The organism is Pseudomonas sp. B21-040, assembly GCF_024748695.1.
In the GTDB taxonomy this organism is placed as follows: domain Bacteria; phylum Pseudomonadota; class Gammaproteobacteria; order Pseudomonadales; family Pseudomonadaceae; genus Aquipseudomonas.
In genome coordinates this window covers 3,684,177-3,741,847 of record NZ_CP087176.1, presented here as the reverse complement: position 1 = coordinate 3,741,847, position 57,671 = coordinate 3,684,177, and the positions used below count along the sequence as shown (strand labels likewise).

General features: G+C 60.4%; 47 protein-coding genes (2 of these 47 cut by a window edge). 19 read left to right on the top strand and 28 right to left on the bottom strand.

Annotation, left to right across the window (positions count from 1 at the left end; genetic code table 11):
* Positions 1-411, top strand: partial view of an RND family transporter gene (locus tag LOY55_RS17105; RefSeq protein ID WP_046032134.1) — the end only. The gene continues 1,965 nt to the left of window position 1, outside the view; the window shows 411 of its 2,376 coding nt (coding positions 1,966-2,376); its start codon lies beyond the left edge, outside the window; the stop codon is at positions 409-411.
* A gap of 194 nt (positions 412-605) precedes the next feature.
* Here the strand turns inward: LOY55_RS17105 and LOY55_RS17100 are convergent, their stop codons facing one another.
* A complete protein-coding gene (locus LOY55_RS17100; protein ID WP_258665904.1) occupies positions 606-1,325 on the bottom strand; it encodes a FadR/GntR family transcriptional regulator in 720 nt (239 codons plus the stop codon).
* Positions 1,326-1,545: 220 nt separating this feature from the next.
* Entirely contained in the window at positions 1,546-3,282 is a 1,737-nt protein-coding gene (locus LOY55_RS17095; protein ID WP_109786534.1) for an IlvD/Edd family dehydratase, read from the bottom strand.
* Between the two features lie 193 nt (positions 3,283-3,475).
* Between LOY55_RS17095 and LOY55_RS17090 the strand changes: the two genes are divergently transcribed.
* The 9 genes from LOY55_RS17090 to LOY55_RS17050 all read left to right on the top strand — a co-directional run bounded on the left by LOY55_RS17090 (position 3,476) and on the right by LOY55_RS17050 (position 10,436).
* Complete coding sequence (locus LOY55_RS17090; protein WP_258665902.1) at positions 3,476-4,798, top strand: MFS transporter; 1,323 nt, start codon at positions 3,476-3,478, stop codon at positions 4,796-4,798.
* A 144-nt stretch (positions 4,799-4,942) separates the two neighbouring features.
* On the top strand, positions 4,943-5,935 hold the full coding sequence (gene araD1 / locus LOY55_RS17085; RefSeq protein WP_109786532.1) for an AraD1 family protein: 993 nt from the start codon (positions 4,943-4,945) through the stop codon (positions 5,933-5,935).
* A 10-nt stretch (positions 5,936-5,945) separates the two neighbouring features.
* Positions 5,946-7,526: an aldehyde dehydrogenase (NADP(+)) gene (locus LOY55_RS17080; protein ID WP_258665899.1), complete on the top strand. Its 1,581-nt coding sequence runs from the start codon at positions 5,946-5,948 to the stop codon at positions 7,524-7,526.
* 199 nt (positions 7,527-7,725) lie between these two features.
* Complete coding sequence (locus LOY55_RS17075; RefSeq protein ID WP_258665897.1) at positions 7,726-8,019, top strand: DUF5629 family protein; 294 nt, start codon at positions 7,726-7,728, stop codon at positions 8,017-8,019.
* Positions 8,012-9,181: a lactonase family protein gene (locus LOY55_RS17070; protein WP_258665895.1), complete on the top strand. Its 1,170-nt coding sequence runs from the start codon at positions 8,012-8,014 to the stop codon at positions 9,179-9,181. The genes LOY55_RS17075 and LOY55_RS17070 overlap by 8 nt, the downstream gene beginning before the upstream one ends.
* Positions 9,182-9,337: 156 nt before the next feature.
* Positions 9,338-9,517 (top strand): hypothetical protein, encoded by a 180-nt coding sequence (locus tag LOY55_RS17065; RefSeq protein WP_046032142.1) that lies wholly within the window; start codon positions 9,338-9,340, stop codon positions 9,515-9,517.
* Positions 9,518-9,728: 211 nt separating this feature from the next.
* Positions 9,729-9,854 carry a hypothetical protein gene (locus LOY55_RS17060; protein ID WP_256577230.1) on the top strand — a complete coding sequence of 42 codons (126 nt, stop codon included), beginning with the start codon at positions 9,729-9,731 and terminating at the stop codon, positions 9,852-9,854.
* Positions 9,855-9,969: 115 nt separating this feature from the next.
* Positions 9,970-10,182, top strand: coding sequence for a hypothetical protein (locus tag LOY55_RS17055; protein WP_046032143.1), 213 nt, complete (start codon positions 9,970-9,972; stop codon positions 10,180-10,182).
* Positions 10,179-10,436, top strand: a complete 258-nt coding sequence (locus LOY55_RS17050) for a hypothetical protein (protein WP_046032144.1) — start codon at positions 10,179-10,181, stop codon at positions 10,434-10,436. The genes LOY55_RS17055 and LOY55_RS17050 overlap by 4 nt, the downstream gene beginning before the upstream one ends.
* Positions 10,437-10,594: 158 nt before the next feature.
* Here LOY55_RS17050 and LOY55_RS17045 read toward each other — a convergent pair whose 3' ends face one another.
* The 10 genes from LOY55_RS17045 to LOY55_RS17000 form a co-directional block, all read right to left on the bottom strand.
* Positions 10,595-11,191, bottom strand: a complete 597-nt coding sequence (locus LOY55_RS17045) for a glutathione S-transferase (protein ID WP_046032145.1) — start codon at positions 11,189-11,191, stop codon at positions 10,595-10,597.
* Entirely contained in the window at positions 11,188-14,829 is a 3,642-nt protein-coding gene (locus LOY55_RS17040; RefSeq protein ID WP_258665893.1) for an AAA family ATPase, read from the bottom strand. Before LOY55_RS17040 ends, LOY55_RS17045 begins: the two co-directional genes overlap by 4 nt.
* Entirely contained in the window at positions 14,826-16,070 is a 1,245-nt protein-coding gene (locus tag LOY55_RS17035; RefSeq protein ID WP_258665891.1) for an exonuclease SbcCD subunit D C-terminal domain-containing protein, read from the bottom strand. Before LOY55_RS17035 ends, LOY55_RS17040 begins: the two co-directional genes overlap by 4 nt.
* Before the next feature lie 256 nt (positions 16,071-16,326).
* The gene (locus LOY55_RS17030) at positions 16,327-17,967 is read right to left on the bottom strand and encodes a BatD family protein (protein WP_258665890.1); all 1,641 of its coding nucleotides are present in this window, start codon (positions 17,965-17,967) and stop codon (positions 16,327-16,329) included.
* Positions 17,964-19,700, bottom strand: a complete 1,737-nt coding sequence (locus LOY55_RS17025; RefSeq protein WP_258665888.1) for a tetratricopeptide repeat protein — start codon at positions 19,698-19,700, stop codon at positions 17,964-17,966. The genes LOY55_RS17030 and LOY55_RS17025 overlap by 4 nt, the downstream gene beginning before the upstream one ends.
* On the bottom strand, positions 19,697-20,776 hold the full coding sequence (locus LOY55_RS17020; protein WP_109786525.1) for a VWA domain-containing protein: 1,080 nt from the start codon (positions 20,774-20,776) through the stop codon (positions 19,697-19,699). Before LOY55_RS17020 ends, LOY55_RS17025 begins: the two co-directional genes overlap by 4 nt.
* Positions 20,769-21,263, bottom strand: coding sequence for a DUF4381 domain-containing protein (locus LOY55_RS17015; RefSeq protein WP_109786524.1), 495 nt, complete (start codon positions 21,261-21,263; stop codon positions 20,769-20,771). The genes LOY55_RS17020 and LOY55_RS17015 overlap by 8 nt, the downstream gene beginning before the upstream one ends.
* Positions 21,260-22,204, bottom strand: coding sequence for a DUF58 domain-containing protein (locus LOY55_RS17010; RefSeq protein WP_046032152.1), 945 nt, complete (start codon positions 22,202-22,204; stop codon positions 21,260-21,262). The genes LOY55_RS17015 and LOY55_RS17010 overlap by 4 nt, the downstream gene beginning before the upstream one ends.
* A gap of 5 nt (positions 22,205-22,209) precedes the next feature.
* Positions 22,210-23,169, bottom strand: coding sequence for a MoxR family ATPase (locus LOY55_RS17005; protein ID WP_046032153.1), 960 nt, complete (start codon positions 23,167-23,169; stop codon positions 22,210-22,212).
* 291 nt (positions 23,170-23,460) lie between these two features.
* Entirely contained in the window at positions 23,461-23,814 is a 354-nt protein-coding gene (locus LOY55_RS17000) for a hypothetical protein (protein WP_258665886.1), read from the bottom strand.
* Between the two features lie 503 nt (positions 23,815-24,317).
* Between LOY55_RS17000 and LOY55_RS16995 the strand changes: the two genes are divergently transcribed.
* Positions 24,318-29,219: an NAD-glutamate dehydrogenase gene (locus LOY55_RS16995; protein WP_109786522.1), complete on the top strand. Its 4,902-nt coding sequence runs from the start codon at positions 24,318-24,320 to the stop codon at positions 29,217-29,219.
* A gap of 159 nt (positions 29,220-29,378) precedes the next feature.
* Here the strand turns inward: LOY55_RS16995 and LOY55_RS16990 are convergent, their stop codons facing one another.
* The 4 genes from LOY55_RS16990 to LOY55_RS16975 all read right to left on the bottom strand — a co-directional run bounded on the left by LOY55_RS16990 (position 29,379) and on the right by LOY55_RS16975 (position 32,866).
* Entirely contained in the window at positions 29,379-30,089 is a 711-nt protein-coding gene (locus tag LOY55_RS16990; protein WP_223525483.1) for an ATPase, read from the bottom strand.
* Positions 30,090-30,318: 229 nt separating this feature from the next.
* Positions 30,319-30,732, bottom strand: coding sequence for a cupin domain-containing protein (locus LOY55_RS16985; protein WP_109786520.1), 414 nt, complete (start codon positions 30,730-30,732; stop codon positions 30,319-30,321).
* A 283-nt stretch (positions 30,733-31,015) separates the two neighbouring features.
* The gene (locus LOY55_RS16980; RefSeq protein WP_046032158.1) at positions 31,016-31,309 is read right to left on the bottom strand and encodes an antibiotic biosynthesis monooxygenase family protein; all 294 of its coding nucleotides are present in this window, start codon (positions 31,307-31,309) and stop codon (positions 31,016-31,018) included.
* A 123-nt stretch (positions 31,310-31,432) separates the two neighbouring features.
* On the bottom strand, positions 31,433-32,866 hold the full coding sequence (locus LOY55_RS16975; protein ID WP_258665884.1) for a PLP-dependent aminotransferase family protein: 1,434 nt from the start codon (positions 32,864-32,866) through the stop codon (positions 31,433-31,435).
* Positions 32,867-33,072: 206 nt separating this feature from the next.
* On the opposite strand from LOY55_RS16975, the gene LOY55_RS16970 reads away from it, so the two are divergent.
* From LOY55_RS16970 to LOY55_RS16960, 3 genes are all read left to right on the top strand, one after another.
* Complete coding sequence (locus tag LOY55_RS16970) at positions 33,073-33,513, top strand: carboxymuconolactone decarboxylase family protein (protein ID WP_046032160.1); 441 nt, start codon at positions 33,073-33,075, stop codon at positions 33,511-33,513.
* An 87-nt stretch (positions 33,514-33,600) separates the two neighbouring features.
* Positions 33,601-34,521: a LysR family transcriptional regulator gene (locus LOY55_RS16965; protein WP_109786519.1), complete on the top strand. Its 921-nt coding sequence runs from the start codon at positions 33,601-33,603 to the stop codon at positions 34,519-34,521.
* 92 nt (positions 34,522-34,613) lie between these two features.
* Complete coding sequence (locus tag LOY55_RS16960; protein ID WP_258665881.1) at positions 34,614-35,135, top strand: GNAT family N-acetyltransferase; 522 nt, start codon at positions 34,614-34,616, stop codon at positions 35,133-35,135.
* A 1-nt stretch (position 35,136) separates the two neighbouring features.
* Here LOY55_RS16960 and LOY55_RS16955 read toward each other — a convergent pair whose 3' ends face one another.
* The gene (locus LOY55_RS16955; protein ID WP_258665880.1) at positions 35,137-35,829 is read right to left on the bottom strand and encodes an aspartate/glutamate racemase family protein; all 693 of its coding nucleotides are present in this window, start codon (positions 35,827-35,829) and stop codon (positions 35,137-35,139) included.
* Positions 35,830-36,069: 240 nt separating this feature from the next.
* On the opposite strand from LOY55_RS16955, the gene LOY55_RS16950 reads away from it, so the two are divergent.
* Positions 36,070-36,579: a hypothetical protein gene (locus LOY55_RS16950; RefSeq protein ID WP_109786517.1), complete on the top strand. Its 510-nt coding sequence runs from the start codon at positions 36,070-36,072 to the stop codon at positions 36,577-36,579.
* Positions 36,580-36,699: 120 nt separating this feature from the next.
* Here LOY55_RS16950 and LOY55_RS16945 read toward each other — a convergent pair whose 3' ends face one another.
* Together LOY55_RS16945 and ccoN are read right to left on the bottom strand one after the other, a co-directional pair.
* Positions 36,700-36,921, bottom strand: a complete 222-nt coding sequence (locus tag LOY55_RS16945; protein ID WP_109786516.1) for a CcoQ/FixQ family Cbb3-type cytochrome c oxidase assembly chaperone — start codon at positions 36,919-36,921, stop codon at positions 36,700-36,702.
* Between the two features lie 15 nt (positions 36,922-36,936).
* Entirely contained in the window at positions 36,937-38,364 is a 1,428-nt protein-coding gene (ccoN, locus tag LOY55_RS16940) for a cytochrome-c oxidase, cbb3-type subunit I (protein ID WP_109786515.1), read from the bottom strand.
* A gap of 423 nt (positions 38,365-38,787) precedes the next feature.
* Between ccoN and LOY55_RS16935 the strand changes: the two genes are divergently transcribed.
* From LOY55_RS16935 to LOY55_RS16920, 4 genes are all read left to right on the top strand, one after another.
* Positions 38,788-40,461, top strand: coding sequence for a nitrite/sulfite reductase (locus tag LOY55_RS16935; protein ID WP_223525487.1), 1,674 nt, complete (start codon positions 38,788-38,790; stop codon positions 40,459-40,461).
* Complete coding sequence (locus tag LOY55_RS16930) at positions 40,458-40,937, top strand: DUF934 domain-containing protein (protein ID WP_223525488.1); 480 nt, start codon at positions 40,458-40,460, stop codon at positions 40,935-40,937. The genes LOY55_RS16935 and LOY55_RS16930 overlap by 4 nt, the downstream gene beginning before the upstream one ends.
* A gap of 230 nt (positions 40,938-41,167) precedes the next feature.
* A complete protein-coding gene (locus LOY55_RS16925; RefSeq protein WP_258665878.1) occupies positions 41,168-41,977 on the top strand; it encodes a DUF6694 family lipoprotein in 810 nt (269 codons plus the stop codon).
* 72 nt (positions 41,978-42,049) lie between these two features.
* Positions 42,050-43,018, top strand: coding sequence for a hypothetical protein (locus tag LOY55_RS16920; protein ID WP_223525490.1), 969 nt, complete (start codon positions 42,050-42,052; stop codon positions 43,016-43,018).
* Between the two features lie 176 nt (positions 43,019-43,194).
* On the opposite strand, the gene LOY55_RS16915 is transcribed toward LOY55_RS16920, so the two are convergent.
* From LOY55_RS16915 to LOY55_RS16875, 9 genes are all read right to left on the bottom strand, one after another.
* Entirely contained in the window at positions 43,195-45,549 is a 2,355-nt protein-coding gene (locus LOY55_RS16915; RefSeq protein ID WP_258665875.1) for a tetratricopeptide repeat protein, read from the bottom strand.
* Between the two features lie 160 nt (positions 45,550-45,709).
* Complete coding sequence (locus LOY55_RS16910; protein WP_158283923.1) at positions 45,710-46,705, bottom strand: DUF3829 domain-containing protein; 996 nt, start codon at positions 46,703-46,705, stop codon at positions 45,710-45,712.
* Positions 46,702-48,324, bottom strand: coding sequence for a J domain-containing protein (locus LOY55_RS16905; RefSeq protein WP_258665872.1), 1,623 nt, complete (start codon positions 48,322-48,324; stop codon positions 46,702-46,704). The genes LOY55_RS16910 and LOY55_RS16905 overlap by 4 nt, the downstream gene beginning before the upstream one ends.
* Before the next feature lie 96 nt (positions 48,325-48,420).
* The gene (locus LOY55_RS16900; protein WP_258665870.1) at positions 48,421-50,943 is read right to left on the bottom strand and encodes a fused MFS/spermidine synthase; all 2,523 of its coding nucleotides are present in this window, start codon (positions 50,941-50,943) and stop codon (positions 48,421-48,423) included.
* Between the two features lie 240 nt (positions 50,944-51,183).
* The gene (locus tag LOY55_RS16895; RefSeq protein WP_046032173.1) at positions 51,184-52,773 is read right to left on the bottom strand and encodes an arylsulfatase; all 1,590 of its coding nucleotides are present in this window, start codon (positions 52,771-52,773) and stop codon (positions 51,184-51,186) included.
* A 72-nt stretch (positions 52,774-52,845) separates the two neighbouring features.
* The gene (locus tag LOY55_RS16890; protein ID WP_258665867.1) at positions 52,846-53,874 is read right to left on the bottom strand and encodes an HAD family phosphatase; all 1,029 of its coding nucleotides are present in this window, start codon (positions 53,872-53,874) and stop codon (positions 52,846-52,848) included.
* The gene (locus LOY55_RS16885) at positions 53,871-55,190 is read right to left on the bottom strand and encodes a hypothetical protein (protein ID WP_258665865.1); all 1,320 of its coding nucleotides are present in this window, start codon (positions 55,188-55,190) and stop codon (positions 53,871-53,873) included. The genes LOY55_RS16890 and LOY55_RS16885 overlap by 4 nt, the downstream gene beginning before the upstream one ends.
* The gene (locus LOY55_RS16880; protein WP_258665864.1) at positions 55,187-56,767 is read right to left on the bottom strand and encodes a VWA domain-containing protein; all 1,581 of its coding nucleotides are present in this window, start codon (positions 56,765-56,767) and stop codon (positions 55,187-55,189) included. The genes LOY55_RS16885 and LOY55_RS16880 overlap by 4 nt, the downstream gene beginning before the upstream one ends.
* Positions 56,768-57,671 carry the 3' portion of a VWA domain-containing protein gene (locus tag LOY55_RS16875; RefSeq protein ID WP_109786502.1) on the bottom strand. The gene runs 89 nt beyond the window's last position, so the window shows 904 of its 993 coding nt (coding positions 90-993); the start codon falls outside the window, past its right edge; its stop codon occupies positions 56,768-56,770.

Sequence of the window (57,671 nt, the reverse complement as noted above, 5' to 3'; positions counted from 1 at the left end):
TTGACGTCGGTACTCGGCAACGCCCTGATGGCCTTCATGGGCATCGGCGTGAAAGTCGCGACCCTGCCGGTGGTGGCGCTGGGTGTGGGGATTGGCGTGGACTACGGCATCTACATCTACAGCCGCCTGGAAAGTTTCCTGCGTGCCGGCCTGCCGTTGCAGGAAGCCTATTACCAGACGCTCAAGTCCACCGGTAAAGCCGTGCTGTTCACCGGTTTGTGCCTGGCCATCGGTGTGTGCACCTGGATCTTCTCGGCCATCAAGTTCCAGGCTGACATGGGCCTGATGCTGACCTTCATGCTGCTCTGGAACATGTTCGGTGCGCTGTGGCTGCTGCCTGCGCTGGCCCGTTTCCTGATCAAACCGGAGAAACTGGCCGGGCAGAAGGGCAACTCGCTGTTCGCTCACTGATCCTTGCCTGAAATAAAAAAGCCGCAACCTTGGTTGCGGCTTTTTTCATCCCGAATTCAACACTAAACCCTGTAGGAGCAGAGCTTGCTCGCGATGGCGGTAGAACATTCAACATCTATGTTGACTGACACTCCGACATCGCGAGCAAGCTCTGCTCCTACAGGGGATTTCTCCAACAGTTGGAATGTGTTGGGTCAGTTGGGATCGCTACCCAAGACCACATTCAACGCACTGCGTGCATCATCGAGCTGCACCAGCGTCGCGTGCCGTGCGCCGAGCGCATCGCGATTCTCGATGGCGGTGAGGATTGCCTTGTGCCGGGGCAGCGCCAGTTCATGCAGGTTCGGCCGCTGGTTGGAATGCTTCAACGCTTCGGCAATCGCCACTGACAGCATGTTGCACAGGTTGGCCAACAGATCGTTGTGGGTGGCGTCGGCGATTCGGCTGTGGAAATCCAGATCGGGTTGCAGCAGTGCTTCCGGAGTCGGGGCGGCTTCCATGCGTTGGTAGGCTTCACCGATGGCGGCGATGTCCGCATCGGTCGCGAACTGCGCGGCGAGGGCAGCTGCAGCGGGTTCGATGATGGCGCGAACACTGGTCAGCAGGTCGAAAAATTGATTCTGCGGGCTGCTCTGCATCAGCCAATGCAGCACGTCGGGGTCGAGCATGTGCCAGTCTTTGCGCGGCTTGACCACAGTGCCGACGCGTGGACGCGAATACACCAGGCCTTTGGCGACCAATACCCGGGTGGCCTCTCGCAGTACCGGGCGGCTGACCGCGTACTCCTCACACAGCAGGGCTTCGGCGGGCAGTTTGTCGTCCGGTTTGAAGCGCCCGGAAACGATCTGCATGCCCAGCTCCTGGACAATGCGCGAGTGCATGCTTTTACGGTCGGAGGGTTTGCGGTAATCCATGGGGAACGGCGCGATCCTGTGCGATGGAGGTGTCGCGCATGATAACAGGCACGACGGGCATTCATCAGATCAGAAGTCAGCGAATGCCTTGTTCATGATCGTTCCAACGCTCCGCGTGGGAATGCCGCTCGTGACGCTCTGCGTCACTTGTTTCGGGGGGGACGCGGAGCGTCCCTTGAGGCGTTCCCACGCAGAGCGCGGGAACGATCGGTCGGGTGGGTCAGTGAGAATGGCGCGGCACTTCAGCCCCGCGGCAGCCCACCAGGAAGTCAAAGTCGCAACCCTGATCCGCCTGCAGCACATGGTCGATGTACAACTGACGATATCCGCCAAGGATCATCTGTTGCGGTGGTTGCAGGTCGGCCATGCGCGCCGCCAGTTCGGGGTCCGGAATGTCCAGGTGCAAACGGCCGCTGGCGCAGTCCAGTTCGATCCAGTCGCCTTCTTTTACCGCGGCCAATGGTCCGCCAGCCGCCGCTTCTGGCGCGACGTGCAGCACCACGGTGCCATACGCGGTGCCACTCATGCGCGCATCGGAAATACGCACCATGTCCGTCACGCCCTGGGCCAGTAACTTGGCCGGCAAGCCCATGTTGCCGACTTCGGCCATGCCCGGATAACCCTTGGGTCCGCAGTTTTTCATGACCAGAATCGAGTTGGCGTCGACGTCGAGTTCCGGATCGTTGATCCGTGCCTTGTACATGTCGAAGTTTTCAAACACCACTGCGCGCCCACGATGTTGCATCAATTGCGGCGTGGCGGCGGACGGCTTGAGCACTGCGCCCAGGGGGGCCAGGTTGCCGCGCAAGACACAGATGCCGCCGTCGGCGCGGATCGGGTTGTCGAGGGTGCGGATCACTTCATCCTGACCATAAATAGGCGCGTCCTTGGTGTTCTCGCCGAGGGTCTTGCCGTTGACGGTCAAGGCGTTCGGGTTGGGAATCAGGTTCGCTTCGCCCAGGCGACGCAGCACGGCGGGCAAGCCACCGGCGTAGTAGAACTCTTCCATCAGGAAGCGCCCGGACGGTTGCAGGTCGACAATGGTCGGCATGCCACGACCGATGCGGGTCCAGTCATCCAGGTCCAGTTGCACGCCAATACGGCCGGCAATGGCTTTCAAATGGATCACCGCGTTGGTGGAACCACCGATTGCCGCGTTGACACGGATGGCGTTTTCGAAGGCTTCCTTGGTGAGGATTTTCGACAGCTTCAAGTCTTCGCGGACCATCTCCACCGCGCGCATGCCGGACATGTGCGCCAGTACATAGCGGCGTGAGTCGACCGCCGGAATGGCTGCGTTGTGGGGCAGGGACGTGCCCAGTGCTTCGGCCATGCACGCCATGGTGGAGGCCGTGCCCATGGTGTTGCAGGTGCCGGCCGAGCGGGACATGCCGCCCTCGGCCGCGAGGAAATCGTCGAGGGTGATGGTGCCGGCCTTGACCTGCTCGCTGAGCTGCCAGACCACAGTGCCCGAGCCGATGTCCTGACCCTTGTGCTTGCCATTGAGCATCGGTCCGCCAGTGACGACGATGGCTGGCACGTCGCAACTGGCTGCGCCCATCAGCAGGGCCGGGGTGGTTTTGTCGCAACCGGTCAGCAGCACCACGCCATCAATCGGGTTGCCGCGAATGGCTTCTTCGACGTCCATGCTCGTGAGGTTACGGGTGAACATGGCGGTAGGGCGCAGGTTGGATTCGCCGTTGGAGAACACCGGGAATTCCACTGGAAAGCCCCCGGCTTCGATCACCCCGCGTTTGACGTGCTCCGCAATCTGACGGAAGTGCGCGTTGCACGGGGTCAGTTCCGACCAGGTGTTGCAGATGCCGATAATCGGCTTACCTTGGAATTGGTGGTCGGCGATGCCCTGATTCTTCATCCAGCTGCGGTACATGAAGCCGTTCTTGTCGGCGGTACCAAACCATTGGGCGGAGCGCAGGGTGGGTTTCTTATCAGACATGATCGATTCTCTTATTGTATGACTATATGGTTCTGGATGAGGCGTAACATAAGCTCAAATTCGCGGGTTTGGAAGTGTTGTCGGGTAATTAGTATTACTATATAGTCGTTTTCAACGGAGGGATGGTCCTGGCGATTTTTGGCGAGAGGCGTCCTCCGAGGTTCTATAACAACAACAATCGGAGACCGATCTCATGAGCCAGGAACTGCGGCTTATCCGCCGCATCACGCTGAAACTGATTCCCTTCCTGATCCTGCTGTACCTGATCGCCTATGTGGATCGCTCCGCAGTGGGGTTTGCCAAGTTGCACATGGGCGCCGACATTGGCCTCGGTGATGCCGCTTACGGTCTCGGTGCCGGGTTGTTTTTCATCGGCTACTTCCTGCTGGAAATTCCCAGCAACCTGATGCTCGACCGTTTCGGCGCGAGACGCTGGTTTGCGCGGATCATGGTCACCTGGGGCGCCATCACCATCGGCATGGCGTTCGTCCAGGGGCCGAACAGCTTCTATGTGATGCGCTTTCTGCTCGGTGCGGCGGAAGCCGGGTTCTTTCCGGGTGTTCTGTACTACATCACTCAGTGGTTCCCGATTCGCCATCGCGGCAAAATCCTCGGCCTGTTCATCCTTTCCCAACCGATCGCAATGATGGTCACCGGCCCGGTGTCCGGCGGTTTGCTGGGCATGGACGGCACGCTCGGTTTGCACGGCTGGCAGTGGTTGTTCATCGTCATTGGCACGCCGGCGATCCTGCTGACCTGGCCGGTGCTGCGTTACCTGCCTGATGGCCCGCAGCAAGTGAAATGGATGGACCAGGCCGAGAAGGACTGGCTCGCCGGCGAGCTGAAAAAAGACCTTGAGGAATACGGCCAGACCCGCCACGGCAACCCGTTGCATGCGCTCAAAGACAAGCGAGTCTTGCTGCTGGCGCTGTTTTATCTGCCGGTGACGTTGAGCATCTATGGCCTGGGCCTGTGGTTGCCGACCTTGATCAAGCAGTTTGGCGGCAGCGACCTGGTCACCGGTTTCGTTTCGGCGGTGCCGTACATCTTCGGGATCGTCGGCCTGCTGATCATTCCGCGCAGTTCCGACCGTTTGAATGATCGCTACGGACATCTGGCCGTCTTGTATGTGCTGGGTGCCATCGGCCTGTTCCTCAGCGCCTGGCTGACCGTGCCGGTGCTGCAACTGGCGGCCCTGTGCCTGGTGGCGTTTGCGCTGTTTTCCTGCACGGCGGTGTTCTGGACCTTGCCGGGGCGTTTCTTTGCCGGCGCCAGCGCGGCGGCCGGTATCGCCCTGATCAACTCGGTGGGCAACCTCGGCGGTTACATCGGTCCGTTCGTGATCGGTGCGCTGAAGGAGTACACCGGCAACCTCGCGTCGGGGCTGTATTTCCTGTCCTGCGTGATGGTGTTCGGGTTGGTGCTGACCGGCGTGGTCTATCGGTTGCTGGAGCGCAAGCATGTGCTGCCGGCTGATCAGTTTGCCGCCAGTGCGCGCGGCGCAACCCGTTCCTGACACAAAACCTGTAGGAGCAGAGCTTGCTCGCGATGGCGGCAGAACATTCAGCATCGATGTCATCTGTCAGGCCCCAATCGCGAGCAAGCTTTGCTCCTACAGGGGGGTAGCGGTGTTTTGAAGAATTGTTTACAGGAGAAAACCATGCGTTTGGTTCAGTTCGAATTGAGTAACGGCGAGCGTCGCGTCGGCGTCGTCGAGGGCGGTCTGGTGCGTGAAGTGCAGGATGCGCACACAGTCCGCGACCTGGCGTTGGCAGCAATTGAGGCGGGCACTGATCTGGCGCAACAGGTGAAAGTCCTCGGCCTGGGCATCAGCCACGACTACGCCGAGTTGCTGGCCACGTTGCGTATCCTGCCGCCACTGGATCACCCGGACGCGGCACACATGCTGGTCAGCGGTACGGGCCTGACCCACTTGGGCAGCGCTTCGGCCCGGGACAAGATGCATCAACACGCCGGTGACGAAGCGGCCATGACCGACACCATGCGCATCTTCAAATGGGGCGTGGAAGGCGGAAAACCGCAAGCAGGGCAGGCCGGTGTGCAACCGGAATGGTTCTACAAGGGCGACGGCAGCATCGTCGTTCGGCCGGGCAAGCCGTTCCCGCTGCCGCCCTTCGCCGAAGACGCGGGCGAAGAGCCGGAACTCGCCGGCCTCTACGTCATCGGCCACGATGGCAAGCCTTATCGCCTCGGTTATGCGGTCGGTAACGAGTTCTCCGATCACGTTATGGAGCGAAAAAATTACCTGTACCTGGCGCACTCCAAATTGCGCAGTTGCAGTTATGGTCCGGAACTTCGCGTCGGTGATTTGCCGCCACACCTGGCCGGCACCAGCCGCATCCTGCGTGACGGTGAAGTGCTGTGGCAGAACGAGTTTCTCAGCGGCGAAGCCAACATGTGCCATAGCCTGGAAAACCTTGAGTACCACCATTTCAAATACAGCCAGTTCCTGCGCCCGGGGGACGTGCACATTCATTTCTTCGGCACCGCGACGCTGTCGTTTGCCGATGGCATCCGCACCCGACCGGGTGATGTATTCGAAATCAGCCAGGCCGAATTCGGCGCACCGCTGATCAACGGCATTGCGCCGGTTGAAGCGGCATTCGAACCCGGCACCGTTGGCAGCCTTTAAGGAGATCCGTATGACCCAGATCCTTGGTCACAATTACATCGGCGGTCTGCGCAGTGCGACGGGCACCGTCAAACTCCAGAGCGTCGACGCCACCACGGGCGAGGCCTTGCCTCATGAGTTTTATCAGGCCACCGAGCAAGAAGTGGACGCCGCCGCCACGGCTGCCGGCGCGGCGTATCCGGCCTTTCGCAGCTTGAGTGCCGAGCGACGGGCGCAGTTTCTGGACGCCATCGCCGATGAACTCGATGCCCTCGGCGATGACTTTGTCGCCGTGGTCTGTCGCGAAACCGCGTTGCCCGCCGGACGAATCCAGGGCGAACGCGGTCGCACCAGTGGCCAGATGCGGTTGTTCGCCAAAGTGCTGCGCCGTGGCGATTTTTACGCTGCGCGAATCGACAAGGCGTTGCCCGAGCGCACACCGTTGCCTCGCCCGGACCTGCGCCAATACCGCATCGGCGTCGGCCCGGTCGCAGTGTTTGGTGCCAGCAACTTTCCCTTGGCGTTTTCGACGGCTGGCGGCGACACCGCCTCGGCCCTGGCGGCGGGTTGCCCGGTGGTGTTCAAGGCGCATGGCGGTCACATGGCCACCGCCGAATGGGTGGCTGACGCGATACTGCGCGCCGCGGAAAAAACCGGCATGCCGGCCGGTGTGTTCAACATGATCTACGGGGGCGGGGTCGGCGCAGCGCTGGTCAAGCATCCGGTGATTCAAGCAGTGGGCTTTACCGGCTCGCTGAAGGGCGGTCGCGCCTTGTGCGACATGGCCGCCGCGCGTGCGCATCCCATCCCGGTGTTCGCCGAGATGTCGAGCATCAACCCGGTGATCGTGTTGCCACAGGCGCTGGAAGCCCGGGCGCAAACCATCGCCCGTGACCTGACGGCATCGGTGGTTCAAGGCTGTGGCCAGTTCTGCACCAATCCGGGGCTGGTGATCGGCATTCGTTCACCGCAGTTCAGTGCGTTCGTGCAGCAAGTTGCGTGGATGATCAACGATCAGCCGGCGCAAACCATGCTCAATGCAGGAACCTTGAGCAGCTATGGCCATGGCCTGGACAAGCTCAACGCTCATCCCGGCATCACCCATCTGGCAGGCAATACACAACAGGGCACGCAGGCTCAGCCACAACTGTTCAAGGCTGACGCCAGCCTGTTGATCAGCGGCGACGAAGTCTTGCAGGAAGAAGTGTTCGGCCCGACCACGGTGGTGGTGGAAGTGGCTGATCAGGCGCAACTCAACGCAGCGCTGAAGGGGCTCCATGGGCAACTGACGGCGACGATCATTGGCGACCCGGCGGACTTTGAACAGTTCGGCGAGTTGACGGCGCTGCTGGAGCAAAAGGTCGGACGGATTCTGCTCAACGGTTATCCGACCGGTGTGGAAGTCTGCGATGCGATGGTCCACGGCGGGCCGTACCCGGCAACGTCGGATGCGCGCGGCACGTCGGTGGGCACCTTGGCGATCGACCGTTTTCTGCGCCCGGTGTGCTTCCAGAACTACCCGGACAGCCTGTTGCCGGAGCCGCTGAAGAATGGCAATCCGCTGCGTATCCAGCGGTTGGTGGATGGGCAACCGTCCCGGGAAGCGCTGTAGCTGATCGTTCCCCCCTGTGGGAGCGGGCTTGCCCGCGATGGCGGACTGACAGCCAGCATTGATGTTGAATGTTAAATCGTAATCGCGGGCAAGCCCGCTCCCACATTTGTTCTGTGTTGAGCCGGCGTTTTGCGGTCGGCACTGGGCTGCCCGCGCTTTGAGCTATCATTGCGTTTTTCCCATTTAAAGATTGATTGCCATGACTGCCGTAACCGACACCTTGCTTGAAACCCTCGAACACTGCGACATGGTGGAAATCGACGGGTTGCACGCATTTGAATTTTCCCTTGATGAATTCGACAACCTGCACATCGAATGCATGGACGGCCGAGTGTCCAAGCATTGGGAGTTCACTCCAGCGCAGGTTCAGGCTGCGACCTTCGATCCGACTCTGCAAAGCTGGGTGATCACTGGCGATTCCGGCGAGCACCGCCTGGTGTGCTTGACCGCTATTGGTGGTCATGACGACGATGATGAGCCGGAGGATGCGTAATCTCTGGCCCCTGTTGATGGCCGGCAGTATCGGCGCGATGGGCGTTCAGGTTGCGTCGGCCGACAACCTTCAGTTGCTGGTCGGCTCCTACACGGCCGGTGAGAGCCAGGGGATTTATCGCCTGAACTTCGACAGCTCGACCGGGCAGATCAACGCCCGGCCACTGCAAGTGGTCAACAGCGAAAACCCTTCGTGGCTGACCCTGGCCAAGGATCAGCGTCACCTGTTCGTGGTCAACGAAAACGGCCCGGGGCAGAAAGACCCGGTCGGGCGCGTCAGCAGTTTTGTGATCGATCCCAAGACCCATGCGCTGAGCCTGATCAATCAGGTGCAAAGCCTGGGCAATGAGCCGACGCATTCAAGCCTCAGCGGTGATGCCAGTCATTTGTTTGTCAGCAACTACTCGGTAGCTGAAGATCCAGGCGGCACGCTCGCGGTGTTGCCGGTGGGCGCTGATGGCACGCTGAAACCTGTGGTGCAGATGAGCAGTCATCCCGCGAGTCGGGTCAATCCCGAGCGGCAGCTGTCGGCGCACGTGCATTCGACCGTCTCCTCGCCGGACGGCCATTACGTGTTCTCCAATGACCTGGGGGCAGACAAGGTCTTTGTTTACCGCTTCGACCCCAAAGCCAATCCGGACCTGCCATTAACGCCTGCAACGCCTGCGTTCGTGCCGTTGCCGCCGGGCAGTGGGCCGCGTCATTTGCTGTTCAGTGCCGATGGCAAGCACGCTTGGCTGACCATGGAGATGAGTGCGCAGGTGGCCGTGTTCGATTACAAGGACGGCACACTTGAGCAAACACAAATGATCGACCTGGCGGCCGGCCAGCCTGTGTCCGATAAAGCAGCCGCGGCGCTGCATGCTTCGGCGGATGGCAAATTCCTCTATGTCAGCAACCGCGGCACCGCCAATCAGTTGCTGGTGTTCGCCATCGACCCTGCGACCGGCCACCTGAAGGAACTGCAACGTCGCTCAGTGGAAGGTGATCATCCGCGTGAGTTCAGCCTCGATCCCAGTGGCCATTTCGTGTTGATTGCCAATCAGAAGAGCAACCAGATTGTCGTCGTCGAACGCGATGCCAAGACCGGTTTGCTGGGTAAAACCGTGCAGAAATTGCCGATGGACGCACCCAGCGATCTCAAGTTCCTGCTGCGTCAATAGGCCGCAGGCCCCGGTTCAAGGGGCCTGCATCCTTCTATTAATGCTGCTGATATCTGCTAATGCTACAAAGCATTTCAAGATGCCGAGCCTCGAAGGTTAAGTTTGCTTCACGGCCCCACCGGGCAAGCAAGCCAACTGAACACGAGGAATACCGCCATGAACTTCAATCTCTTCTCCGTTATCGCCGCTTCTGCCATCTCTGCCTCCGTTGCGCTGCCAGCCAGTGCCAACGTTGAAATCAGCGACAAAAAATCCCACGCCCAGAGCTACACCCAGAAATACCTGCAACAGAGCGCCAACTTCTACGCCGCCCTGGATCACAAAACCCAACACTGAAATTTCAGCCCTGCACCTTTTATGCAGGAGCGAAGTCACTGACGTCGATCAAGCTGAACAGCTTCGAGAAACCTGAGTGATGTCGCTCCTGCATAGCGCGTTTACGACAGCATCACATTGCCATTAACGTGCGCCTTGATATCACATGGCCATATGTTTAGATTGGACGCTGCCTTTTTCAGTCCAATTCTAAAAACAAGGGATCGATAGCATGGCGATGCGTCTGGCAGTGGTTCTTCTTTTCCTCTATTCCGCCCCCATTTCTTCGACTGCCCAGCCCGTTCCAGACGAGCCGGATGCGGCCCGTGAGCGCTTGATGAGTTTTATCGAAGACTGAAATAGACGGGCTCAATGATCAACGAAGCTGATGGTCACTATGGATAACCCTGAGTGGTTGCTACGGCTTTTTTGATTGATTCTGTGCGCATCGACACATGCCCACGGAGATCACCATGGCCCGTTCAATCCTCACTTCTGCCAAACACGGCGCCTACCTGGCCATCGGTCTTTACGTGGCGATGGTGTTGGTCTTCAGCCTCTCGGCTCAATCGCACTACACCACCGACGCGCCGATTCAGGTCGCTTATCCCGCCATCCAGTTCGAACACCGTGCGCAAAACGCAGGGGTTGAACACGTAGAGCTGGCGGGAGTGGTCGGGGCATGAAAGGGCGCAATCTCTGGGTGATTGCCTTCCTGGCCTTCATCACCAATGGATTTTCGTTACTGGGAATAGGGCAGGGCTCAGTAGGTTCCGTGGCACGCTCGATCGAGGCCAAACACGACCTCTCTCGCAACATCGAAACGCAAAAGGCCATGGGGCTGCTGGCCGGCAATCCGCCGATCAAACGCCAGGTCGATTTCTTCGGGCCGTTCCAGGTGGACTGCTCGGTGTTGCAGATGTGTGAAGTGTTCGCCTGAATCCCCCAGACAACGCGATCCTGTAGCAGCTGGCGCAGCCTGCGTCCGACTGCGCAGCAGTCGTAAATCCGGCTTGCTCGGTTTGTCTGATACACCGCATGCGCTGATTTTACGACTGCTGCGCAGCCGGACGCAGGCTGCGCCAGCTGCTACAGGGGTTACTTGTGCATCACGCCGGTAAACAGGTCTGACTCCAGAAACCGCTGCAACCAGGCCTGCAGCCGCACGTATGGCGTCTGCGCGAACCACTCGCGATCGACGTGGGCGAATTGGCGCACGAACGGCATCAAGGCGACATCTGCCAGGCTTGGATGGTCCGCCAGCAAGTAATCGCGACCCTCCAGCAATGCGTCAAGCGTGCGCAAAAACGCCTCACCTTCGGCCCGATAAACCGCCATCGGTTGCTCGGGGTAGCGTTCGGCGTATTTGTAGCGATTCAGATGCACCTTGAACGCCTGATCGTTCGTCTCGATCAGGGCGGCGATGCGCGCTTGTCCGGCGGCATCCTCGTTGAGCAACCAGTCTTGCGGATCGTTCTGCGCCAACGCCCAATGCATGATCGCCAGGCTTTCATCGATGACCCGGCCATCCGCGTCCAGCACCGGCACCGTGCCTTTGCTCGACAGGGCGAGCATCTCGGCGGGTTTGGCCTTGAGGCTGACTTCGACAATGTTCACCGCGACCCCCGCGTAGCGCAGCGCCATGCGTGCGCGCATGGCGTAGGGGCAGCGGCGGAAGGAATACAGCGTATTCATTTCACCTCCAGGGTGCTCAAGCCATTGCCCTGGCGATGGACCTGAATCTGCACCGGAATCCGTTCGTGCATTTCCTGAACGTGGGAAATCACCGCCACCTTGCGGCCCTGGGCTTGCAAGCCGTCGAGCGCGTCCATGGCCAATTGCAGGGACTCCGGATCGAGGCTGCCGAAGCCTTCGTCGATGAACAGCGACTCGATTTTCAGCGTGCTCGACGCCATCGACGCCAGACCCAGGGCCAGCGCCAGCGACACCAGGAATGTCTCGCCGCCGGACAGCGAATGCACCGAGCGCAGTTCATCGCCCATCTCGGTGTCCATCACCAGCAACCCCAGCATGCTACCGCCGCGTTTCAACCGATAACGGCGCACCAGTTGGCGCAACTGCACGTTGGCGTGATGCACCAGCAGATCAAGGTTGTAGGCCTGGGCGATTTTGCGGAAGGTATCGCCGGTGGCCGAACCGATCAACGCATTCAGGCGTGCCCAGCGCTGGAACTCGGTGTAAGCATCGGCGATCTGCTGGGCCAGGGCCTGATTGGCGTTCTGCCGGCGCTGATCCTCGGCCTGTTCGGCGCGCAGTTCGGCGCAGCGGTGTTCGCTGGCGGCAAACAGGTTTTGCACGTCGGTGAGGGCCGTGGCCAATTGCTCGGCGTCGAGGTTGCCATTGTGTTGCGCCTGATGATTGAGCAGGCGCTGATCGCGCTCCTGCACGCGAACCTTGGCCTGCTCAATGGCTTTTTCACTGTGCTGCAAGTGTTCGCGCAGTTCACTGACCTGCTGATCGTCGACGCTCAGCAGGGTTTCCAGGCCCGCGTCGTCCAGTTCCGGGTGCTGGGCGCGCCAGTCGGCAATCTTGCCCGCCAACTCACGGTTTTCGGCTTCCAACGCCAGTGAGCGATCTTGCTGTGCCTTGAGCTCGGCGGCCAATTGCACCAGGCGCGTGAGCACACTTTGCAGTTCCTGAGAGGCCGAGGTTTGGGCATGACGGGCCTGTTCGACGGCCTTGTCCAATTGCTCCAGCCAGTGCTCGGCGCTGCGGTGCTCGCCCAACAATTGCGATAGTTTGTGCTGGCAAGCCTGTTGCTGCTCGGCGAGCGCGTTGAACTGCTGCTGAGTCGCGTCCAGTTGCTGGACGCGTGTCAGTTGGCGGTCCTGTTCTTTCTCCAGCGTCTGCTGGCGTTGCTGCTGCTCGCTCAGTTCGTCGCGCTGCTGGTCGAGTTGCTCCAGGCGTTGGGCGATCTGCCGGTCGAGTTGCATGAACGTCGCGGCAGGTTCGTTGCGCAAGGCTTGCAGGGTGTCTGCCGGCAGCAAGGTGCTGAACGCAGTCAGTTCCTCATCCAGACGCTGGCGATCACTGCTCAACTCGCGTTGCTGGTTGACCAGGTGTTGAGTGGCCTGCTGGCTGGCCGACTCCGCGTTGCGCAGTTGCTGCTGTAGGCGCGCGGCGTCCTGTTGCAGGGTGAGCAGGGCGGTTTGGCGTTGTTCGTCTTGCGTGATGCTTTGGTTCAACTGGCTGTTTTGCTGGGCCAGCCATGCGTCACGCTTGACGGCGTCCTGGGCCAGCAGTTGGGCTGACAGCGGGTGCGCTTCGAGGCTTGGTGTCAGGCCCTGCTGTTGTGTCACGAGCTGTTCTTGCTGTTGCAGCAGCTCTTTTTGCTGAGCAATCAAACCACCCACTTCGCCGCGCAAGTCGGTGAGTTTTTCCTTCAACAGATCGACGGCTTTCTGCGCGTTGGCCTGTTCGCTTTCATCATGCCGACCGAGGCTTTGCAACAGCGCTTCGGGCTGATGATAAGGATGGTCAGCGCTGCCACACACCGGGCACGGTTGATCGTCCTGCAACTGCCCGCGCAACTCTTCGACACTGGCGCTGCGGGCCAGACGCTGACGCTCCAGCAGTTCGCGGGTGACGCTCAGGGTCTGTTCGGCGACCGCCAATTCATTCTTGGCCTTCACACCGTCCTGCGTCAGGCGATCACGCGCCTGCTGGGCCGTGAGTTGGCGCTGGTGCAGTTCGGCGCTGCGCTTGTCCAGGTCTTGCTGACTGGCCCACAGCCTTGTCAGCTCCTCGAACGCACGGAGTTGTTTGCGGTTGTCCTGCAACAGGGTGCCGAGCAACTGGATCTGTTCGGCCACCGCTTCAGGCTCGGCGCCGGCCTCTTTATAGAGCACTTCCAGCTGTTGCTTTTGCGCGGTCAGTTCTTCGCTGGCGCGGGTAGCGTTTTGCTCCAGGGCGGTCAGTTCCGCCTGGCCTTTGTTCAAACGATTGCCGATCAACATCAGTTGCTGCAGGCGATCGCGGTAGGCATTCCACGCATCGCTCAACGGCGCAAGGTGAACGCTCTGTTCCAGCTCTCCGGCCATCCGTTGCAGGCGCGCGGCCACTTGCTGCTGTTGCTCAAGCAGGCCTTGAATGGTGCTCTGCCCTTGAGCGCAGGCCTGTTCGGCGTGTTGCTTGAGGTCGGCGCTGGTGGCGGTTTCCTTGACCAGGCGGGCGAGGGTGCTCTGTTCTTCAAAGGCCTGTCGCAGCAACGGTGCATTGGCGGTGTGTTGGCTTTGCGCCTCGACCAGTGCAGCCTGCGCAGCGCTCAGACTGGCCTCGAGTTGTGCTTGCCGTTCGTTCAGCGCGGTTTGCTGCTCGATGTGCTGCTGGATCTGCGCTGCCAGCGGCGTGAGCTGCGTGGTGAGTTCGGTTGTTCGCGCAAATTGATGGCGTTGCGGGGCCAGTTGCTCCAGGCGCGTCAGCTTCAAGCGTTGGTCGGCAAGACCGTCCCAATGTTGCTGAGCACCGGTCAGTTGCTCGGCGGCGCTCTGCTGTACGTCCTGTAGTTGACGCAACTCCTTGAGCCAGGTGTGCTGCAACTCAAGTTGTTTGAGCTGCGCCTGTTGAGTCTTCAGCTGTTGCTGCGCCTCATTAAAGCGCTCATCCAGCTCGGCCCGGGCTTCGGGCGACAGTGGCGTCACGCCCGTGGCCTGGTCCTGCAACAGCTTGTGGGCTTCGCGTGCTTCTTTGGTCTTGTCGAACGCGCGGCGCCCGAGTTGGGTGTAGAGCGCGGTGTCGGTGAGCTTTTCCAGCAGTTCGCTGCGTTCGTTGTCATTGGCCTTGAGGAACGCACTGAATTCACTCTGGGCGAGCAACACGGCGCGGGTGAACTGCTCGAAGTTCAGGCCCAGTACGGCTTCGAGTTGGGTTTTGAACTCGACTTTCTGGCTCGCCAGCAGTTGATCCTGATCGATGTCGCGCAAACTCTGACGACTGGCTTGCAGCTTGCCACCGGCCTTTTCCCGTGCGCGATTGGCTTCCCAGCGCGCACGGTAGCGGCGGCCATCGATGCCGACGAAATCAACTTCGGCATAGCCTTCACCCGTGCCGCGACGCAGCAGCGTGCGCGGGTCGCCGGTGCTGATTTCACCGTCGGCATCCGGCGCTTTAGCGGACACTTGAGCATTGCTCAGGCGCGGCACGGCGCCAAACAGCGCCAGGCACAAGGCATCAAGCAGTGTGCTTTTGCCGGCACCGGTCGGCCCCGTAATCGCGAACAGACCGGCACTGGCCAATGGCTCAGCGGTGAAATCAATTTCAAACGGCCCGGCCAGGGAGGCGAGGTTTTTCAGGCGGATCGCGAGGATTTTCATGGCTGTTCGCTCTCCATCTGCACGTCTTGCAACAACTCGGCAAAGTCCTTCAGCGTTTGCTCATCGACCTCGCTGCCATAGCTGTCCTGCCACGCGCGGCTGAACAGCTCCTGCGGCGTGAGCTGATCGAGTTCGACCAGGGTGGTGCTGTCATCGACGCCATCGCGGCTGCCGTTTCCAGCGTATTCGGCGGCGATGCGCACCAGGCGCACGGCTTTGCCTTGCAGGGCAGTTTCAACCTGGTGGCGCAAGTCGGGTTGCGGTTCATCGAGACGCACCCGCACTTCCAGCCACGGCTGGCGCTGGATGTCGGCCAGCAGATCGATATTCGGCAGGTCGGCCAGTTGCAGGAGGATGTCCGCCAACGGCGCCGGGCCGATGCGTTGCAGGTTGACGGCGCGGGGAATCAGCTTCGGTTCGACGCTGATCAGGGTTTCGCCGTCGAGCGTGATGTCGAGGATCTGATGCTGATAGCCGATCTCGGAGAACGACAGCGGAATGGGCGAGCCGCTGTAGCGGATGCGCTCTTCGCCATTGACCTTCTGCGGCTTGTGCAGATGGCCAAGGGCAACGTAACTGATGCTCGGCCCGAACAGACTGGCGGGCAGGGCTTCGGCGTTGCCGATGATCAGGCTGCGCTCGGAGTCTTCCGAGACCGAACCGCCTGCCATGTGCGCATGGCTGATGGCGATCAGCGCCTGGCCCGGCTTGCGCTTGGCGTTGGCCGCTTCGATCAGCCATTCATGCACCTGGCCAATCCCGCGCAAGTAGTTGTCGCCCAGCTGTGCGCCGGTAACTTCGGCGGGGCGCAGAAACGGCAGCGCCAGGCACCAACCGGCAATTTCGCCAGATGCGTCGGGCAGCGGCAGCAGCAGGCGTTCAGCGTCCAGTTGGCCGTCATCGAGCCACAGCACACGACCGAGGGCGTGAGTGCGCAAGCGCCGCATCAACGGCGCGGGCAGTTCGATCCGTGAGCCGGAATCGTGGTTGCCGGCGATCATCACGATGGTCAGCAAAGGTTGCTGCTCATGGGCGCTGACGATGAAGTCGTAGAGGCGCTCCTGGGCTTTGACCGGCGGGTTGACGGTGTCAAAGATATCGCCGGCGATCAGCAGCACATCAGGCTGGTCCAGCTTCAGCTGGCGCAACAGCCATTCGAGGAAACAGGCGTGCTCAAAGTCGCGCTCCTGGCCGTGCAGGTTCTGCCCAAGGTGCCAGTCGGAGGTGTGGAACAGACGCAAGGCGTACTCCGTAGGAAATAAGGTGATGGCCGCGTGGGAAATGATGGCGGCTAAAGGGGAGGGAGTTTACTGGCAAACACAGCCGATGTGGCCAGCAACACGAAAACCCTGTAGCAGCTGGCGAAGCCGGCGTCCGAGTGCGCAGCAGTCGTAAATCCTGCAACGCGGATTGTCTGGCAAACCGCGTATGCAGACATTGCGACTGCTGCGCAGCCGGACGCAGCCTCGCGGGCTCGGCCGCTGCTACAGAGGGTGATTATTTGGGGTAAAGCGGCGGCAACCCACTATCACCCACCGGGTCGTGAACCCGTTCGGCAATCGGGATGGCCTTGATCGCGCGCCACAGTTCTTCGCCTTGCCAGTATTGGCCGGTTTCGCTGTAGAGCGCGCCGTTCAGGCCGTCGAGGGCATCGGACAGCGGCACGAAACGGGCGGCCATGTCGGCCAGGGTTTCCGGCTGTTGCCGGGCCCAGGCGTCGAGCGCCTGGCGGGTGGCGTGTGAGTCGTTGGCCTGGCAGGCGCGCTTGAGTTCGTCGAGGACGGTGCGCGGGCTCGGGCCGGTTTGTGTGGCGCGCAGGATCGCCGGTTGCCAGCGGGCACGCCACCAGAGGCCGAAGCCGAGCAGGGTGGTGCAGGCCAGGATCAGCGTGCTGAGTTTCCAGCGCCACAGGGTTTCGTTGTCGGCAGCGGAGGTGACTTGAGGCGTCCCGGCCGGCGCGTCGACCAGCATGCTTGGGTTGTTGGCGACTTGCAGGGTGCGCGCCGGCAGGCTGCTGTGTTCCAGATGATCTTCGAAGGTGTTCCACCAGACCACGTCCACCGTCGGCAGCTCGATGGCGCCGCTGCGGGCCGGAACCAGGGCTTCACGGTCTTCGCGAATGCCGATCAGGCCGCGCTCACTGTTCTCGTTGCTCAGCATCGGTTGATCGGGATAACGCCGCAAGCCGTTGACGTCAGTGGCAGGCAAGGGCGGCAATTGCGAGCTGGCCTGGCCTTCTACCTTCAAGGTCAGGCTGCGGGTGAACGAATCGCCCACCTGTGCATGGTCCGGTTGCGGGTTCCAGCTTTCGCCCAGGCTCACGCTGCGGGCCGGCAACCAGGGCAGGTCCGCGGGGTAAGTGATGGGTTTGGCCTTGACCGTCAGTAACGTTTGCGTGGAGCTGACACGCATCAGTTTCCCGGTTTTCGGCCCCTGTGCAGCGGCGTCCTGAGCGGGTTGAGTGTCGACCAGCGTGGCGCTGAATATCTGCGCTGGAATGGTCAGTTCGCCGCTGTGTTGCGGGTAGATCGCGTAGCGCATTTCGATCACGCCATGGCGCAGCCCGTTGATGACTTTTTCATAGGTGCGTGACTCGCCCAGTTGTTCGATACGCGCGTCGGGCACCTGCAACGGGGTCAGGCTGCTGTCGTCGTACAGCGACACCGAATGGTAGATGCGCAAGGTCAGGATCGCCTGCGCCTGTACGTACACACTGGTCTGGTCGAGGCTGACATCGATAAACACCGGCGCCAGTTTGCTCGCGGTGTCCTGGTTTTCGCTCTCGACCACTTGCACCGTAATGGGCTGGCTCTGCACCTCGCCCAGTTGCAAGGGTGGAATCGTCACGCTGCCGTTTTCCTTGGGCAGCAACGTGATAATCCAGCGCGTGGTCGCGCGGTTGTCGCCACTGAGGGTGTTCAACTGGTTGACCTGGCGGGTGCCGCGTACTTCGAACAGGGGTTCGAGCGGGGTCAGGTCCGGCTTGCCGAACTGTGTCACGTCGCTGGATTCCAGGGTCAGTTCGACCGTCTCGCCGGAGTTCAGGCGACTGCGATCGACACTGGCGACAAGCCCCGACGCCTGGGCCTGAAAGGTGCAGCACAACAAGGCAAGCATGAAGAGGGTGAAGCGGGTCATCGAGTTTTTCCCTGATCCTGATGTTGTTGCTGTTCGTACCAGAATTTGCGCCTGAGCAATTCACCCGGATCATCCGGGATCTTGCGTAACCATTGCTCCAGCGCCTGAAGCTGCTCGCCCTGGAGCGTGTCGCTGGTCGGGCGCGGTGGCGGTTTGGTGCTTTGCTCGTCGGCCAACTCGTTGCCCGGGACTTCATTGCCGCCGGGTTTCGGCGGCGTGGTGGTCTGTTGTTCGGTCTCCGCGGTGGCCGGTTGTGCGTCAGTTTGCGGTTCACCATTGCTCGTCGGTTGCGTGGCGGCGCCTGGCTGCTCCTGCTCGGCGTTTTGCGCCTCGCTGTCGTCGCTGGTTTCCGGCTCCACGGGCGCTGGGGTGTTTTTCTGCTTCAGCAGACTTTCCACCAACGCCTTGTTGGTCAAGGCCGGACGCAAATCCGGTTGAAGTTCCAGCGCCTGTTCGTAGGCATCCAGCGCGGCTTCCAGCTCACCGCTTTTGGCCAGGGCGTTGCCACGATTGTAGTGGGCATGGGCATCATTGCCTTGGGCGAACCGCTGGGCGGCGCCACTGTAGTCGCCGGCTTCATACAGCGCCACACCTTGCCACTGCGGGTCCTGAAAATACTGTGCCGCCCTGGCCGGGTGGTCTTGGTTGAGCAGGTGCAGACCCCGTTGATCCGGGCGCAACCACAAGTCCTGGAAGTCGAAGGCATAACTCGGTTGCGGCAGCATCAACAGCAATGGCAGGCAGAACAGCCAGCCGCGCCGTCCGGCACAGGCCGCCAACAGCAACAGTGGTAGCAACAGCCAGTAACCCTGGTCGGCCCAAGTGTCCAGTCGCAGCGTTTGCCCGTCGTTGCGCAGCGCACGCGGGCCATCGAGCAGGCCCAGTGCGCGCAGGTCTGAATCATCCAGACGCGCCTGGCGATACTCTCCGCCGAGATCGCTGGCAAAGGCTTTCAGGTTGGGGGTGTCCAGGCGTGGCACCAGAATCGCGCCGTCACTGTCCTTGAGGAAGCTGCCGTCCTCCTGAGCGACTGGTGCACCTTCGGCGGTGCCAATGCCCAGCATCAAAAACTGCGTCGAGTGCCCCGCCAGTGCCTGACGAATACCTTGGCGTTCCCGTTCGGTCAGGGTCGAGCCGATCAGCAAAATCCGCCCGTCGCCCAAGGCGCCCTGGCTCAGCAATGCAAGGGCTTTGTTTACCGCGAGATCGGCGCGATGGCCGGCTTCGGGCATCAGTGAAGGTTTCAGCGCGTCCAGCAGGTTGCGGCTGGTCGACAGGTCATCCGACAACGGCACCAACGTGTGGGCGCTGCCGGCGTAGACGACGATGGCGGTCTGGGCGTCGCTGCGCACTTGCAGCAGGTCGAGCAGCTTGCGTCGTGCCTGTTCAAGCCGGTTCGGCGCCACGTCGGTGGCGAGCATTTCCGGGGTCAGTTCAAGCACCACCACCAGCGGGTCGGCAGGTTTCTGACTGGCTTGTTCGACCCGTTGCCAGCTCGGCCCCAGCAGTGCCAGTACGGTCAACATCCAGGCCAGTCCGAGGACCACCCATGGCAGTTTGCTGTCGCGTCCGTTGCCGCCACTGAGCAGGGCGGCATGGAAGGCCGGCGGCAGAATCATCTGCCAGCGCCCGGCACGTTTTTGCCGGTGCCAGAGTTGCCACAGCAACCAGCCCAATATCGGCAACAGCAACAGCCACCATGGGCGGAACCAGAAAGGCCAGAGCGCGCTCATCGGCGTCTCCGCGAGCGCAGGCGTTTGAGACGCTGACGCCAGTCAGGCAGTGGCGAGTGCAAGAACAGATCCTTGGTAAACAAGCGTAGAAACGGGTTATCCGGCCAGCGTTCGCGCACCACCAACAACATGCTCAACAGCAACGCCATCGCCAGCGGCCAGTGATACAACGCCTGCGCCGGACGGGCCTGGGTGGGTTGTTGCGTCACCGGTTCGAGTTTGTCCAGGGTGTCCTTGATGGCTTGCAGTTCGTTGCCGTCATGGGCACGGAAGTATTGACCGCCGGTGGCTTGGGCGATGGCTTGCAGGGCCGGTTCGTCGAGGTCCAGGCTCGGGTTGATGCCCAGAAAGCCCAGCGTGCCGCTTTCTTCCGGGTTGGCACCAATGCCGATCGGGTAGATTTTTACCCCTTCGTTTGCCGCCAGCCGCGCAGCAGTCAATGGGTCGATTTCGCCTCCGTTGTTGGCGCCGTCGGTGACCAGAATCAGCACACGGCTCTGTGCCGGACGTGTGCGCAGGCGTTTAAGGGCCAGGCCAATGGCGTCGCCGATGGCGGTGTTCTTGCCAGCGATGCCGATGCGCGCTTCGTCGAGCCAGACCCGCACGGTGTGCCGGTCGAAGGTCAGCGGGGCTTGCAGGTAGGCCTGGCTGCCAAACAGAATCAGACCGACCCGATCGCCATCGCGGCTTTCCAGGAAATCACCGAGTAAATGCTGCACGAGGCTCAAACGGCTGACGTCTTCCTCCTGCCACTGCATGTCGGGGAAATCCATCGAGCCGGACACGTCCACCGCCACCAGCAAGTCGCGGCCACTGGCGGCAATCGGCAGCGGCTCGCCGAGCCATTGCGGGCGCGCGGCGGCGATCAGCAGCAACAGCCACAGCAGCATGAACGGTGCCTGTTGACGCCAGGCCGGCAGATTCGCCCGGGCGCGGCGTCGAGTGAGGCCTTCGAGGTCGCTGAGGAAACTGACTTTAAGTGCCGGCTCGCCGCTGTCGGCGACCGGCAGCAACACGCGCATCAGCCAAGGCAGGGGCAGCAAGGCAAAAATCCACGGCCAGGCGAACTCAAACATGCTTGCGAATCCAGGTGTCGACGGCTTGGGTCAGGCCGGCGATGGCCTTGTCGTCGAGTTTGCATTCGGGTTTGTAGGCACCTTCGACCAGGACCATCCAGCGCGTCAGGCCGGCAGCCGGGCAGCGGTTGTCGAGAAACGCCAGCCATTTGCGCCCGTTGAGGGTGTGGCTCTGGCTGTAGGGGTAATGGTTGCGGCACAGGCGCTTGAGCAAGCCATTGAGTTGCTGTAGCCAGGCACCGGCCGGCGCACCGTCGTAGGGTTTGGGCATCAGTGCCAGTTCGGCCAGCGCAGCGACACGCACCGGGTCCAGTGGCTGTTCGGCGCGAACGACGGGCTGTGTGCGCGCAAACACGTGTCGCAACCGCCACAGGCCAACGCCGATCAGTGGCAGCAATAAAAGTAATAACCACCAGCCCGGCGCGGGTGGCCAGAACTCGATGGGTGGCGGGGTAATCAGCGGTTGCAGTTGATCGAGACTGCTCATCGACCTTTCCCCGGTTTTTGTGGGTTCAGGTATTCGCGCAGTTGCTCGACCATCTCGGTCTGGGTGCTTAAGGGCATCAACAAGACGCGCAGTTTTTGTGCAAGCAGTTCCCAGCGAGCGATGCGCGCTTCGGCTTGTGCGCGATAGGTCTGGCGCAGGTCGTAATTGAGCGTGTCGAGCTCCAGTTGCGCGCCACGTTCGGCAAAACGCAGCAAGCCTGCGGCAGGCAGGGCATGGTCCAGTGGATCGGACAAAGGCAGGAGCAACAGGTCGCAATGGCGCGACAGCAGGCTCAGTTGTTGTTCCGAGCCTTCGGTCAGGGCGCGCTCGTCGCAGATGACGATAACCAGACTGCCGGGGCGCAACACTTCCCGCGCCCGACGCAGTGCCATGTTCAAAGAATCACGGTTCTGCTCGGTTTCGGCGTGCAGCGATTGATTGACCCGCACCAGCCGGTTGAGCAATTGCAGCAGGCTTTGTTTGCTGCGCCGGGGTTTGATTTCGTAGTGCTCGTTGTCGCCGAACACCAGTCCGCCCACCCGGTCGTTATGGCCCAGTGCGGCCCACCCGATCAGGCTGGCGGCCTGGGCGGCAAGGACCGATTTGAACATCAGGCCCGAGCTGAAGAACAGCCGGCAGCTTTGCTCGACCATGATAAAAATCGGCCGTTCGCGTTCTTCATGGAACAGCTTGGTGTGGGGCTCCTGGGTGCGTGCCGTCACGCGCCAGTCAATGGTGCGCACATCGTCGCCGGCCTGATAAACCCGCACCTGGTCGAAATCCACACCGCGTCCACGAAACTTGGAGTGGTGCAGGCCGATCAGCGGGCTGCGTTGGCTCGGCGTGGAAAACAACTGCACTTCACGCACGCGATGGCGCATCTCGATCAGCTCGGCGAGGCTGACGCGGATGCCCGGCTCGGGCGGCGCAAGGGCGTTCATCGGGGTCAAGCGACAGCTACGACGTCGAGAATCCGCTGGACCACCCGGTCCTGGTCGATGCCAGCAGCTTCGGCTTCAAAGGACAGGATGATGCGATGGCGCAACACGTCAAACAGCACGGCCTGGATGTCTTCAGGGCTGACGAAGTCGCGCCCGGCCAGCCACGCGTGAGCCCGTGCGCAACGGTCCAGCGCGATAGATCCACGAGGGCTGGCGCCGTAGGCGATCCAGTCGGCCATCTCCGGGTCGAACTTGCCAGGGTTGCGCGTGGCCATGACCAGTTGCACCAGGTATTCCTCCACGGCGTCGGCCATGTACAAACCGAGGATTTCCTTGCGCGCGGCGAAGATCGCCTGCTGGCTGACCCGGCGTTCCGGTTTGGTTTCGCCGTTCAGGGCTTCACCACGGGCCTGCTGCAGGATCTTGCGTTCCACCGTTGCGTCCGGGAAACCGATTTTTACGTGCATCAGGAAGCGGTCGAGCTGGGCTTCGGGCAGCGGGTAGGTGCCTTCCTGCTCAATCGGGTTTTGCGTCGCCATCACCAGAAACAGCGGCGAGAGCTCATACGTGCTGCGCCCGACACTGACCTGACGTTCGGCCATGGCTTCGAGCAGCGCCGATTGAACCTTGGCCGGGGCGCGGTTGATTTCGTCCGCCAGTACCAGGTTGTGGAAGATCGGGCCTTGCTGGAACACAAAGCTGCCGGTTTCCGGGCGATAGATTTCCGTGCCGGTAATGTCGGCAGGCAACAAGTCAGGGGTGAACTGGATGCGGTGGAACTGGGCTTCGATACCTTCGGCAAGCTCTTTGATGGCCTTGGTCTTGGCCAGGCCCGGGGCGCCCTCGACCAGCATGTGGCCGTCGGCAAGCAAAGCGATGAGCAAGCGCTCGATGAGTTTTTCCTGGCCGAGAATCTGCGTTGAAAGAAAGGTTCGCAGCGCGAGCAGCGCTTCACGATGTTCCATCGATGACTGTTCCTGGAAAGGGTGACCGAAGACGTTCGAATAACGCCAGGGCTGGGGGCGTTACTTTAATCCATCGCGGGGGGCGGCGACTAACGGCATTTTGTGCAAAGTGCGGGAAATGATTGGCGAAGGGTTGGAAGTTTTCAGGCTCGCAGGCTGGTGGCGTTCTTTCGGACGCTATCGCGGGCAAGCCCGGCGCCCACAAGTATCGGCGGTGCGCTTGCGATGCTTGCAACACCTCCGAACCTGTGGGAGCCGGGCTTGCCCGCGATGAGGCCCGCTCAGGCGCTATCAAAGCTCGCTTATATAAGTACCAGTCCCGTCAAGAATGTTACGTAGTGTTTCTTCTACTTCAGCCAGATCACTGGCATCGGTGTTGTGAATGATTTCCAGCGAGTCATCCCCATTCAGCGCATCCGCATCCGCCACCGCGATTTCGATCAGCAGGCGGGTAGGGCTCAGAGTGACTTTGACCCCGTCCAGCGTCGAAGGCTCGCCATCGAGAGTAATTTCCAGTTCGTCTTCATCCGGGTAGCGGGTCATCAGGAACATATCGCCCTGAGTGCTGTGGCAGGCGAGCATGGCCATGTTGTCTTCCTCGTCATCGCAAGGGTTCACAATCAAGAGGTCGGTGGTCATTTGCATGGGCAATTCCTGGCTCGGCGAGCATGGTGAAGACGAACAAAGCGCAATTGTGCCAGTGGAAGGGAATTTCTGCTCGGTCGAGTGTCAGAGGAGGGGCGTGGACACTTGAAGTGTTGCTGGTCATTTCTGGTACGCGAGTGCCGTAAAACCGGGGATAAAACGCCCGTTTTCGGCCACGGCTGCTAGTGTTGTTCGAGGCGTGGGCCATTAGCTGCGTACCGATGACCGAATATGTCGCAGCACCGCAAGCACGGGCCTTGCCGCACTCGTTAAGCTGCGCAACGGATGAGCACCTGTAAAGACATTGCGCTGCATGCAGTCCAGTCGTTTTTGCAGATGCCCATTCATGGAAGGTGAATGTGACCTGAGTGTCTCGTCCAGCTTCACCCACCTGTCGCCCTGTTTCCTCTGCCCGAGAATCAGGAACCGGGTGACGGACCACCCCGAAAGGGGTTTTGCACGCGACGCTTCCATCAATAACAAGCCCAAGCGGAGTACCACAGATGGCGTTCTTCACCGCAGCCAGCAAAGCCGACTTCCAGCACCAACTGCAAGCGGCACTGGCACAGCACATCAGTGAACAGGCACTGCCACAAGTGGCGCTGTTCGCCGAACAATTCTTTGGCATCATTTCCCTGGACGAGCTGACCCAGCGTCGGTTGTCCGACCTCGCCGGCTGCACCCTTTCTGCGTGGCGCCTGCTTGAGCGCTTCGATCACGCTCAACCGCAAGTGCGCGTCTACAACCCTGACTACGAACGCCACGGCTGGCAGTCGACCCACACTGCGGTCGAAGTGCTGCACCACGACCTGCCATTCCTGGTGGACTCGGTGCGTACCGAGCTGAACCGTCGCGGCTACAGCATTCATACCCTGCAAACCACTGTGCTGAGCGTGCGTCGCGGCAGCAAGGGCGAATTGCTGGAAATCCTGCCCAAAGGCACCCAGGGCGAAGGCATTCTTCAAGAATCGCTGATGTACCTGGAAATCGACCGTTGCGCCAACACCGCCGAGCTCAATGTCCTGAGCAAAGAGCTGGAGCAGGTGCTGGGTGAAGTCCGCGTCGCGGTCGCCGATTTCGAGCCGATGAAAGCCAAGGTCCAGGAAATCCTGACCGGCCTGGACAACAGCCAGTTCGCTGTCGACCCGGAAGAAAAAGGCGAAATCAAAAGCTTCCTGGAATGGCTGGTGGGCAACCACTTCACGTTCCTGGGCTACGAAGAGTTCGTGGTGCGCGATGAAGCCGACGGCGGCCACATCGTCTACGACCAGGACTCCTTCCTGGGCTTGACCAAACTGCTGCGTACCGGCCTGACCTACGATGACCTGCGCATCGAAGACTACGCCGTGAACTACCTGCGCGAACCGACCCTGCTGTCCTTCGCCAAGGCCGCGCACCCAAGCCGTGTACACCGTCCGGCTTACCCGGATTACGTGTCGATCCGCGAAATCGACGCTGACGGCAATGTCATCAAGGAATGCCGTTTCATGGGCCTGTACACCTCCTCGGTGTATGGCGAGAGCGTGCGGGTCATTCCGTACATCCGTCGCAAGGTCGAGGAAATCGAACGCCGTTCCGGCTTCCAGGCCAAGGCCCACCTGGGCAAGGAACTGGCGCAGGTGGTCGAAGTACTGCCGCGCGATGACCTGTTCCAGACCCCGGTCGACGAACTGTTCAGCACCGTGATGTCGATCGTGCAGATCCAGGAACGCAACAAGATTCGCGTGTTCCTGCGCAAAGACCCGTACGGCCGTTTCTGCTACTGCCTGGCTTACGTGCCACGCGACATCTATTCCACCGAAGTGCGCCAGAAGATCCAGCAAGTGCTGATGGATCGCCTGAAAGCCTCGGACTGCGAATTCTGGACGTTCTTCTCCGAATCCGTGCTGGCTCGCGTACAGCTGATCCTGCGTGTCGACCCGAAAAACCGCATCGACATCGACCCGTTGCTGCTGGAAAAAGAAGTGGTGCAAGCCTGCCGCAGCTGGCAGGACGACTACGCCGCACTGACCGTCGAAAGCTTCGGCGAAGCCCACGGCACCAACGTGCTGGCCGACTTCCCGAAAGGCTTCCCGGCCGGTTATCGCGAGCGGTTTGCCGCTCACTCGGCTGTGGTCGACATGCAACACCTGCTGAGCCTGAGCGAAAAAAATCCACTGGTCATGAGCTTCTATCAGCCGCTGGGTCAGGTCTCCGGCCAGCGCATGCTGCATTGCAAGCTGTATCACGCCGATACGCCACTGGCGCTGTCCGACGTGCTGCCGATCCTGGAAAACCTCGGCCTGCGCGTGCTGGGTGAATTCCCGTATCGCCTGCGTCACACCAACGGTCGCGAGTTCTGGATTCACGACTTCGCGTTCACCGCTGCCGAAGGCCTGGAACTCGACATCCAGCAACTCAACGACACCTTGCAGGACGCGTTCGTCCACATCGTGCGTGGCGATGCCGAGAACGATGCGTTCAACCGTCTGGTACTGACCGCCGGCCTGCCGTGGCGCGATGTGGCGCTGCTGCGTGCTTACGCTCGCTACATGAAGCAGATCCGTCTGGGCTTCGACCTGGGCTACATCGCCAGCACCCTGAACAACCACACCGACATCGCTCGCGAGTTGACCCGGTTGTTCAAAACCCGTTTCTACCTGGCACGCAAGCTGTCCGGTGATGATCTGGAAGACAAGCAACAACGTCTGGAACACGCGATTCTGAGCGCACTGGACGACGTCCAGGTGCTGAACGAAGACCGCATCCTGCGTCGTTACCTGGACCTGGTCAAAGCCACTCTGCGCACCAACTTCTACCAGACTGACGCCAACGGCCATAACAAGTCGTACTTCAGCTTCAAGTTCAATCCGCACCAGATTCCAGAGCTGCCAAAGCCAGTACCGAAGTTCGAAATCTTCGTTTACTCGCCTCGCGTCGAAGGCGTGCACCTGCGCTTCGGCAACGTCGCTCGTGGTGGTCTGCGCTGGTCTGACCGTGAAGAAGACTTCCGCACCGAAGTCCTGGGCCTGGTAAAAGCCCAGCAAGTGAAGAACTCGGTCATCGTGCCGGTCGGCGCGAAGGGCGGCTTCCTGCCGCGTCGCCTGCCACTGGGCGGCAGCCGTGACGAGATCGCGGCCGAGGGTATCGCCTGCTACCGCATCTTCATTTCGGGTCTGTTGGACATCACCGACAACTTGAAGGACGGCGCGCTGGTTCCGCCGGCCAACGTCGTGCGTCATGACGACGATGACCCGTACCTGGTAGTCGCTGCGGACAAGGGCACTGCGACCTTCTCCGACATCGCCAACGGTATTGCCATCGACTACGGCTTCTGGCTCGGCGATGCATTCGCCTCGGGCGGCTCGGCCGGTTACGACCACAAGAAAATGGGCATCACCGCCAAGGGCGCGTGGGTTGGCGTGCAACGTCACTTCCGCGAACGCGGCATCAATGTTCAGAAAGACAGCATCACCGTGGTCGGTGTCGGCGACATGGCCGGTGACGTATTCGGTAACGGCCTGTTGATGTCCGAGACCCTGCAACTGGTGGCCGCATTCAACCACTTGCACATCTTCATCGACCCGAACCCGGAGCCTGCCAGCAGCTTCGCCGAGCGTCAGCGCCTGTTCGACCTGCCGCGTTCGGCCTGGTCGGATTACGACACCAGCATCATGTCCGAAGGCGGCGGGATCTTCTCCCGTAGCGCGAAGAGCATCGCGATCTCCCCGCAGATGCAAGAGCGTTTCGACATTCAGGCCGACAAGTTGACCCCGACCGAACTGCTCAATGCCTTGCTCAAGGCCCCGGTAGACCTGTTGTGGAACGGCGGCATCGGTACGTACGTCAAGGCCAGCAGCGAAAGCCACGCCGATGTCGGCGACAAGGCCAACGATGCACTGCGCGTGAACGGCAACGAACTGCGCTGCAAAGTTGTGGGCGAGGGCGGTAACCTGGGCATGACCCAACTGGGTCGTGTCGAGTTCGGCCTCAATGGCGGCGGTTCCAACACCGACTTCATCGACAACGCCGGTGGCGTGGATTGCTCCGACCACGAAGTGAACATCAAGATCCTGCTGAACGAAGTGGTTCAAGCCGGCGACATGACCGACAAGCAACGTAACCTGTTGCTGGCGAGCATGACCGACGAAGTCGGTGGCCTGGTGTTGGGCAACAACTACAAGCAGACTCAGGCCCTGTCCCTGGCGGCGCGTCGTGCCTTGCCGCGGATCGCTGAATACAAACGTCTGATGAACGATCTGGAAGGTCGCGGCAAGCTGGATCGCGCCATCGAGTTCCTGCCGACTGAAGAGGCCATCAACGAGCGCGTTGCGGCAGGCCATGGCCTGACCCGTGCCGAGCTGTCGGTGCTGATTTCGTACAGCAAGATCGACCTCAAGGAGCAGCTGCTGGGCTCCCTGGTGCCGGATGACGACTACCTGACCCGCGACATGGAAACCGCTTTCCCGCCGACGCTGGTGAGCAAGTTCTCCGAAGCCATGCGCCGTCACCGTCTGAAGCGCGAAATCGTCAGCACCCAGATCGCCAACGACCTGGTCAACCACATGGGCATCACCTTCGTTCAACGACTCAAAGAGTCGACCGGCATGAGCCCGGCGAACGTGGCCGGCGCCTACGTGATCGTGCGTGACATTTTCCACCTCCCGCACTGGTTCCGTCAGATCGAAGCCCTGGACTACCAGGTGTCGGCCGACGTTCAACTGGAGCTGATGGACGAGCTGATGCGTCTGGGCCGTCGCGCCACGCGCTGGTTCCTGCGCAGCCGTCGCAACGAGCAGAATGCCGCTCGTGACGTCGCGCACTTCGGTCCACATCTCGCAGCGCTGGGCCTCAAGCTCGACGAACTGCTGGAAGGCCCGACCCGCGAAGGCTGGCAGACCCGCTATCAGGCGTACGTCGCCGCTGGCGTTCCGGAGTTGTTGGCGCGCATGGTTGCAGGCACCACTCACCTGTACACCCTGTTGCCGATCATCGAAGCGTCGGATGTGACCGGTCAGAACGCAGCAGACGTGGCGAAGGCTTACTTCGCCGTCGGCAGCGCGCTGGACATCACCTGGTACCTGCAACAGATCAGCGCTCTGCCGGTTGAAAACAACTGGCAAGCCCTGGCCCGTGAAGCGTTCCGCGACGACGTCGACTGGCAGCAACGTGCGATCACCATCTCCGTCCTGCAACAGGGCGACGGCACTCAGGACGTGGAAACACGCCTGGCGCTGTGGATGGAAGCGCACGAAGGCATGATCGAACGCTGGCGCGCCATGCTGGTTGAAATTCGTGCCGCCAGCGGCACGGACTACGCCATGTATGCGGTGGCCAACCGTGAGTTGCTGGACCTGGCGTTGAGCGGGCAAGCGGTGGTGACTACCACTGCGGTTGCTAGCGAAGAGCTGGAACCGGCGGCCTGATCAGGCGCTGAATGAAAAAGCCCGCATGGAGACATGCGGGTTTTTTTTGCCTGATGGTTACAAGGTGTCAGTTCAGGCCTAATCGCGGGCAAGCCCGCTCCCACAATTACAATGCATTCCAATGTGGGAGCGGGCTTGCCCGCGACAAGGCCACTAGCCTTAATATAATTTTTGGCTAGAAGTGTTATCTAGCATGGATACTTTATCTGTCGGCCTGGTCAATAAATTACTGAGCGACTGGTCAAATTTCTGCAATGCCCTAACTTGAACATTCTGTTGCTCGTTAATGTCCGCGACTATCTCTTCAGTGCGTTTAAAGTCGGCCCAGACCGGAGTCAGTGCTTTAGCATCATGCCCTTGTGCCGTGCCAATGTAGTTGAAGTTCGCATCATAGAAATCGGCACTGACATCAGCCGCTATATCCGAACTGCGCGAGGTAATCAATTGACTGCGGCTGTCGACAATGGCGATCACATCCGGTTTCGCCGCCCTCAGGCTTTGCATGTCCGGGTACACCGTGACCGAGCCAAACTGCCGCCCCAAGGATGCCTTGACCCAATCCACAGCCAGGTCGGGTTGGGAGGTGCTGACGTAGGCGTCGTGAATCGGTTGAACCAGCAGGCTCTGGCCGAAACCGGTGCCGGCGTTGGCCTGATAGTCTTGAAGGTAGGAGCGGTTGGCCTGGGTGTTTCGGCTGTAGACAACGCCGAGCGCAACGTTATGGCCATTGTTTACTTGCGTGGCGTTGCTGCGACCCACGGGCTCAGGCAAGAGACCGTCCAGGTAAGAGACGGAAGTTGGCGCCGTGGGGATCGAGCAGCCAGATAAAAGAGCAGTCATTGTGAATGCACTGACAAGCACACGTTTCATGGTGTATCTCCAGTGAAACAACTTGAGTCGGAAAGCTTAAGTTGCCGAGTAGTGTCGGCGGTGATTCCAGACTAAACCTGTCGTTGCAAAAGAAACTAGCCAGTAGATGAGCTTATGGGTACGGCAATAGTTTTGTTTGGTTTAAAAGCGTTCAGTTAATGACGCCTGGAAATAAAAAGGCCCGAATGTCTCATTTGGGCCTGTTTATTTATGGCTGGCGTTACAGCTATCAGTTTTCCAACGGGATCAAAACTTTCTCATCGGGTGCCAATACCATGAACACCAAGAGTTTGGCAGGCTGGGTGGCACTGGCATTCTTCGACACCAAATGTTCCGACCCGGCCGCTTCATACCAATACTCACCGGCCTTGTAGGTTTTCGGCTGCTCACCTTTCACTTGAGAAACTATCTCCCCCGATATCACGTAAGCCATGGCGGTGCCTTCGTGCTTGTGGGCGATGGAAGACTGGCCTGGCTCGTAGTCCACTTCAATCATCAGCGCCTTTTTATTGGGCACGTTCTTGAGCATTTGGTCCTGCAATACCGTGACCTTTTCAGACGGGCCTTCGTGAGCAAGGGCGGCGGCCGAAACAGTCAGGGCGAGGGCAGCAAGGGGGGCAGCAAGGAAACGCAAAGCTTTCATGGTTTATCACCTGCGGTGGTTATCGTCTGGAGCAACGATAGTCCGCAGGGCAGGGCAATCAAACAGCCAATATTCGCGAAGGCGAGGGGACCAATCCAACGAAAATCTGTAGCAGCTGCCGAGCAGCGCGAGGCGGCGTTCGGCTGCGCAGCAGTCGTAAAACCTGAACATGTGATATTCCTGAAACACCGCATCGCCAAATCTCACGACTGCTGCACAGCCGAACGCCGCCTCGCGCTGCTCGACGGCTGCTACGAGGCGGGTGCGGTGGGTGCTTGGGGTTTTAGCGGATCGGAAAGCTGTTGAAATCCACGGCATTTGCCAATTGGTTGTCAATCAGACCGATAAAACCCTGAACTTCGGGGCAATTGAAATGCGAGTGCATGGCCGCTTCCGATTGCCAGCGAGCGCTGACGGTCCAGCGGTTGGTGTCCTCGGGGCAGCGGTCGACCATATAGGAGTCGCAGCCCGGTAGTTCACGCAGGGTTTCGACAATCTTTTGCAGTTGCTTGCCCAGTTCATCCGAGCGGCCAGCGACGGCCTGCACCTGTACGGTATTGATCACTTCTTGGGACATTGCTCACACTCCTGAATCAGGCCGGACGAATCCTGCTCATTGAGGGATAACGCTTATGCAGGATAGGCCTGCTGCTGCGGACCACCAATAGCCAATCGCCCGGTAAAGGCGCAGACCAATCTGTCAGGCAACCTGCTGAAAAATGTCGCGCAAACGGTCCAGGGCCGTATCGATGTCCAGGGTTTCAATGGCGCCAAAACCCAGCAACAGCCCGGCCTGCGGCGTCTGCTGAAAGTAAAAGGCCTCGATGGAGTAGAGCCCGACTTCGACTTTTTTTGCCAGTTCTATCACCAATGGAAGATCGATAGGCACTTTGCACATCACCACCATGTGGAACCCGGCCGTGGTGGGCACCGGCTCCAGCCACGGCGACAGGTCGCCCGCCATGCGCGCCAGAATCCGTTCGCGACGCCCGGCATAAATCGTATGGCAGCGCCGGATATGCTTGAGCAGGCAGCCCTCGGCGATGAATTTGGCCAGCGCCCACTGTGGCAACGTGGACGTGTGCAGGTCGGTGAGTTGCTTGGCGCGGATCACCGCTTCGAGAATCGCCGGCGGCAATATTGCATAACCGAGGCGCAATTCCGGCAGCAAGGTTTTCGAGAAGGTGCCGACGTAAGCGACGATCCCGCGCTCATCCATGCTTTGCAGCGAATCCGTGGGGCGGCCCTCGTAGCGAAACTCGCTGTCGTAATCGTCTTCGATAATGATCGCGCCCAGTTCATAAGCCCGTTCCAGCAGCGCCACCCGACGCTCCTGGCTCATCGGCAAACCGAGCGGGAATTGATGCGACGGCGTGACGTAAATCAGCCGTGTGCCGAGGGGGATTTTATCCACCTGAATGCCTTCGGCATCCACCGGCACACCGATCACCGTGGCACCGTGCGAGCCGAACAACAGGCGGGCCGGCGGGTAGCCCGGATCTTCCATGGCGACAATGCTGCCGGGGCGCGTCATCACCCGGGAAATCAGGTCCAGCGCTTGTTGCGCGCCATTGCACACCACCACGTCTTCGTCCTGACAATTGACCCCGCGCGAGAACGCGATGTGCCGCGCAATGGCATTGCGCAGCGCCGGCAGGCCTTCGGGCAGGCTGTAGAAACCTTTGGAGCCGGCAATCTGGCGCAAGGCGTGGGAGGTGCAGCGTCGCCAGTCATCCTGCGGGAACTGGCCCTTGCTGGTGGCGCCGCCAATGAAGTCATAACGCAACGACCCTTCCAGCGTGGGGTGACGCAGGAACACCGGCAGATTGCGCCAGGATTCGATGACGTCGTAACTCGCCAGCTCGGTATGGCTTTGTTTGCGGGCGATTTTTGCCGGTCGGGCATTCACGTAGGTGCCTTTGCCGATCACCCCGGTGAGGAAATTTTCATAGGTCAGCTGCGCGTACGTGTCGGAAATGGTCTTGCGCGATATCCCCAACTGTTCGGCCAGCAAACGACTGGGCGGCAGCTGCGTCCCGGCGGCCAGGCGTCCGGATTCGATGGCACTGCGCAGCTGGTTGTACAACTGGCCTGCCAGGTCCTTGCGGCCGTTGATGACAACGTGAAGTTCCATACCGTTGGGGCTCCAGGGGCAAATTGAGGCGCGTGTGCGTCGCGCCAGATTACCCGCATGGGCGGCTGCGCAGAAGTTGCGCAGTGGAAAAACCGGGGATTGGTCTGGTGCCGAGTGGTGCGGGGGTATTTCGCAGAATTGGATCTGTCACACCGCGGCCTCGACGACTACCGTGAAAAAACATCATCGCTTCACGAGGTCGCCCCATGAGTTCCCGCCTGGATTACTACAGCGCATCGCCCAAAGCGATGAAAGCGATGATTGCCATGGAAGCCTTGACCAGCAACCTCAGTATCGAACCCGCGCTGCTGCACCTGATCAAAATCCGCGCCTCGCAACTCAACGGCTGCGCCTTTTGCACCGACATGCATTCAGTGGATGCACGGCGCCTGGGCGAGACCGATCGTCGCCTGTATTCGATCGTGGTCTGGCGCGACAGCGGCTTTTTCAACCCCAGGGAACGCGCAGCACTGGCCTGGACCGAGGCCGTTACCTTGCTGTCTGAAAGCCATGTGCCCGACGACGTCTACGCCTTGGCGCGCGAGCAGTTCAATGAAGGCGAGATGGTCGACCTGACGATTGCCGTCACCACCATCAACAGCTGGAACCGCCTCGCCGTGAGTTTTCGGCAAACTCCCGGCGGCTGAATCGATTTTCCCTCCCCGGTGTCACATCAGGTTCATAAACGCTGCGCAGGATGAGGTTTTCAAGGATCGATCGACAAGGAGTCATTGATGTCATTCATGGAGTCCACTCGCGCTGCCGGCATCGACCCGGTGCTGGCGCAGTCTTTCAGGGTCAGCGCCCGTTGCGGGTGCTTCATGCAGGCCGCCCGCAGCCTCAATATCAAATCCACCCAGTTACGCAAACATCTGGTGCAGCTTGAAGCGCAGTTGCAGTGCACGCTGTTCAATCATCAGGACAGTGGCCTGGCCCTGAGTCGTGACGGGTTGGCGCTGCAGGCACAGTTGATCGCCCTGGCCCACGAGCGCGATGCGCCGGTGATAGAGCAACCGTTGATTCGCCTGGCGGTGGCGGAGTCGATTCTGCACGACATACTCGGCCGCGATCTGGTCGCTTTGTTGCGACGCAATGCCAGTGTGCGTCTGGACATCATCACCCTCGACAGCGAATTGGCCCTGCAAGCGGTCAGCGCGGACGTAGTGCTGTGGCTGGCCGGCCCGGATTCGCCGCTGCCCGGTCCGAGTTTCGCCGTCAGCGAGCCCCGGCGGCTGGCGCGTCTTGAATACCTGCCGCACATCGCCAAACGCTATTCGCGCGTCGCGGCGCGGCCTGACAGCCTCGATGACCTGGCCGACTTCCTGCTGGTGCAATGGCAGTATGACCGTCAGGTCGAGAGTTTTCGGCCATGGAACAGTGTGGTCGATCAGCGTCTGGCCGGCGTGGTGCACTTGCATTCTTATGAGCTGATGCTGGAGATGATCCGATGCAGCGCTTGCATCGGCTTGCTGCCGCGCTACATGAGCCAGTTTGACCGCGGACTGATTGCATTGCCGGGGTTGTTCGAACAGCCGATGCAACGTCAGGTGTGGATGGCGGCCAACGCCGAAACACAGGGAGAGGGCGACGTGCAGATGATTGTCGAGTTGATCCACAACACCTTCAATGAGCGCCGGGAGTGGTTCGAGAGCTGAACGCGGTCAATTGTAGGCGTGAGCAGGCTCACGCCTACAGGAAGTAGCGTTGTACAGTAAGCGGCCATGTCTGCATCAAGGATGAATCACCCATGCCCGTCACCGAACCGTTTATCACCCTCGAACGTTTCAGCGAATCCCATATTGAGGGTGTCACCGCGCTCTACAACGACCCGGCCATTACCCGTCAGGTCCTGCAAATGCCATTTCAATCCACCGAGATCTGGCGCCAACGCCTGGCCTCGGATAACGAGCGCCTGGTGAAACTGGTCGCGCTGCATCAGGGCTCGGTCATCGGCAACATTGGCCTGGAGCAGTTTTCGCGGATCCGCCGCAGCCATGCCGGCAGTATCGGCATGGGCGTCGCGGTGGCATGGCAGGGTAAAGGCGTGGGTTCGAAGCTGTTGGCGGCGGTGCTGGACATCGCCGACAACTGGATGAATCTGCAACGGGTCGAGCTTTCGGTGTACGCCGACAACGAAGCCGCCATCGGTCTGTACCGAAAGTTCGGTTTCGAGACCGAAGGCCTGTTCCGTGACTACGCCGTGCGTGGCGGCCGACTGGTCGACACCTTGAGCATGGCGCGTCTGCGTCGCACGCTTAACGCCGATTGACTCAGTCGCCCAGTGCGAACGCCACCGCCGCCTGCGCATGCAGTTCGGTGGTGTCGAGCAGGGGCAGGGCGCTGTGTTCGGGTTTGATCAGCAGGCCGATTTCGGTGCAACCGAGGATGATCGCCTGTGCACCGCGCTGGGTCAGCGACTCAATCACCTGCTGATAGACCTCGCGCGATGTGTCGCTGATCACGCCGACGCACAATTCGTCGTAGATGATCCGGTGCACCGCCTGGCGTTCCTCGGCTTCTGGCACCAGCACTGTCAGCCCCATTGCGCTCAGGCGATCCTTGAGAAAGTCCTGTTCCATGGTGAACGCAGTCCCCAGCAATCCGACCTTCAACGTACCGGCATCGACCGCCGCTTGACCGGTCGGGTCGGCGATGTGCAGGAACGGAATGTTGATCGCGGCCTGAATCTGCGCGGCGACCTTGTGCATGGTGTTGGTACACAGCACCACACACTCGGCACCGCCCGCTTGCAGCCGTTGCGCGGCATCCACCAGCATCGCCGCCGCATCGTCCCAGCGCCCGGCGTGCTGGGCCTGTTCGACCGGGCCGAAGTCGACGCTGTACATCAGCAGTTGCGCCGAGCGTAGCGGCCCGAGCTGGTCGCGGACCTGTTGGTTGATGAGGCGATAATATTCGGCGCTGGACTCCCAGCTCATGCCGCCGATAAGGCCGATGGTGCGCATTGGATTTCCTCAAGCGATGATCTGTGTCGGAAAGTCACCCGAGGATCGAGTGTCCCTAGGTTCGTGGGCGGATTCCAGCGGAAAACAACTGTACCGCCGATCTTTCAGTGAAGTGTCATGGTGTCTTTTCTGACGCGGGTTCGGGCGGCGCAAGAGGCCGGTGGACTTTTACGTACGTCATCGGCGTGGATCTGCCATGCTCAATGTCCGCAGCACCGCTCCAACGAAAGGAACACCGCAATGGACGACGTACAGCAACTGGGCGAGATGCTTCGCCACTACGCAGAAAGTGAAGCGCACAAGAAGCAACTGTTTGAATCGCAATCGGCGGTTTGGGCGACGCGTATCGGTGAGTTGTTCGATCAGATCCAGCAGTGGCTGGAACCGGTCCAGGCGCCCAATCTGTTGGAAGTGAGTCGTGAGGCGTATGTCGCTTCAGGGCCGAGCGTGCCGGTCGAGACGTCGATGTTCAAGACTGAGAAACTGTCAATTGTCATCGCCGGCAAGCCGGTGGAGTTCGTGCCGGATGTAATGGGTGCTGGCGGTCAGATTTCATTGGCGGTGATGGGGCTGACGGCTGCGCGCTATGGCAGCGTGTCGCTGGTGTGCCTGCCGCCGTCGACCAGTTGGCAGTGGCGCAAGACCAACGGCTTGAAAGACCCGGACACGTTTGCGTTCGATGCAAACTTTCTGGCGCAGCAGTTGCAGCTCCTGATTCCGCGCGATCGCGGCCAGGTCCTCCCTGACTGACCCAATCCCCCGTGTAGGAGCCGAGCTTGCTCGCGATGACGGGCTGACAGACAACATTGATGTTGGCTGGAATGGCCGCATCGCGAGCAAGCTCGGCTCCTACAACGGACAGGTGGTGGGTCAGATGTCGAGGTTGATCCAACCGGGCTTCACCTCTTCCGGCGCCACTGCATTCACAACCTTCCCGGTGGCCAGTTCCACCCGCCGCGCCACCTCGGGGTCGTCGGCAAATGGAATCAGGCTGGCATCCTCCAGACTCTGCGGCGTCTGCCGCTTGAGGCTGTACTCAACCCCCAGCCAAAGCACTGATACGACCATCGCATTCAACAGAACTTCATACATGTATGGCTCCTTGCCTCAGGCAAACTGCGCTTCACGTTCAGCCATCATCACGTCCGCCACCCGCACCGTGCGCCAGGTGTTGTAGGCCATCAACAGCATGCCGCTGAGGAAGAACACGCCACCGATAAAGCGCACCACATACCCCGGATGGCTGGCCTGCAAGGCTTCGACGAAGGAGTAGGTCAGCGTGCCGTCGTCGTTGATTGCACGCCACATCAAGCCCTGGGTAATGCCGTTGACCCACATCGACGCGATGTACAGCACGGTGCCGATGGTGGCGAGCCAGAAGTGCGCGTTGATCAGGCCGATGCTGTGCATCTGCTCGCGGCCGAAGACTTTCGGCACCATGTGGTACACCGCGCCGAACGTGATCATCGCCACCCAGCCCAGTGCCCCAGCGTGCACATGGCCGATGGTCCAGTCGGTGTAGTGGGAGAGGGCGTTGACCGTTTTAATCGCCATCATCGGGCCTTCGAACGTCGACATGCCGTAGAACGCCAGCGACAGCACCAGAAACCGCAGGATCGGGTCGGTGCGCAATTTATGCCAGGCGCCCGAGAGCGTCATCATGCCGTTGATCATCCCGCCCCAGCTCGGCGCCAGCAGGATCAGCGACATCGCCATGCCCAGCGACTGCGCCCAGTCCGGCAATGCGGTGTAGTGCAAGTGGTGCGGACCGGCCCAGATGTACAGGGTGATCAGCGCCCAGAAATGCACGATGGACAGGCGATAGGAATACACCGGGCGCCCGACCTGTTTGGGCACAAAGTAATACATCATCCCGAGGAAACCGGTGGTCAGGAAAAACCCCACCGCGTTGTGCCCGTACCACCACTGCACCATGGCGTCGGTCGCCCCGGAATACACCGGATAGGACTTGAACCAGTCCACCGGAATCGACAGGTGATTGACCACGTGCAACATCGCAATGACCACGATGAACGCGCCGAAGAACCAGTTGCCGACGTAGATATGTTTGGTCTTGCGCTGCACCACGGTGGTGAAAAACACGATGGCGTAAGCGACCCAGACCACGGTCATCCACACCGCGCCGCTAAACTCGATCTCGGCGTATTCCTTGGTGGTGGTATAGCCCAGCGGCAGGGTGACCAGCATGATCACGATCACCGATTGCCACCCCCAAAAAGTGAATGCGGCCAGGGTGTCGGAGTACAGCCGCACCTGGCAGGTGCGCTGTACGGCGTAGTAACTGGCGGCAAATTGCGCGCTACCGGCAAAACCGAAAATCACCAGGCTGGTGTGCAACGGGCGCAAGCGGCCGAAGGTGGTCCACGGCAGGTCGAGGTTCATCTCGGGCCATACCAGTTGCGAGGCGATCCACACCCCCATCGCCATCCCTATGACACCCCATACGATGGTTGCCACGACGAATTGGCGCACGACCTTGTAGTTATAGGCCTGTCCGATTGTTGCTGTGCTCATGGTCAATGCTTCCACGGTTGCAAAGTCTTGCCAGGCCACCCGGCCTGGCAGGTTGTCGACTGTAGAAACCCTGCCTGAAACAAAACAGACTCAGAAAAACCAAAGTTATGCGGATCAGATGCGAGGTTTGCCTGCGGTCATCTGCTGCGCTCTGATACGGTTTTTTAGTGTTTACCTGAATCTGTAACGCACTGCGCCGCAGGTCCATAGTCGACCCACAAACACCGCCACCCCCCTGTAGCAGCTGTCGAGCACCGCGAGGCAGCGTCCGGCTGCGCAGCAGTCGTCAAACCATGCGACTCGGTCTGTCAGTTGAACCGCGTGCACAGGATTTACGACTGCTTCGCAGCCGGACGCTGCCTCGCGGTGCTCGACAGCTGCTACAGGTGCAGAGCGTGCGAACAACCCTGATGAGGTAGCCAGATGTATCAGTACGATGACTATGACCGGGCCCTGGTCTTCGAACGGGTTGCGCAGTTTCGCGATCAGGTCGAACGCTTCATGGCCGGCGAGCTGAGCGAAGAAGAGTTCCTGCCGTTGCGTTTACAGAACGGTCTGTACATGCAAAAGCACGCATACATGCTGCGCGTGGCGATTCCCTACGGCACGCTCAGTGCCGGCCAGATGCGTACGCTGGCGAGCATCGCCCGGGATTACGATCGCGGTTATGGCCACTTCACCACCCGGCAGAACATGCAGTTCAACTGGATCGAGCTGGCTCAGGTGCCGGACATTCTCGAACGCCTGGCGCAGGTGCAAATGCATGCGATCCAGACGTCTGGCAACTGCGTGCGCAACATCACCACCGAAGCGTTCGCCGGTGTGGCGGCGGACGAGCTGATGGACCCACGTCCGCTGGCGGAAATCTTGCGTCAATGGTCGACCATCAACCCGGAATTCCTGTTCCTGCCGCGCAAGTTCAAGATCGCCATCTGTTCGGCGGAGCAGGACCGCGCCGCCATCATGATGCATGACATAGGTCTTTATCTTTATCGCGATGACCATGGACAAAAGCTGTTGCGGGTCATTGTGGGTGGCGGGTTGGGGCGCACGCCGATCCTTGGCTTGCAGATCCGCGAGGGCTTGCCGTGGCAGCATTTGCTGTCCTATGTCGAAGCGGTGCTGCGGGTTTACAACCGCCACGGTCGGCGGGACAACAAGTACAAGGCGCGGATCAAGATATTGGTCAAAGCCCTGGGGATCGAAGCGTTCGCCAAGGAAGTGGAGGAGGAGTGGCAGTACCTCAAGGACGGGCCGGCGCAGTTGACCAGCACCGAGTATGAGCGTGTCGCCAGTGCTTTCGTGGCCCCCGACTACCGTTCACTGCCCGACATTGACCTGGAATTTGGCACACGCCTGGCCGAGAACCCGGCGTTCGCACGCTGGGTCACCCGCAATGTTCAACCGCACAAGGTCGCGGGTTACACCAGCGTGGTGCTGTCGACGAAACCCGGGATCGCCTCGCCACCCGGGGATGTGACGACCGAGCAAATGCAGGCCGTGGCCGAGTGGTCCGAGCAATTCGGTTTCGGTGAAATCCGCATCGCCCATGAACAGAATATCGTGCTGCCGGATGTGCCCAAGGCGGATCTCCATACGCTGTGGTGCCTGGCCTGCGAGCAGGGGCTGGGTTGCGCCAACGTCGGTTTGCTGACCGACATCATCGCTTGCCCCGGCGGCGACTTCTGCGCACTGGCCAATGCCAAATCGATCCCGATTGCCCAGGCCATTCAGGCACGTTTCGAGGACCTGGATTACCTTCACGACCTGGGCGACATCAGCCTCAACATTTCGGGTTGCATGAATGCCTGCGGCCACCACCACATCGGCAACATCGGCATTCTGGGCGTCGACAAGAACGGCAGCGAGTGGTACCAGATCACCCTCGGCGGCAGCCAGGGCAAGAACAGTGCGCTGGGCAAGGTCATCGGCCCGTCCTTCAGCGCCACCGAAGTACCCGAGGTAATCGAGCGGATCATCGACACGTTTGTCGATTACCGCGAGAGCGAAGAACTGTTCGTTGACACCCTGCTACGCATCGGTCTTGAGCCGTTCAAGGAGCAGGTGTATCCGAAGGTACTGGAGGTGACGGCATGAACAATCTGCTGCGGCTGGAGGAGGGTGTGGCGCGGATTGTGGCTGACGATCCGTGGGTGCTGGTCAGGGACCAGGAGGGTGAAATGCCTGCCGGGTCACTGATTTTGCCGTTGAACCGCTGGCTGCTCAATCCTGCACAGCATGCGGTGTGGCTGGGGCCGGATGATGAGGTGGAACGCCTTAACCCATGGTTTGAGAAGCTGCCGTTGATTGCCCTGGATTTTCCGAGCTTTCGTGACGGTCGCGGTTACAGCCAGGCGTACTTGCTGCGCACTCGAATGGGATGGACCGGTGAGCTGCGCGCGATCGGTGATGTGCTGCGCGATCAACTCAGCCATATGCGCCAATGCGGGTTCGACAGCTTCGCGGTGCGCGAAGACAAATCGGCCGAGGATGCGCTGAAGGGGTTGGCCGGGATGAGCGTGTTGTACGGCCGTTCGGTGATTGAGCCTCGGCCGTTGTTCAGACGACGCTGACAACACACCATTTTGTAGCAGCTGACGAGCCTGCGAGGCTGCGTTCGGCGACGCAGTCGTCGTAAACCCTTCGAATGCGGTTTTCCTGTCACACCGCAGAGCCTGATTTCACGGCGACTGCGTCGCCGAACGCAGCCTCGCAGGCTCTGCAGCTGCTACAGGGCGTGTTTTTGCTTGGGCCAGTGGTGGCATTTTGGTAGAGTCCGCGCATTCTCAAAAAGGAGTCGGGTATGCGCAGGATGTTCGCGGCAGGGTTGGTGACATTGATGTTGGCCGGTTGTGGTGGTCCGAAACTGGACGGCACTAGCGATGAGAGCCTCAAGTCATCGCTGGATAAAGTCACGGCAGACCTGCCGCAAGACAAGAAAGCCCAGCTCCTGGAAGATTTGAAACTCATCACCTTCAGCAATATCGGCGAGGCCTTGAGTGGCCAGATATCGGCGGAGCAGGCCAAAAATAACGTGCGCACCACGCTCAACGGAAAAACCGCTGAAGACGTCGCCGTGATCGCCGCCAATCTGCGCACCGAACGCGCATTGAAGGAAAAGCAGCAAGCCCTGGCCGAGATCAAGCAACTGCAGGACATCCAGCAGGCGGCCCAGATTGCCAAGGTAGAGATGGCGAAGTTCCAGATTCTCAAGTCGGAATTTTATTTCACCGAGAAGAACAAGAATTCGGCGGCGCCGCACGGTCAACCGGTGGTGGTGGCCAAGGTCAAGAACGGCACGGCGTTCTCCATCGCCCGTGTCGGTTTCAAAGGCACCGTGGCCAGCGCGGGCCGCGCCACGCCATGGTTCGTGGGCACCGTTGAATTGCCGATTCCTGGCGGTATCGAGCCGGGCGAGTCACCTACCTGGGAAATTACGCCGAACCAGTTCAGCGAATGGGGCAAGCTTGATGCGCCCGCAGAAGCATTGTTCAGCCTGGAAATCATCAAACTCGTTGGGGCTGATGGCGCCGTGCTGTTCGATGCCAGTGGCCTGACCCCGCAACAAACCGAGCGCTTGCAAGCGCTGCAAAACAAATACGCCGTTAACTAATCACTGGCATTTTCGGAACCCGCGTCAGCGGGTTTTCGGCTGCTTGGAAGAAACAGAGAAAGGAGTCTGGCCGTGAGTGTGGGCAAGAAGGTGTTGGGGCTGATCGCGCTGTTGCTGATGTTGGCCTTGTGGGGCAGTTACTTTTATCTGTTTCAAGAGGACCGCGAGGGCCAACTCGCGGGGGCGCGAGACAGTTACGCCTGGTGCGGCACACCGCCGGCCAGTGATGCCGCCACTTTGGGCAAGGATCGCCTGACACTGCGCATCACCAACAATGTGCGTGGTGAGTTCGCACTCGCGGGCACTGTCATCGTCTCTGAGCGAACGTTTGATCGATATGACCTGGGCCGCAACGAACTGCGGCTGCGCCTGGAACCGTTGCAGTGGTCTTACGGCGTCACCCCGGTGTTTCTGGAGCAGGTCAAAATCAAGCCCCTGAGCCGCAACCTGTCGTCGCTCAACAAGAGTGCCTATGCCGAACTCGAACTCCGAACGATCGGCGTTCAGGGGAGGGCGACGGACTTCCCGTTCGACACTTACCGCTACGGTTACAAGCCGGTGTTGTATTACCTCAAGGGCAACGAGCGCATCGACCTGAATTTCAAGCACATCACCACCAGCATGGAGATGTCGAACACCTTTACGCCGATTCAAAAGTACAACCGCGCGGAGTACATCAACGAGAAAAACTCGCTGGCGCGCGAGGAAGACTACAAACCGTATGCCGCCAATGAGTGTGCGTTCAGTGTCGAGCGCAAGGGCTCATTCAAGGTGATTGTCCTGCTGTTGCTGCTGGTGATCTGCCTGCCGCTGCTGCACGTGTTTTATCGCGACGAGCCGGGCATCGACTTTCTGGCGACGCTGGTCAGCGTCGGGGCAATACGGGTGTTTTTGGTGGGGCCGCTGAATGACTTCCAGCTGTCCAAAATCGACTTTTTGTTTGCGGCGGCGATTTTGCTGGTGGGGACGGTGTCGCTGATCAAGGCGATGCGAGCCAACAGTCGGCGGGAGCTGGCGTTGAAGAGTGGTTCTTCGTGGTAATCCCACGACCCGTGTAGCAGCTGCCGAGCCCGCGAGGCTGCGTTCGGCGACGCAGTCGTCGTAAACCCGGTGAACGCGGTTTCCTGAAAAACCGCATCGTTTGATTTCACGACGACTTCGTCGCCGAACGCAGCCTCGCAGGCTCGGCAGCTGCTACAGGCGGTGTGGATCAAGGGTTATTTCAACGCCGGATCGCCCATGTTCATTTTCTTCCAGCCCTGCAACAACACCTGTGCCTTGGGCTCTTGTCCATTGGCCAGGTAGTACTGGATCAACGACAGCCGCGCATTGCGGTTGGCCGGCTGCACTTTCAACAATTGCTCCAGCACTTCGCAGGCCTCTTCGACCTTGCCTTTGTCGTGTAACGCCACGGCCAGCACGTAGCCGTATTGGGCGTTCTGCGGTTCCAGTTGTGCGGCTTTGCGTAACGCTGGCATGGCCTGGTCCGATTTACCTGCCCGCACCAGCGACAGGCCTTGGGTGTATTGCAACAGCGCTGCGTCCGGGTGGTCTTTCAAGGCTTGTGCCAGCAGCGTCTGAGCCTCCTGGCTGCGGCCGTTGGCTTCCAGCCATTGCACCAGCGTCACCAGCGCCGGGTAGAAATCCGGATCGCGTTCGAGGGCCGTGCGCAGGTATTTTTCGACCTTGTCATTGCGGCCGCTGGCCTGATAGAGCATCGCCAGGTTGAGATTGGCTTCGGCCCGTTCCAGCAGGCTCATCTGTACCGCTTCGTACTCCGCAATGGCCGCATTCCAGTTCGCTTGGGCATTGCCCAATCCGTTACTGGCCAGACCCAGCAAATCGCGGGCCGCGGCGATGCGCACCGCCTTCACCGGGTCTGCCAGCAACGGCGACAACAGCGGCGCACGTTCGGGCGGCGGCAAGAATGCGCTGATGGCCCGCACGGCGCTTTCACGCACCAGGGGGGCCGGGTTGCTCAAGTCCTTGGTGGCCAGTTTCAGCGCCTGTTCACTCGGGTACATCGGCAATTCGGCGAGCAAGGTTGCCCGTTGAATCGCTGGCAAATTGCTCCGTTGCAACTGCTCGTACAAAGCTTGCGCCGCACCGGGCTGGCCGTTGCGAATCAGCCACAGGCTTTCGTCATAACGCGGGGCCTGTACGGTTGGCGCGCTGTTCCAGAGTTTGAATTGCTCAGTGACCTTGTCGCCGTCCTTACCCTGGTGGCAAGTGAGGCAGGCATCCGGTGTTCCCAGTTTTTTCGCCCGCTCCGGGTTGGGGATACTGAAGCTGTGGTCATGCCGGAAGTCATTGCCCATATAGAATTTGCCAGGCATGTGGCAATCCACGCACTGCGAGCCCGGTTGGCCCATGGTGTGGCGGGTGTGTTCGATGGAATCGTAGTTTTTCGCTTGCAGGCCTTTACCGTCGACGCCTTCCACCGACGTCTTGCCCGCCGTGTTGTGGCATTGCAGGCAAACACCGTTGCCCGGCGCCTTCAGCTCGCTGCTGTGCGGGTTGTGGCAGTTGCTGCAACGCACGCCTTTGTCGAACATCTTGCTTTGGGCGAAGGAGCCATGTTCGAACACCTCGTCCTTGATCTTGCCGTCCAGTGCATACAACTCGCGGGTCAGGGCGCTTGGCAGGTAGTCATCCATCAGGCGTTTGCCAACGGTGTAGCCATCACTCAGCGGGGCGCGGCGCGAATGGCAGCGGGCACAGGTTTCGATTTCGACAGTTGCGTTCTTGTCCTTGAGGTCGACGGCAAAACCGGCGTGAATCAAATCACCTTTTTTCGCCGTCCATTCCAGGTGATTGGAGGCCGGGCCGTGGCATGCCTGGCAGCCGACACCGAGGCTGTTCCATTGACTGTCAAAGGTGTTTTTGGCGGCATCGAAATTGCGTTTATAGCCTGTGGTATGGCACTCGACGCACATGAAGTTGGCGTTCTGGCTTGGCTTGCTCCAGTGCAACGGATTCTTGAAGTTCACACCCTGGCCGGGATAGAGGTGGAACCAGCGGTGTTTTTTGGTATCCCAGGCCACGCCCAAGGGTTGCAAACGTCCTTCGCCGACCTCGATCAGGTATTGCTGCAATGGCGCGATACCAAAGGTATAAGCCACCTTGAAATCGGCATTCTTGCCATCAATGCCTGGTGTATTGACCCAGAATCCATCGTCCTTGCGTGAGAACACGGTGGTTTCGTTCTCGGCCTTGAACGTGACGTTATTGAAGTCGCCCAGCATCGTTTCGGCATTGGCCGGTTGCATCGCCAATTGGTGATGGGAGCCTTGCCAGTCCTTGACCTGCTCGCTGTGGCAACCCTGGCACTGTTGTTCATCGACCATCTTCGCCGGGGCCATCGCGACCGGTTGCGGTTTGGCCTGTTGCGCGACAGGGGCGCTGACGGGAACAGGCTTGAGCGGTGCCGGTGAACTGCTGAACAGAAACCAGCCGATGGCGATGACCGCCAGCAGCAATGTGCCGATGGTTACAGGAAAAAGGTAGCGATTGATCAGGTTCGGTTGCGAATCAGGGTTTGGGCTTGTTGCTTTATTTTTATGTTTCGGCATTGCGACTTCCATAGTCCAGGTGCGTTTGCCCTTGGGCGCGCGATCAAGCTTGCTGCAGCTTTGCCGGATGCCGGGCATCTGTCAAATGACGGTTGTGAAATGGCCGGCAGCGTTGGGTCAATAGTGAGTTTTTTAGCGACCTGTCGCGGAACTCGCCTCTTCAATAATCAAAGCGAGCCATTCGGTTGTAGTGGCTGACGAGCGAGTCATACCCCCGCGTCACGGCATAAAAGTCTTCGCTCAATCGCTGCGGTTCAGCCTTGTTCTGCCAGTCGTTGTGCAAGGTATTCAAGGCATCGAGGTACTTCTGCGCAGGCCCGGTAATGTGGTCCCAGAGGTAGCGCGGCACTTCGTTGCGTTTTCTCGTTTCGGGTAACTCTGCATGGTTGAATTGCTGCCGGTAATCCCAGGCCAGTTGCAGCTCTCGGGTGGTCAAGGCCAGCGCCTGCGGGGTCAGGCTGCGGTTTTTGACCCCGTCGCTGACCACGTTCAGTGTGTCTTTGGCTTGAATCATGTAGTCCAGCAGGTACCAATGAATGTCTTTGCCATGTCGGGCTTCGATCAGTTTCAGCTGCTCGCGTCGTTGTTCAAGGTCCAGCGTTTCGACACGCTGTCTTAACGCCGCAGAGGCCAAAAGGTACGCGTCAGCCCTGGGCTGAAATTGCACGGCGAATTCGGGTGGCAATTCATAGGTGGGCTGTGAGAAAACCGGTTGCTGGTAAAAACGGATTTTCAGCGTGAGCGGCGTCACGCGCTCCAGTGCCTGCACGTAGTCGTCTGCCAGCGTCACTAGCGACTTTTCGTAGCCAAGGATCGAGAGTTTCTCACTGATTTTCGGCGAACAGACATCCCTTTGGGCCTCGTTCACTGTAGTGGCAACGCCGTCGTCGAAATCATGTTGGTTGGCCATCCAGTTCCGAACGGGTTCCCCGAGTTGCGCCGGTGACGTGTAACGCTCGTAAGCGAGGTGCCATTGCACGTCGACCCGATTGATGCAGTTGATGACCGGGCTCAATGCATTGGCTTGCGCAGTGATGGGCGCATCGTGTTTGTCCAGCCACAGGTCGAACGTGGTCAGGGGTTTTCCAGCCCCGATCATCCCGAGGGTAATCACCCCCCAGAATATCCCCACGGGGAACAACCATTCCCGAGTCATTGTCCGGCCTCCTTGCCGTACCACTGTTCCATCGTGGCCGGTGCGCCACATTCGCTGGTACTGGCCGGCATGCGGCTGCACAAGCGTTCTGTCCATTGTTGCAGGCCCTGATTGCGATTGACCGTGCCTTGGCTGGAGATCACTTTGAACACGCCCAGCAACGCCACCAACAGCAAAATCCCTGCACCTGCAAGGCTGCGTTTGATCCACGGATTGGAGGGCTTCCAAGAGACGCGTGGCTTGCCCTCGTACCGGCGAATCAGACCCACAGCCACAAGCGTGGCGACGTAAACGCCACTGCCGATCAGGCCATACACCTTACCAATGCCTGCCGCCATCACGGCGCAAGGCAACAGGTCGCGCAGTACGCCAAACGGTGGCGGGTTGAACCCGGGTAACAGGTACGCACTGAGTCGATCATCGAGCAACCACACGCGATGGGCGAACTGATGCATCAGCCAGTGCAGTACCCAACCGCCGGCTGAAAATATCACTGACCAGAACACTGCGACGCCGATCAAGCTCCCGAGGCGCTCGCCATTGGGGGCGTATAGAACAAAGCTGCCAATCAGGCAGGCGAGGGCGATGCCGAGGTAGATCGGCCAGCTGTCGAAAGTGTGTTCCCACTCGCGCCAGAAGAACGGCGTGCCGCCGGGCATGGCCTCGCAGAGCTTCGGGTGGTTGGCGTACAGCGCTGAGCTCAGCTGACGGCACTGCGTCCAATCATCGTCGCGCAAGCGTCGGGCCAACGCCCGGCGTTGACTGAAGCTGCCCGGTGCCAGCAGCAGGCGAGCGGCGCGATGCTCGGGGGTGGCGGCCGGTTGAGTGGCCAGGTGTTGTTGCCTGGCGAGGAAGATCGGCGCTTCGTGACGGTCCACCAGGCGCTGCCATTCGGTTTTCGGGCAGGGGCTGGCGGGCCCGGCATGCCAGCCTTGCCCGGTTGAGACCGCTTCAAAAATCGTCGATGACCAGAAACGACTTTCCAGCAATAACTGGCTCAGCAGCCCGTTGAACCACTGGCGATGGTGCTCGCCCTTGAGCCATTGATGGCGAAAACACTGGGCATAGGCCTGCAAAAAACCTTCGGCGTCTTCGCGTTCAAGTGCCTCGCGCAAAGTGTGCGTGATGCCTTGGCGCCGCTGCGCCAACACCTGATAGATCTGCTCCTCGTCGAGTTCCAGACGTTGCCAGGCGCTGAACCACTGGAAAGTCTTGATCGCCCACTCCAACAGGTCTTCGGACGTGTCGGGATGCTCGACGCAATGGCGCAGCACCTCGTCTTCCAAGACATCCAGCGCGCCGTGTTCGAGGGCCAGCGCATGGCGTTGCTGCAGCTCACCAAGGCTGACGCCGTTGAGCGAGCGCGTAACCTGTTGCAGCACGTCGATTTGTGTCCCCGACAGATCGGTCAGGTCCCACGACGCTTCTTCCTGTGGGTCCTGCTCACTGAACTGTTCCCATTCCTTGGCGGTCAGTGCCTGTTCATAGGCCTCGCGCAGGCGCTGGAACCCTTCGGGATCTTCGTCCGGACGCGTCTGTTTGAGCAGGGCGGCGTAGTGACGTTTGATCGTGCGCGTATCGGCGTCTGCCGAAAGGCCCAGGACAGTCCAGCAACTCATTGTGGGTGCAACTCCATGAAAACCTGCGACGCGATTCAGTGATGGCCATTTGATTTTGCGCACCCTACCTGTTTCGCGTCGAAATGTCCTCGAGTCTTATGTCCCGTCACCGACAAACCAGCGGTAATACGGATTGCCGCCATCACCCATCATCACTTCACGGATGTCCCTGGCCCAGGCGTCGCGGTCACCGTCATAGGCGTGCAGGCTCGCCCGATAGAACTGCATCAGGCGCTGCTGATGGGCATTCATGCGCTCGATGAAACCGGCATCGGCATTGAGCAGCGGCGGTGGCAGGCGCAAATTCAGCAACGCCGGCAGCACGCGGCTGATTTCCTTGGCGCGCACCCAGGGGGCGTATTCGATCCGTGGTTGATCATCGGTCACCGCCAGGGCATCGCCTGCGAAGCGTTCGAGCCCGGCGCGATCGGTCACCCAGGTCGCCATCAAGGCCGGCGCCGAACCGATGCCCACGTCTTGCAACGTACTGCGCACGGTGTCCTGCTGGAAGCGCTGGCTGATTTTTGCGGCGTCCAGTTCGATCGGCTCCATCGAGCCCACCAGCAGCATTTCGTGGAATTCGCTGGTCCACAGCGTGGCGTAGGGGAATACATCGAGAAAGCTGCGCACCAGCGAACGCGAATCGTCGATGTTCTGCGTCGGCAGTGGCAGCCATTGCGCGACCAGGCCCTGTGTCTCCAGGCGACTGGCGGCCAATTGGTAGAAGTCGCGCGAATACAGGTTCACGACGCCAGCGGCGGAGGGCGGTGGCGGTTCGAGAGTGATCAGGTCGTAGCGCTGCGCACTGCGCAGCAGCTCCTGGCGACCGTCGCGCAGGCGAACATCGACCGTCGGATCGGCAGCGGCATTGAAGTTGCCTTTGAACAACGGCGCGGCTTTGACCACCGACGGTAGCAACTCCGCGACCACACGGTGTTCAAGGCCCGGATAGCGGGTCAGGGCGCCTGCGGTAATGCCAGTGCCGAAACCGATCACCAGCGCCGAGTGCGGTTCGCCGTTATGGATCAGCAGTGGCAGCAGCGCCTGAATCCGCATGTAGCGCAGCGATGGCATGGCGTCACCGGTGTTCGACACGCCCTGGATATACAAGCGCTGAAAGCTCTTCTGACCCTTGCCCTGCGTGACCACGGCGACGGTGCCGCCGCGTCCTTCTTCATAGAACGCCAACGTGCCGTTGCGGGCGCCGGGCAGCAGGCTGGCGAGTTTGTCGACCGGGATAAAAATCGCCACCACCACGGACAGCAAACTGATGGCGACTACCGCCTGACGCCGGCCTTTCTTGACGTGATGGCCCTTGCGCACGGCGAAATAGCCGATCCCTGCTGCCACAATCGCCAACAGTCCCAAGGTTCGCACCAGCCCCAGCAGCGGAATCAGCAAGAACCCGCAGAGCATCACGCCGACGATCCCACCCAGGGTGTTGAACGCCACCACGGCGCCCACATCCCGACCGATGCGCTCAGGGCCGACACTCAATCGCAGCGCCAAAGGAAACGCCGCCCCCAACAGCAAGGTCGGGACAAACACGATGCTCAGCGCGGCCATGGCAAACCGTGCGCTCATGCCCAGCAATTCGCTGCCGCCCATCGCCAGCGCGGCGGTTTCGGCCTGGGATTGCAAGAACACCAGCCAGCGCCCGAGAAACGCCACTTCCAGCAATGCGATCAAGCCGGCCCCGGCGATCAGCAAGCCAAATATGCCCCATGGATCGCGAATACGATCAACCCGACGGGCCAGCAGCGCGCTGCCGATGAACAACCCCGTGAGGTACGTCGCCAACACCACGGCAAAGGCGTAGGTGCGGGTGCTCATGAATTGCACGATGGATTGCGACCAGACCACTTCGTAACCCAGTGCCACCCCGCCTGCGATGGAATACAGCCACAGGGCCAGGCGATCCGGCGCTTTGTGTTCGTGATGCCAGGTCGGCTCCTGGACCACTGCCGGGCGCTGGCGTTGAAACCACAGGGCACCGGCGGCGGCCAGCAGGTTCAGCATGGCGGCGGCGAGGGCACTGCCGCGCACGCCGAGGGTGGCGATCAACACGAAGGCAGCAAGCAAGGTGCCGGCAATCGCGCCCGCGGTATTGGCGGCATAGAGTTGTCCGCCAGCCTTGCTCAAATGGTGCGGGTCGCTGGCCAACGAGCGCACCAGCACCGGCAGCGTGCCGCCCATCAACAGCGCGGGAATGCCCACCAGCGCAAAGGGCAACACCCAGGCCAGCAATCCGATGTGCTGTTCCAGCCAGGCAAAAGGACTGGCCGCCATGCTCATGGCAAAGGTCGCGCCAACGCCCAGTACCGCCACCAGCACTTCAAGCCCGGCATACAACAACACCGGTTGCTGCAAGCGATCAGCCCAGCGCCCGAACAGCAATCCCCCCAGCGCCAGCCCGGCAAAAAAGGCGCTGATGCCGGTGGTGATGGCGTACACCTCAACGCCGACGACCAACGACAGTTGCTTGATCCACAGCACCTGGTACACCAGCGCCGCCGCGCCCGAGACGAACAGCAGCAATGCTGGAATCAGCAGGGCCGGGGAGGTGGCGGTTTGCGGGGCAGGTATGGCCGACGACTTGCTGGCGACACGTGAGGACATTGCGGATTGCCTTGTGCAAAACATCTTCTGACGATGAACACAACACCCCGTAGCAGCTGCCGAAGGCGGCGTCCCGCTGCGCAGCAGTGGTAATCCGGACCACTCGGTGTGTCAGATAGGCCGAGGCGCATGTTTGACGAGGACTTCGTCCTCGAACGCAGCCTTCGGCAGCTGCTACAGGGTTGTGTTCACACAAAATAGGGCCGCTCGCCGGTAAAGGCGAGCGGCAGTCACGCGGTTCTACTGTGCAGCCGGTGCAGCTTTCATTTTTTCAGCGATTTTGGCGTCTACCGCAGCACGAATCTGGTCAACGCTGAAGCTGGCCGGTTTCTGGCTTGGCGGATAGTCGATAAAGGTCTGGAGGAACACCGCCGCTTTACCCGTGGCCACGGCCGCCAGATAGACGTTTTTGGTCAGCCAATCGTAATACTGATCGGAAACCACATCGGCGCGTTCATACGGGTCCATTCTCAGGTTGAAGATTTTTGGCACCCGCAGGCACACAAACGGCTCACTCCACACCTTGAAACCGCCTGGTGCACGTTGTTCGCAGAACACCGCTTTCCAGTTGTCGAAACGCATCGACACCAGCAAACCGTCGTCGTTGAAGTAGTAGAACTCCTTGCGCTCGCCCTTAGGCTGTTGGCCGGTCAGGTAAGGCAGTTGGTTGTAGCCGTCCAGGTGCACCTTGAAGTTGGTGCCACCCGCTACCGGCGCCCAGCCTTTGAGCAGCTTGTCTTTTACGCTGTCTTCACCGGCGACTGCCAGCAGGGTCGGGAACCAGTCCAGGCCCGAGAACATCTCGTTGGAGACTTCACCGGCCTTGATCTTGCCTGGCCAGCGAACAATCGCCGGCACCCGGTAGGCGCCTTCCCAGTTGGAGTTCTTCTCGTTACGGAACGGTGTGGTCGCCGCATCCGGCCAGGAGAACTGGTTCGGGCCGTTGTCGGTGGTATAGACGACGATGGTGTTGTCGGTGACTTTCAGGTCATCGAGGGTTTTCAGCAGTTTGCCGACGTCGCCGTCGTGCTCAAGCATGCCGTCCGCATAGTCGTTGCCGGGCATGCCGCTCTGGCCCTTCATCGACTCGCGCACGTGGGTGAACAAGTGCATGCGGGTGGTATTCATCCAGACGAAGAACGGTTTGTCTGCCTTGACCTGCTTCTCGATGAACGCTTGGGCGGCGGCGGTGGTCTCGTCGTCGATGGTTTCCATGCGCTTGGTGGTCAATGCGCCGGTGTCTTCGATCTTGCCGTCGGCAAAGCTGTGGATCACACCACGCGGAGCGTATGACTTGAGGAACGCAGGGTCGTCCTTGGGCCAATACGGGCGTTCAGGTTCTTCTTCGGCATTGAGGTGGTACAGGTTGCCGAAGAATTCATCGAAACCGTGGTTGGTCGGCAGGTATTCGTCCTTGTCGCCCAAGTGGTTCTTGCCGAACTGGCCGGTCGCATAACCTTGGGATTTGAGTGCCTGGGCGATGGTGATGTCGCGTTTTTGCAGGCCCACGGGTGCACCCGGCGCGCCAACTTTCGACAGACCGGTACGCAGCGGCGTCTGACCCGTGATAAAGGATGACCGTCCTGCCGTGCAGCTGTTCTCCGCATAGTAGTCGGTGAACATCATGCCTTCTTTGGCAATGCGGTCGATATTGGGAGTCTTGTACCCGACCACACCCATGGAATAGGCGCTGATGTTGGTCTGGCCGATGTCATCGCCAAAGATCACCAGGATGTTGGGTTTTTCAGCGGCCCCGGCTGTTGCCGAAATCGCCATCACCGAGGCTGCCACGAGGGCGAGTTTCGGTAGCCACTTGTGTATGCGAGTCATCTGACTTGCTCCTTTTTCTGACTTGCGCCGCCTAATGCGACAAACGTTTATTGCAGTCCTGCGTCACGCTTTTTATTGCACTTGCTCTGGGGTGGCGGACTCGTACGGGTAGATCCGGCGCCACTCGGCGGCCATGTCCACGACAGTCCAGCCACGGGATTTTGCTTCGTCCAGGGCCTTGTCCAGACGCCCGATTTTGGAGTCACGGTCGTACGCCCATTCACGCTTGGCGTCGGTGTGATGCACTAACCCCATGAATCGTTTGCCCGACCCGGCGGCGGTCCACTGCAACATTTGCTGGTCGCCGTCAGAGTTGCCGAAGGCCAGAATTGGCCGGCGTCCGATCACCGCGTTGATGCTTTCGGGCTTGCCCGGCCCGTCATCGTTGTGTGCCAGTTTTGGCGTGCGCAGGATCGAGGCCTTGCCGTCCTTGTACTCAAACGCTGTGACAAACGTCGTACCGATCACTTGCTCCGGCGGGACGCCATAGGACTTCTCGGCGAAGGCGCGCATGAACCCGGTGTCGCCGCCGGACACGATGTAGGTTTTGAAGTCCTGGCTGCGCAGGTAGTCGAGCAATTCCAGCATCGGCTGGAAGACCATCTGGGTATACAGCTTGCCGGTCTTTGGATGTTTGGCCTGGGCCAGCCAGGTCTTGGCGTAGTCGTCGAACGCTTCGGTGGTCATGCCGGTGTGGGTGGCAACGAAGATCTTCATGATGCCTTCCAGGCCGGCGGCTTCCAGCGCCTTGTGGTCGTTTTCCAGCACCGCTTTGAACGGCTGTGTGGTTTTCCATTCCGGGTGCTGCGCTGCGGTGCGCTTGACTTCCTCAAGGGCAAACAGCAGCTCGAAATACATTGGCTGCTCGCTCCACAGGGTGCCGTCGTTGTCGAACACGGCAATGCGCTCCTCGGGTTTGACGAAGTCCTTGCTGCTCTGATCGGTGACAGCCTGGACGAACTCGATGATGCTCTTCTTGGACGGGCCATCATTCCAGGAGGGCAACGGCTCTGCAGCCTGAACCAGCAACGGCAGGCTCAGGGCCAGCGCCAGCAAAAACTTGAACCCGTGAAGTTGGCGCAGTGATATCGGACTCGTCATGGGAATTCCTTCTCGTGAACGGGGTTGAGTGGCCGTAATGCCGGCGCGGCAGGTGTCTTGTTGGGCGCAGCCTGACTGTTCAGCGTAGTCAAGGATTGCTTGAGTTGGTGCAACGCCTGATCTTTGGCCGATTCACTGCCATAACAGGCGCGCAAAAAGTCCTGCAGGCGCGGTCCTAGAGCGCTCAGCTTCAGTCCCATGCGCCGCCGCCTGGCCCACAGATACAGCGCGCTCAATTGGGCAGGTTGGCCGTCGATCTGCGCCGGAATCTGCCGCCAGGCGTAGTCGGCGGACGCCAGCCAAACGGCGTGCCGGGCACGGCGCCGGGCCTGGACATCAAGGTAGGCACGGTGGATGGGCGGGCGGATAAACCAGCCGAGCACGGCAATGGCCAGCAGCAGTGCAATCAATGCCAGCCAATGCCCGGAGAGGTACAGGCGACTGGGCTGACCGAGTTTTTTCAGGTCTGCGGTAATTGAAAACACCGGGCGATAAGCGCTGTTGGCGGTGGCCTGGAAGGTGACCGCCGGGACTTGGGCGGTACGGGCCTGGCGGGTGCCGGCATCCCACCATTTCAATGAGATTGGCGGCAAGCTGTGCGAGCCATCGGTGTCGATCCGGTAGGTCACGGTGTCGATGCGCTGGCCACCGCTGAAATTGCCCCGACCGTCACCGAGGTTGCTGATCTGGGGGGCTTTCGGGTAACGGCTCAGACCGTTGACATCACTCAGTGATGGCGTCGGCAAGGACATCGCCAGGGCGCCATCGGCTTGCAACGTCAATTCCCGGGTAACGCTGTCGCCGACTTTGAGGGGCGTCGCCGAGTTGACGATTTTTTGCGTAAAGCGCAGCCCTTGCGCGACCAATACCGGTTCGCCGGGTTCAAACCCTGGCGGTTGCGCGGCGTCGAAGTGCAAGGGCTGGCTTTGGGCGCTGAGTTCGGTGGTGGCCTGACCGGGTGTGGCCCGCACGGTCAGCGCGGGTATGTCGAAGCCCTGAGCGAGATTGGGGGTGATCCGGTAGCGGTAGCGCATGCCGCTCAATGACTTGCCGTCGAGCGTCTGATTGAGGTGTTCGGCATGACCGTCCGGCGGCATGACCAGTGCGCCGGACAGCTTCAGGTCGGGCAGGGTGGGGGCTTCGGTGAACCAGCTGTCGGTGTAGACGTCGAGTTGCAGTTCGACGAGGCTGCCGACCATGACGTCTTTTGTGGGCTGCAGCGACACCTGGACTTTCAGCTCGGGTTCAGCGGCCAATGCCGCGGTGGTGAACAGGCAAAGGAGCAGGGCCACGACACGGTCTATCGAAAGACTCATGGTTTGCCCCCCGCCTGATCCTGCAAACTGAACTTCTGCTTCAGGAACTTCGCCGGTGAAGTGCTCAGGTTTTCCAGCCACTGTGCATCGGACGTTGCTTGCTCGGTCTGCACGGCTTTGCTCTGGCCCTTGCCCGGCGCCTTGTCCATTTTGATTTCGTCCGGCTTGACCTCGGGTGCATTCTGCGCGGCGCTGTCGGTGTCTTTCTGCAAGGCAATCGCCAACGCCAGATTGGCCGTGGCCTCGGGGAATTGCGGCTGCAACTTCAGCGCCTGGGTGTACGCCGCAATCGCCTGATCAAACTTGAAACGACGCACGTAAATATTGCCCAGGTAGAAGTACGCTTGCGGCGTTTCCAGTCGCGCAAAACTGGCCAGTGCCAGGTCGAAATCCGCCGCGTTGTAGGCAGCGATACCTTTCCAGTAGGGGTCGACAAAATGCGCGGCGGCTTGCGGGAAATGTTCGTGCTCGAACGCCCAGCGACCTTGCTGGTCGGGGGTGAAAAACGCATCGGTCAACGCGTTGGCTTCGGCGGGAGCCGGTTGCCAGCCAATGCCCAGTGCCAATAACAGGCCTGCCATCCAGTTCAGGCTCCAGCCCCGGCGCACGCTGAACAACCCGATCAGCAGCAACGGCCAGCACAACCAATAACCGGCGTCTTTCCAGTGCAGTTCGCGCTGTTCATCGCTGGCAGCCTGGAAATGCTGCTGGGCGTGCAGCTCAATCCATTGCAGGTCATCGTCATTGAGCGTCAGGCTGCCCAACGGCGCGTCGACTGCGGAAGCCAGCTTTTCGAGCGCCGCCTGATCAAAACTGCCCAACACCGGGCGACCATTACTGTCGGTGCGCGGTTGGCCATTGGCGTCATGGATGATCCCGCCGTCTGCACTGCCGACCGCCAGAATCAGCACTTGCAGCGGGCTATCGTTCAATTGCTTATCGAGACCGCCAAGTTGTGATGTATCGGCGCCGTCTGTGATCAGCAACAGCGTGCCCGGGCTTTTGTCGGCAGCCAGCAGCCGTTTGGCTTGCTCGATGACCGCGCCGACGTCTTTGCCCTGTTTGGCGATCAGGTCTGTACTCAGGGCCTGGATGAAGGTGTTGAGCAGTTCGGGGTCGTCGGTCGGCGGCAGCACCAGATGGGCGCTGCCGGCATACGCGATCAAACCACTGCGTGACCCCGCTCGGCGCTGGATCAGGTCGTGCAGTTTGTGTTTGGCCGCTTCCAGTCGACTGGGCTGCACATCCGTGGCGTCCATGGAGGGCGACAGGTCGATGGCGATGATCAGCGGCGCGCGGTTTTCCAGAAAGTCCGGACGGTCCTGCTCCCAGGTGGGGCCGGCCGCCGCGAGGGCACCCAGCACCAACACTGCGCACACCAGATGCACGGGGCGCAAACGTTGTTGGTCCTGTGGCGTTATCAGCAGGTGCGGCAGCAAGTGTTCGGCAATATTGCTGCGCAAGCGCCGCTGTACGTCACGGCTGCGCCGCCAGAGCCAGGGCAACAAGGCGCCGAACGGCACCAGCAACAGCCACAGTGGGCGCAGGAAATGGAACTCGCTGAGGTTTATATCCACTCACCCCTCCTGCCGCTGGCGCGCGAGCATCAAATGAGGCCGGAGCAGGGCGCCCAAATGGTAGAGCGCGAGCAAACCGATAGCGGCCCCCAGTGGCCACCAGAACAAATCCTTTTTCGGCTGATGACTGAGGGTTTTAACCTGGTGTGGGGTCAGTTTGTCGAGGGTGCTGTACACCTGATTCAACGCATTGCGGTCCTCGGCGCGAAAGAACTTGCCGCCCGTGGCTTCGGCGATTTGCTGCAAACCTTGCAGGTTGACCTTGGCTTCTCCGGAGGCGTTCGGGTCACCGATACCGATGGTGTGAATCACCACGCCTTTGGCGGCTGCCATGGCCGCGGCGTGGTCCGGGGTAATCGCGCTGCTGGTGTCGTTGCCGTCGGTCAGCAGGATCAGCACTTTCTCGGGTTCATGCGTCTGCTCAAGCAATTTCAAGCTCAAGCCGATCGCATCGCCAATCGCGGTGTTCGGGCCAGCCATGCCAATGCCGGTGTCATCGAGCAACAGCGACAGACTGGCGTGATCCAGCGTCAGCGGTGCCTGCGGATAGGCGCCGCTGCCAAACACGATCAGGCCAAGGCGATCGTCTTTACGTTTGTCGATAAAGCTGTGGACCACTTCCTTGACCGCCGCCAGGCGATTGATTTTTTGCCCGTTGGCGTCGGTGAAATCGTTGGTTTCCATCGATTGGGAAATGTCGATGGCCAGCATCAGGTCGCGCACCGGTTGTTGGCGTTCGATGGGTTTTTCGACCAGTTCCGGTCGAGCCGCCGCCAGCAACAACAATGCCCAGACCATCAGGTTCAAGACCAGTTGCCAGCGATTGCTGCGTGTCCCGGCCTGGCTCGGTGCCTGACCGACCGCGCGGCTCATGGCGCTGAAAAAAGGCACGCGCACGGCGCTG

Coding starts and splice junctions, on each gene's coding strand:
- LOY55_RS17100 (WP_258665904.1), bottom strand. CDS start 1,325: ATGGATTACCGCAAACCCTCCGACCGTAAAAGCATGCACTCGCGCATT.
- LOY55_RS17095 (WP_109786534.1), bottom strand. CDS start 3,282: ATGTCTGATAAGAAACCCACCCTGCGCTCCGCCCAATGGTTTGGTACC.
- LOY55_RS17090 (WP_258665902.1), top strand. CDS start 3,476: ATGAGCCAGGAACTGCGGCTTATCCGCCGCATCACGCTGAAACTGATT.
- araD1 (WP_109786532.1), top strand. CDS start 4,943: ATGCGTTTGGTTCAGTTCGAATTGAGTAACGGCGAGCGTCGCGTCGGC.
- LOY55_RS17080 (WP_258665899.1), top strand. CDS start 5,946: ATGACCCAGATCCTTGGTCACAATTACATCGGCGGTCTGCGCAGTGCG.
- LOY55_RS17075 (WP_258665897.1), top strand. CDS start 7,726: ATGACTGCCGTAACCGACACCTTGCTTGAAACCCTCGAACACTGCGAC.
- LOY55_RS17070 (WP_258665895.1), top strand. CDS start 8,012: ATGCGTAATCTCTGGCCCCTGTTGATGGCCGGCAGTATCGGCGCGATG.
- LOY55_RS17065 (WP_046032142.1), top strand. CDS start 9,338: ATGAACTTCAATCTCTTCTCCGTTATCGCCGCTTCTGCCATCTCTGCC.
- LOY55_RS17060 (WP_256577230.1), top strand. CDS start 9,729: ATGGCGATGCGTCTGGCAGTGGTTCTTCTTTTCCTCTATTCCGCCCCC.
- LOY55_RS17055 (WP_046032143.1), top strand. CDS start 9,970: ATGGCCCGTTCAATCCTCACTTCTGCCAAACACGGCGCCTACCTGGCC.
- LOY55_RS17050 (WP_046032144.1), top strand. CDS start 10,179: ATGAAAGGGCGCAATCTCTGGGTGATTGCCTTCCTGGCCTTCATCACC.
- LOY55_RS17045 (WP_046032145.1), bottom strand. CDS start 11,191: ATGAATACGCTGTATTCCTTCCGCCGCTGCCCCTACGCCATGCGCGCA.
- LOY55_RS17040 (WP_258665893.1), bottom strand. CDS start 14,829: ATGAAAATCCTCGCGATCCGCCTGAAAAACCTCGCCTCCCTGGCCGGG.
- LOY55_RS17030 (WP_258665890.1), bottom strand. CDS start 17,967: ATGACCCGCTTCACCCTCTTCATGCTTGCCTTGTTGTGCTGCACCTTT.
- LOY55_RS17025 (WP_258665888.1), bottom strand. CDS start 19,700: ATGAGCGCGCTCTGGCCTTTCTGGTTCCGCCCATGGTGGCTGTTGCTG.
- LOY55_RS17020 (WP_109786525.1), bottom strand. CDS start 20,776: ATGTTTGAGTTCGCCTGGCCGTGGATTTTTGCCTTGCTGCCCCTGCCT.
- LOY55_RS17015 (WP_109786524.1), bottom strand. CDS start 21,263: ATGAGCAGTCTCGATCAACTGCAACCGCTGATTACCCCGCCACCCATC.
- LOY55_RS17010 (WP_046032152.1), bottom strand. CDS start 22,204: ATGAACGCCCTTGCGCCGCCCGAGCCGGGCATCCGCGTCAGCCTCGCC.
- LOY55_RS17005 (WP_046032153.1), bottom strand. CDS start 23,169: ATGGAACATCGTGAAGCGCTGCTCGCGCTGCGAACCTTTCTTTCAACG.
- LOY55_RS17000 (WP_258665886.1), bottom strand. CDS start 23,814: ATGCAAATGACCACCGACCTCTTGATTGTGAACCCTTGCGATGACGAG.
- LOY55_RS16995 (WP_109786522.1), top strand. CDS start 24,318: ATGGCGTTCTTCACCGCAGCCAGCAAAGCCGACTTCCAGCACCAACTG.
- LOY55_RS16990 (WP_223525483.1), bottom strand. CDS start 30,089: ATGAAACGTGTGCTTGTCAGTGCATTCACAATGACTGCTCTTTTATCT.
- LOY55_RS16985 (WP_109786520.1), bottom strand. CDS start 30,732: ATGAAAGCTTTGCGTTTCCTTGCTGCCCCCCTTGCTGCCCTCGCCCTG.
- LOY55_RS16980 (WP_046032158.1), bottom strand. CDS start 31,309: ATGTCCCAAGAAGTGATCAATACCGTACAGGTGCAGGCCGTCGCTGGC.
- LOY55_RS16975 (WP_258665884.1), bottom strand. CDS start 32,866: ATGGAACTTCACGTTGTCATCAACGGCCGCAAGGACCTGGCAGGCCAG.
- LOY55_RS16970 (WP_046032160.1), top strand. CDS start 33,073: ATGAGTTCCCGCCTGGATTACTACAGCGCATCGCCCAAAGCGATGAAA.
- LOY55_RS16965 (WP_109786519.1), top strand. CDS start 33,601: ATGTCATTCATGGAGTCCACTCGCGCTGCCGGCATCGACCCGGTGCTG.
- LOY55_RS16960 (WP_258665881.1), top strand. CDS start 34,614: ATGCCCGTCACCGAACCGTTTATCACCCTCGAACGTTTCAGCGAATCC.
- LOY55_RS16955 (WP_258665880.1), bottom strand. CDS start 35,829: ATGCGCACCATCGGCCTTATCGGCGGCATGAGCTGGGAGTCCAGCGCC.
- LOY55_RS16950 (WP_109786517.1), top strand. CDS start 36,070: ATGGACGACGTACAGCAACTGGGCGAGATGCTTCGCCACTACGCAGAA.
- LOY55_RS16945 (WP_109786516.1), bottom strand. CDS start 36,921: ATGTATGAAGTTCTGTTGAATGCGATGGTCGTATCAGTGCTTTGGCTG.
- ccoN (WP_109786515.1), bottom strand. CDS start 38,364: ATGAGCACAGCAACAATCGGACAGGCCTATAACTACAAGGTCGTGCGC.
- LOY55_RS16935 (WP_223525487.1), top strand. CDS start 38,788: ATGTATCAGTACGATGACTATGACCGGGCCCTGGTCTTCGAACGGGTT.
- LOY55_RS16930 (WP_223525488.1), top strand. CDS start 40,458: ATGAACAATCTGCTGCGGCTGGAGGAGGGTGTGGCGCGGATTGTGGCT.
- LOY55_RS16925 (WP_258665878.1), top strand. CDS start 41,168: ATGCGCAGGATGTTCGCGGCAGGGTTGGTGACATTGATGTTGGCCGGT.
- LOY55_RS16915 (WP_258665875.1), bottom strand. CDS start 45,549: ATGCCGAAACATAAAAATAAAGCAACAAGCCCAAACCCTGATTCGCAA.
- LOY55_RS16910 (WP_158283923.1), bottom strand. CDS start 46,705: ATGACTCGGGAATGGTTGTTCCCCGTGGGGATATTCTGGGGGGTGATT.
- LOY55_RS16905 (WP_258665872.1), bottom strand. CDS start 48,324: ATGAGTTGCTGGACTGTCCTGGGCCTTTCGGCAGACGCCGATACGCGC.
- LOY55_RS16900 (WP_258665870.1), bottom strand. CDS start 50,943: ATGTCCTCACGTGTCGCCAGCAAGTCGTCGGCCATACCTGCCCCGCAA.
- LOY55_RS16895 (WP_046032173.1), bottom strand. CDS start 52,773: ATGACTCGCATACACAAGTGGCTACCGAAACTCGCCCTCGTGGCAGCC.
- LOY55_RS16890 (WP_258665867.1), bottom strand. CDS start 53,874: ATGACGAGTCCGATATCACTGCGCCAACTTCACGGGTTCAAGTTTTTG.
- LOY55_RS16885 (WP_258665865.1), bottom strand. CDS start 55,190: ATGAGTCTTTCGATAGACCGTGTCGTGGCCCTGCTCCTTTGCCTGTTC.